This is a genomic window from Exiguobacterium sp. UBA1053, assembly GCF_002316465.1.
Lineage (GTDB): Bacteria > Bacillota > Bacilli > Exiguobacteriales > Exiguobacteriaceae > Exiguobacterium_A > Exiguobacterium_A abrahamii.
The window spans coordinates 1-46,584 of sequence record NZ_DCDO01000009.1 but is presented as its reverse complement, the minus strand read 5'-3'; the positions used below and the strand labels follow the sequence as shown (position 1 = coordinate 46,584).

47 protein-coding genes, 2 pseudogenes and 1 other annotated feature are annotated in these 46,584 nt (G+C 45.0%); of the genes and pseudogenes, 39 read left to right on the top strand and 10 right to left on the bottom strand.

Annotation, left to right across the window (positions count from 1 at the left end; translation table 11 throughout):
- Window positions 1-597, top strand: a 597-nt coding sequence (locus tag B3G15_RS06795) for a transposase (RefSeq protein ID WP_290719341.1), incomplete at its 5' end; no start/stop codon positions are given.
- Between the two features lie 224 nt (window positions 598-821).
- The gene (locus B3G15_RS06790) at window positions 822-1,205 is read left to right on the top strand and encodes a hypothetical protein (RefSeq protein ID WP_069940471.1); all 384 of its coding nucleotides are present in this window, start codon (window positions 822-824) and stop codon (window positions 1,203-1,205) included.
- Window positions 1,206-1,505: 300 nt separating this feature from the next.
- Here B3G15_RS06790 and B3G15_RS06785 read toward each other — a convergent pair whose 3' ends face one another.
- Complete coding sequence (locus B3G15_RS06785; RefSeq protein WP_290719339.1) at window positions 1,506-2,420, bottom strand: hypothetical protein; 915 nt, start codon at window positions 2,418-2,420, stop codon at window positions 1,506-1,508.
- A gap of 109 nt (window positions 2,421-2,529) precedes the next feature.
- Complete coding sequence (locus B3G15_RS06780; RefSeq protein ID WP_214855839.1) at window positions 2,530-3,081, bottom strand: GNAT family N-acetyltransferase; 552 nt, start codon at window positions 3,079-3,081, stop codon at window positions 2,530-2,532.
- A gap of 84 nt (window positions 3,082-3,165) precedes the next feature.
- Window positions 3,166-3,411: a binding site (T-box leader), on the top strand.
- A 57-nt stretch (window positions 3,412-3,468) separates the two neighbouring features.
- Here B3G15_RS06780 and ileS point away from each other — a divergent pair.
- The 3 genes and pseudogenes from ileS (at window position 3,469) to B3G15_RS06765 (ending at window position 7,531) form a co-directional block, all read left to right on the top strand.
- A pseudogene (gene ileS, locus B3G15_RS06775) lies at window positions 3,469-6,542 on the top strand (isoleucine--tRNA ligase).
- 100 nt (window positions 6,543-6,642) lie between these two features.
- The gene (locus tag B3G15_RS06770; RefSeq protein ID WP_349676248.1) at window positions 6,643-7,008 is read left to right on the top strand and encodes an SMI1/KNR4 family protein; all 366 of its coding nucleotides are present in this window, start codon (window positions 6,643-6,645) and stop codon (window positions 7,006-7,008) included.
- Window positions 7,009-7,054: 46 nt separating this feature from the next.
- Window positions 7,055-7,531 carry a GNAT family N-acetyltransferase gene (locus B3G15_RS06765; RefSeq protein ID WP_290719333.1) on the top strand — a complete coding sequence of 159 codons (477 nt, stop codon included), beginning with the start codon at window positions 7,055-7,057 and terminating at the stop codon, window positions 7,529-7,531.
- Here B3G15_RS06765 and B3G15_RS06760 read toward each other — a convergent pair.
- Window positions 7,510-7,761, bottom strand: coding sequence for a hypothetical protein (locus B3G15_RS06760; protein WP_290719331.1), 252 nt, complete (start codon window positions 7,759-7,761; stop codon window positions 7,510-7,512). The genes B3G15_RS06765 and B3G15_RS06760 overlap by 22 nt on opposite strands.
- 58 nt (window positions 7,762-7,819) lie before the next feature.
- Complete coding sequence (locus B3G15_RS06755) at window positions 7,820-8,476, bottom strand: hypothetical protein (RefSeq protein ID WP_290719329.1); 657 nt, start codon at window positions 8,474-8,476, stop codon at window positions 7,820-7,822.
- A gap of 132 nt (window positions 8,477-8,608) precedes the next feature.
- Between B3G15_RS06755 and B3G15_RS06750 the strand changes: the two genes are divergently transcribed.
- The 13 genes and pseudogenes from B3G15_RS06750 (at window position 8,609) to B3G15_RS06690 (ending at window position 16,681) form a co-directional block, all read left to right on the top strand.
- Entirely contained in the window at window positions 8,609-9,295 is a 687-nt protein-coding gene (locus B3G15_RS06750; protein WP_069940479.1) for a glyoxalase, read from the top strand.
- Window positions 9,296-9,325: 30 nt separating this feature from the next.
- Window positions 9,326-9,736 carry a hypothetical protein gene (locus tag B3G15_RS06745; RefSeq protein WP_069940480.1) on the top strand — a complete coding sequence of 137 codons (411 nt, stop codon included), beginning with the start codon at window positions 9,326-9,328 and terminating at the stop codon, window positions 9,734-9,736.
- Window positions 9,737-9,756: 20 nt separating this feature from the next.
- Window positions 9,757-10,182 (top strand): annotated as a pseudogene (locus tag B3G15_RS06740) (NUDIX hydrolase); the annotation flags it as partial.
- 166 nt (window positions 10,183-10,348) lie between these two features.
- Entirely contained in the window at window positions 10,349-10,744 is a 396-nt protein-coding gene (locus B3G15_RS06735; protein WP_069940482.1) for an HAD family hydrolase, read from the top strand.
- Between the two features lie 44 nt (window positions 10,745-10,788).
- A complete protein-coding gene (locus tag B3G15_RS06730; RefSeq protein WP_069940483.1) occupies window positions 10,789-11,199 on the top strand; it encodes an HAD-IIB family hydrolase in 411 nt (136 codons plus the stop codon).
- Window positions 11,174-12,136, top strand: coding sequence for a LacI family DNA-binding transcriptional regulator (locus B3G15_RS06725; RefSeq protein WP_069940484.1), 963 nt, complete (start codon window positions 11,174-11,176; stop codon window positions 12,134-12,136). The genes B3G15_RS06730 and B3G15_RS06725 overlap by 26 nt, the downstream gene beginning before the upstream one ends.
- A 70-nt stretch (window positions 12,137-12,206) precedes the next feature.
- Window positions 12,207-13,022 (top strand): hypothetical protein, encoded by an 816-nt coding sequence (locus B3G15_RS06720; RefSeq protein WP_069940485.1) that lies wholly within the window; start codon window positions 12,207-12,209, stop codon window positions 13,020-13,022.
- Between the two features lie 12 nt (window positions 13,023-13,034).
- Entirely contained in the window at window positions 13,035-13,769 is a 735-nt protein-coding gene (locus tag B3G15_RS06715; protein WP_069940486.1) for a hypothetical protein, read from the top strand.
- Window positions 13,770-13,778: 9 nt separating this feature from the next.
- Window positions 13,779-14,405, top strand: coding sequence for an ABC transporter ATP-binding protein (locus B3G15_RS06710; RefSeq protein WP_069940487.1), 627 nt, complete (start codon window positions 13,779-13,781; stop codon window positions 14,403-14,405).
- A complete protein-coding gene (locus B3G15_RS06705) occupies window positions 14,398-14,928 on the top strand; it encodes a hypothetical protein (protein ID WP_069940488.1) in 531 nt (176 codons plus the stop codon). Before B3G15_RS06710 ends, B3G15_RS06705 begins: the two co-directional genes overlap by 8 nt.
- A gap of 93 nt (window positions 14,929-15,021) precedes the next feature.
- Window positions 15,022-15,804, top strand: coding sequence for a phosphotransferase family protein (locus B3G15_RS06700; RefSeq protein WP_069940489.1), 783 nt, complete (start codon window positions 15,022-15,024; stop codon window positions 15,802-15,804).
- A 29-nt stretch (window positions 15,805-15,833) separates the two neighbouring features.
- On the top strand, window positions 15,834-16,052 hold the full coding sequence (locus tag B3G15_RS06695) for a hypothetical protein (RefSeq protein ID WP_069940490.1): 219 nt from the start codon (window positions 15,834-15,836) through the stop codon (window positions 16,050-16,052).
- The gene (locus B3G15_RS06690; RefSeq protein ID WP_069940491.1) at window positions 16,049-16,681 is read left to right on the top strand and encodes a hypothetical protein; all 633 of its coding nucleotides are present in this window, start codon (window positions 16,049-16,051) and stop codon (window positions 16,679-16,681) included. The genes B3G15_RS06695 and B3G15_RS06690 overlap by 4 nt, the downstream gene beginning before the upstream one ends.
- Window positions 16,682-16,925: 244 nt before the next feature.
- On the opposite strand, the gene B3G15_RS06685 is transcribed toward B3G15_RS06690, so the two are convergent.
- Window positions 16,926-18,869, bottom strand: coding sequence for a CDP-glycerol glycerophosphotransferase family protein (locus tag B3G15_RS06685; RefSeq protein WP_069940492.1), 1,944 nt, complete (start codon window positions 18,867-18,869; stop codon window positions 16,926-16,928).
- A gap of 380 nt (window positions 18,870-19,249) precedes the next feature.
- Here B3G15_RS06685 and B3G15_RS06680 point away from each other — a divergent pair, with 380 nt between their 5' ends.
- The 8 genes from B3G15_RS06680 (at window position 19,250) to B3G15_RS06645 (ending at window position 28,083) form a co-directional block, all read left to right on the top strand.
- Entirely contained in the window at window positions 19,250-20,746 is a 1,497-nt protein-coding gene (locus B3G15_RS06680) for a glycosyltransferase (protein WP_069940493.1), read from the top strand.
- 34 nt (window positions 20,747-20,780) lie between these two features.
- Window positions 20,781-21,647: a UTP--glucose-1-phosphate uridylyltransferase GalU gene (galU, locus tag B3G15_RS06675; protein WP_064300048.1), complete on the top strand. Its 867-nt coding sequence runs from the start codon at window positions 20,781-20,783 to the stop codon at window positions 21,645-21,647.
- A 93-nt stretch (window positions 21,648-21,740) separates the two neighbouring features.
- A complete protein-coding gene (locus B3G15_RS06670; RefSeq protein ID WP_156772498.1) occupies window positions 21,741-22,016 on the top strand; it encodes a hypothetical protein in 276 nt (91 codons plus the stop codon).
- Window positions 22,017-22,631: 615 nt separating this feature from the next.
- Window positions 22,632-23,444 (top strand): ankyrin repeat domain-containing protein, encoded by an 813-nt coding sequence (locus B3G15_RS06665; protein WP_064300045.1) that lies wholly within the window; start codon window positions 22,632-22,634, stop codon window positions 23,442-23,444.
- Window positions 23,445-23,572: 128 nt separating this feature from the next.
- Window positions 23,573-24,043 carry a DinB family protein gene (locus tag B3G15_RS06660; RefSeq protein ID WP_069940495.1) on the top strand — a complete coding sequence of 157 codons (471 nt, stop codon included), beginning with the start codon at window positions 23,573-23,575 and terminating at the stop codon, window positions 24,041-24,043.
- Window positions 24,044-24,104: 61 nt separating this feature from the next.
- The gene (locus tag B3G15_RS06655) at window positions 24,105-24,779 is read left to right on the top strand and encodes a permease (RefSeq protein ID WP_069940496.1); all 675 of its coding nucleotides are present in this window, start codon (window positions 24,105-24,107) and stop codon (window positions 24,777-24,779) included.
- A 204-nt stretch (window positions 24,780-24,983) separates the two neighbouring features.
- Window positions 24,984-27,026: an acyltransferase family protein gene (locus tag B3G15_RS06650; protein WP_069940497.1), complete on the top strand. Its 2,043-nt coding sequence runs from the start codon at window positions 24,984-24,986 to the stop codon at window positions 27,024-27,026.
- 49 nt (window positions 27,027-27,075) lie between these two features.
- Window positions 27,076-28,083, top strand: a complete 1,008-nt coding sequence (locus B3G15_RS06645) for an SMI1/KNR4 family protein (protein ID WP_069940498.1) — start codon at window positions 27,076-27,078, stop codon at window positions 28,081-28,083.
- A gap of 243 nt (window positions 28,084-28,326) precedes the next feature.
- On the opposite strand, the gene B3G15_RS06640 is transcribed toward B3G15_RS06645, so the two are convergent.
- The 5 genes from B3G15_RS06640 to B3G15_RS06620 all read right to left on the bottom strand — a co-directional run bounded on the left by B3G15_RS06640 (window position 28,327) and on the right by B3G15_RS06620 (window position 36,523).
- Window positions 28,327-31,848: a CDP-glycerol glycerophosphotransferase family protein gene (locus B3G15_RS06640; protein ID WP_290719313.1), complete on the bottom strand. Its 3,522-nt coding sequence runs from the start codon at window positions 31,846-31,848 to the stop codon at window positions 28,327-28,329.
- Window positions 31,849-32,012: 164 nt separating this feature from the next.
- Window positions 32,013-33,584 carry a glycosyltransferase gene (locus tag B3G15_RS06635; RefSeq protein ID WP_290719311.1) on the bottom strand — a complete coding sequence of 524 codons (1,572 nt, stop codon included), beginning with the start codon at window positions 33,582-33,584 and terminating at the stop codon, window positions 32,013-32,015.
- A 145-nt stretch (window positions 33,585-33,729) separates the two neighbouring features.
- A complete protein-coding gene (locus B3G15_RS06630; RefSeq protein WP_290719309.1) occupies window positions 33,730-35,622 on the bottom strand; it encodes a glycosyltransferase family 2 protein in 1,893 nt (630 codons plus the stop codon).
- A gap of 166 nt (window positions 35,623-35,788) precedes the next feature.
- Window positions 35,789-36,175, bottom strand: a complete 387-nt coding sequence (locus tag B3G15_RS06625; RefSeq protein ID WP_290719307.1) for a hypothetical protein — start codon at window positions 36,173-36,175, stop codon at window positions 35,789-35,791.
- Window positions 36,176-36,283: 108 nt separating this feature from the next.
- Window positions 36,284-36,523, bottom strand: coding sequence for a hypothetical protein (locus B3G15_RS06620; protein ID WP_290719305.1), 240 nt, complete (start codon window positions 36,521-36,523; stop codon window positions 36,284-36,286).
- A 270-nt stretch (window positions 36,524-36,793) separates the two neighbouring features.
- Between B3G15_RS06620 and B3G15_RS06615 the strand changes: the two genes are divergently transcribed.
- The 13 genes from B3G15_RS06615 (at window position 36,794) to B3G15_RS06555 (ending at window position 46,466) form a co-directional block, all read left to right on the top strand.
- Entirely contained in the window at window positions 36,794-37,543 is a 750-nt protein-coding gene (locus tag B3G15_RS06615; RefSeq protein WP_290719303.1) for a hypothetical protein, read from the top strand.
- Between the two features lie 573 nt (window positions 37,544-38,116).
- Window positions 38,117-39,109: a suppressor of fused domain protein gene (locus B3G15_RS06610; RefSeq protein WP_290719301.1), complete on the top strand. Its 993-nt coding sequence runs from the start codon at window positions 38,117-38,119 to the stop codon at window positions 39,107-39,109.
- A 59-nt stretch (window positions 39,110-39,168) separates the two neighbouring features.
- Window positions 39,169-39,450, top strand: a complete 282-nt coding sequence (locus B3G15_RS06605) for a hypothetical protein (protein ID WP_290719299.1) — start codon at window positions 39,169-39,171, stop codon at window positions 39,448-39,450.
- Window positions 39,451-39,466: 16 nt separating this feature from the next.
- Window positions 39,467-40,006, top strand: a complete 540-nt coding sequence (locus tag B3G15_RS06600; protein WP_290719297.1) for a hypothetical protein — start codon at window positions 39,467-39,469, stop codon at window positions 40,004-40,006.
- Window positions 40,007-40,035: 29 nt separating this feature from the next.
- On the top strand, window positions 40,036-40,692 hold the full coding sequence (locus B3G15_RS06595; RefSeq protein WP_290719295.1) for a hypothetical protein: 657 nt from the start codon (window positions 40,036-40,038) through the stop codon (window positions 40,690-40,692).
- 29 nt (window positions 40,693-40,721) lie between these two features.
- Window positions 40,722-41,444 (top strand): DUF2750 domain-containing protein, encoded by a 723-nt coding sequence (locus B3G15_RS06590; protein ID WP_290719293.1) that lies wholly within the window; start codon window positions 40,722-40,724, stop codon window positions 41,442-41,444.
- A 1-nt stretch (window position 41,445) separates the two neighbouring features.
- Window positions 41,446-42,024, top strand: a complete 579-nt coding sequence (locus B3G15_RS06585) for a hypothetical protein (protein WP_290719291.1) — start codon at window positions 41,446-41,448, stop codon at window positions 42,022-42,024.
- Window positions 42,025-42,046: 22 nt separating this feature from the next.
- Window positions 42,047-42,712 (top strand): hypothetical protein, encoded by a 666-nt coding sequence (locus B3G15_RS06580; RefSeq protein WP_290719289.1) that lies wholly within the window; start codon window positions 42,047-42,049, stop codon window positions 42,710-42,712.
- Between the two features lie 72 nt (window positions 42,713-42,784).
- The gene (locus tag B3G15_RS06575) at window positions 42,785-43,960 is read left to right on the top strand and encodes an SMI1/KNR4 family protein (protein ID WP_290719287.1); all 1,176 of its coding nucleotides are present in this window, start codon (window positions 42,785-42,787) and stop codon (window positions 43,958-43,960) included.
- 10 nt (window positions 43,961-43,970) lie between these two features.
- On the top strand, window positions 43,971-44,450 hold the full coding sequence (locus tag B3G15_RS06570) for a hypothetical protein (protein WP_290719285.1): 480 nt from the start codon (window positions 43,971-43,973) through the stop codon (window positions 44,448-44,450).
- Between the two features lie 15 nt (window positions 44,451-44,465).
- Entirely contained in the window at window positions 44,466-45,098 is a 633-nt protein-coding gene (locus B3G15_RS06565) for a hypothetical protein (RefSeq protein WP_290719283.1), read from the top strand.
- 22 nt (window positions 45,099-45,120) lie between these two features.
- Window positions 45,121-45,603, top strand: coding sequence for a DUF2691 family protein (locus B3G15_RS06560; protein WP_290719281.1), 483 nt, complete (start codon window positions 45,121-45,123; stop codon window positions 45,601-45,603).
- A gap of 89 nt (window positions 45,604-45,692) precedes the next feature.
- Complete coding sequence (locus B3G15_RS06555; protein WP_290719279.1) at window positions 45,693-46,466, top strand: hypothetical protein; 774 nt, start codon at window positions 45,693-45,695, stop codon at window positions 46,464-46,466.
- The last annotated feature ends 118 nt before the right edge of the window (window positions 46,467-46,584 follow it).

The window sequence follows — 46,584 nt, the reverse complement described above, 5'->3', positions numbered from 1 at the left end:
CCGACCGTCCCTCGGACGGGGGTGCGGGTGATGGGGGTTGACCTCGGACTGAAAGTGCCGGCGGTCGCCGTCACCGATGACGACACGACCCGTTTCTTCGGGAACGGTCGTAAGAACAAGTATATGAAACGCAAGTTCCGTGCGGAACGGAAGGCACTCGGCAAAAAGAAGAAGCCGAAGGCTATCAAACGACGCAATCAGAATGAACAGCGGTGGATGCGGGACAAGGACCACAAGGTCAGCCGAGCCATCGTCGATTTTGCAAGACAGAAGAAAATCTCTGTCATTCGCCTCGAACTCTTGGCGAACATCCGACAGACGGCAAGAACAAGCCGTAAAAACAACCAGAACCTCCACTCATGGTCGTTCTATCGTCTCGCGTCCTTCATCGAATACAAAGCCGCCTTGTCGGGCATCAAGGTTGAGTATGTGAACCCCGCCTACACGAGTCAGACCTGCCCATCCTGTTCCGTCAGGAACAAGGTGAGGGATAGGGTCTATACGTGTGCCTGTGGGTTTAAAGGACATCGGGACGCCGTCGGTGCGATGAACATTCGATACGCACCTGTGATGGATGGTAACAGTCCATCAGCCTGAGAACCTATACGGTCTGTCTCAGGAGGGGTGATGGCACACCCCTACCTCAAGGCTCGGACGAAGCAGAAATGGATTGAGTCCGCCAAGCACTTGAGAATCCCACCCTCACCAAAGGTGTGGGCTTGCGGCTTTAGCCGTGGGAGTGTCAAAATTAGCGTTTAATATCGCCAAAGTCTTGCAGACACAAGTCGATCATCTGTTCATTTCAGAACAGGAGGAATGGGATGTCTAAGAAAAAAACGGGTTTATTTTTAGTAACGCTCGTGATAGTGGCGAGTCTTACCATCATTAGTATGATCATCGAAAACAATGTAACGTTCTTCTCGATTGTTCAATTGGCGATTCTATTGATCATGTTCTTCTCGTATTTTACGTGGGCACGATCAGGAGAAGACGAGCGTCCTGTGCCAGAAGATGAGCTCGGCAAAAAGATTACGACGGAAAGCGGCCTCGTTAGCTACAAAATCCTGATTGTCCTGATTTTTGGATTCATCTGTCTCGATTACTTTTTACGTGAATCAGCGAATCTGTTATTGATCGTTTTGTTCGCGATTGCTTTAGTTACACTACCAATCATTGAGTTTATGAAAGCACGTTCCTATCGATGAAGTGGTTTGGAACGGAAAGGAGTAAAGCATGGAAGAACAACAATAATGATGTCACTACTGATGGTACATCTACTATATTATATGGAATGTGCCTGCTGCATCATGCACGAAAAGCGATTGAGCTTGCTCCACTAGATGTTGCTTATTATGAATTTATCTTGTTTTTTTGAGGGCAATCCTCATGTCTATCTGTTTAAAGAAGAAATAACTGATACCCACAAACGAATCAAAGAATTGCATAAATGATGAAAAAAATACCTAGATGAGATGACTAATAATCTCTTCTAGGTATTTTTTTTATTATTTTGTCAGTACAGGTGAAATCAATGTAGTAACTGTACTGTTTCCTTCTGCAGTTACACGAAGATTCGCCACACCCGTGACATCAATATCAAAGTCTATTTCATCCGCGCCATATACAACATCATAGCGACCGAGTTCTTTTCCGTTATTGTCGGAGAATACAAGTGTCATTTCATCTTCTGGAGTCGCATAGTTCAAGTCACTCGAACTTTTTGTCAAAGCTTGTTCAGTCAAAAGGGACAGTTGACCAGATAATTTTTTATATTTTCGATCAAGACTAAAAGTAGCATATTCATCATTGAAGAACCCTGATAAGATTACGTTTTGATTATTTAGTTTACCATTCGCTAAAATGGATTGATTTTTTTCAATCGATTCAAACGATGAAGAGGCGATATGGATCGATGAAAGTGATGTACCTGAAAGTGGTGTTCCGACTTCATAAGCGGTGGAAGTCTCGATTAGAGGTAATCCTGAAAGGTCTGCTAACAATTGTAATGGTACGTATGGCGTTTTACCAAGCATCAACAAACTTTCTGTATTTTTGTACTTACCAGTTACGACTGCTCCGTCTGTGACAAGTGATTTTGAAGATGCGAGAAGGCGATACCCAGTCGAAAGCTCTTTGATCTTCTTTTTGTTCCCTTCGTTCTCGATTTGAAGATTCTTGTACTTAGTATCAAGTGATTTATAAGACTTTGAGAGGCTCGTGTGCTGTCCTTGTAACGTCTTATAGGCGTTTTCCGACTTCTTTGTTTTTTTCTTTTCGTCGGCTAGTTGTTTTTGGAGTGCTGCTTTTTCCTTTTTCAGTTTAGCCACTTCTTTTGAAGTTGAACTTGCTTCAACGATTGATGTCTGCATGACACCGAATGCTAATGATGATACAAGACCTGCTGCGATCCATTTCTTCAAGATGGTTCCCCCTTAAATGACAAAAATGATTTCTTACACCTAACAGTATATTCCAATATCATCTTTTTAGATTTCAATCATTTTGAAATGAAGGAAATGTTTTTATAGATTAAATTTGAAACCAATCACTTCGCAATATCGAGTACATATACAAATCATCGAATTGTCCACGCGTTTTCTCATATTGACGAAGCAACCCTTCACGTTGGAATCCGAGCCGTTCAAGCAATCGTTGCGAAGCGGTGTTTGCTGGTAGGACAAGTGCTTCGATCCGGTTGAGCGAAAGTTCTGTAAAGCCATATTCGATGACCGCAAGCGCTGCTTCCTTCGCGATGCCTTGTCCCTGATAGGCAGGGCTCAACTCAAACCCAAGTTCTGCCCGCTGATGGCGTTCCGCTTGATTCAAGAAACCGCAACTGCCGATGATGACATCGTCTTCTTGTAATGCGATCCCGAACCGGATACCCGTTCCATCGCGACGAATCGAGGCATACCAGTCAATCTCTTCAAGCGCGTCTGCTTCTGATTGAAAGGCGGCGAGTCCCATCTGTTTGACGACGTGTTCGTCTGATAAATAGGCTAGGACACTCGTAGCATCTTCGGGTAACACTTCGCGTAAGACGAGACGATCCGTTTTAAGCGTTGGGAAAGTATGTAACATTCAAAAAACTCCTTTGCAAGAAAATGTAAAAAGTTATTGTGCAGTGTTTAAGGCATATGGTAAGATTCTCCACAACAAGAGCATATCATTTCGTTGACGAGAAAAAGTAATGATTGTCCCTCTGCCTTACAGAAAACCGGGATTGCTGAGAACCGGTAGCCAGATTAATCATGAAGATCCTCTCTGAGAAGTCACGCTGAACCATTCAGTAAGCGTGACCGGGTGTCCACCGTTACATGGAATGCACATGATAGTGTGCAACTAAGTGCTGTCGAGAACGAGTATTCTCGACGGAATATGGGTGGTATCGCGGTGAAGTCCGTCCCTGTCAAAGGGGGCGGACTTTTTTTGTATTCTCTTAGTTACTGACAAAGGAGCGAACAAGTGATGACGCCACAAAACCAAGCAGAAACCGTACAACAACGCGAAGCGCGTGTCCGAAACAGATGGAAACAAGACCAGGTCTTCGCACGATCGATTGAGCAACGCACGGAAGCGGAATTCGTATTCTACGAAGGACCGCCGACTGCGAACGGTTTACCCCACGTCGGTCATGCGCTCGGACGAACCGTCAAGGATACCGTCGCCCGCTATAAGACGATGAAAGGGTTTCGGGTCGAGCGAAAAGCTGGCTGGGATACGCATGGACTACCGGTCGAACTCGGTGTCGAGAAACAACTCGGCATCTCCGGCAAACAAGCGATCGAAGACTATGGTGTTGAAGCATTCATCGCACGCTGTAAGGAAAGTGTCTTCTCCTACGAAGCACAGTGGCGCTCCTTCACGGAAAAACTCGGCTACTGGGTCGATATGGATGACCCTTACGTGACGATGGAGGATGATTATATCGAGAGCGTCTGGCATATCCTCGGGACGATCCATGACAAAGGCTGGTTGACGAAGGGACACCGTGTGTCACCGTATTGTCCGAGCTGTCAGACATCACTCAGTTCCCATGAAGTCGCGCAAGGCTATCAGGACGTGACGGACTTATCGGCGACGGTCAAACTTCCGATCGTCGGTATGGAGCAGACATTTCTGCTTGCGTGGACGACGACACCTTGGACGTTACCGGCAAACGTCGCGGTGGCGGTTCATCCGGAATTGACGTATGTCACGGTAGCGTTTGAAGGAGAGCGATTCATTGTCGCAAAAGCGTTAGTCGCTGAACTGTTCTCAGAATCCGTCGAGGTCGTATCCGAACAGCTTGGTGCGGAACTCGTCGGCTTGCGTTATGAACCACCGTTTGATTTCGTGACGCCAGAGAACGGTCACACGGTCGTCGGGGCGTCCTTCGTCCAAGCGACGAGCGGAACCGGACTTGTCCACCTTGCTCCAGCGTACGGGGAAGAAGATTACCGGGTCGTCCGGGAAAACGGTCTGTCATTCGTTAATGTCGTCGATGCTGCTGGGTGTTACACGGACGCCGTTCCACCACTCGTTGGTCGATTCGTCAAGGAGTCAGAAGTTGCAATCATCCAGCTGCTCGCTGAACGGGGACGCTTGTTTGCGAAAAAACGCTATACGCACAGCTATCCGCATTGTTGGCGATGTGACTCGCCACTGCTCTATTACGCACAAGACAACTGGTTCATTGAGACGACAGCCGTCAAGGAACAACTCCTTGCGAACAATGCGTCTGTGACATGGTATCCCGACCACGTCAAGGAAGGGCGGTTCGGGAAGTTCCTTGAGCAACTCGTCGACTGGAACATCAGTCGTAATCGCTACTGGGGCACACCACTGAACGTCTGGGAGTGTGAAGCGTGTGACACGACGTTCGTTCCAAAAAACAAGGCTGACCTGTTACGCCGGACGACGACATCGACGGAATCTGTCGAGTTGCATAAACCATACGTCGATGCGTTATCGGTCTCGTGTCCGACGTGTCAGGGAGTGATGCACCGGACACCAGAAGTCATCGATGTCTGGTTTGATAGCGGAGCGATGCCGTTCGCGCAACAGCATTATCCGTCACGGACGCAGACGCTTAACCGCTATCCAGCCGATGTCGTCATCGAAGGCATCGATCAGACGAGGGGCTGGTTCTACAGCTTGCAAGCGATCTCGACACTCTTCACGGGACAGCCTGCCTATAAGCGTGTCCTCGCACTCGGTCATGTCCTCGATGAGAACGGGCAGAAGATGTCGAAGAGTCGTGGGAATGCCCTCGATCCGGTGGCATTGATCGAAGCATATGGTGCTGATAGCTTACGCTGGGCGCTACTCGTCGACAGCAGTCCGTGGAGTGCGAAACGGTTTGCCGAGCGGATCGTCCAAGAAGCAAAATCAAAACTAGTCGATACGCTGGATCATGCCGTCCAGTTTTATCTGACGTATGCTGAGCTAGACGGATTTGATAGCTCACGTCCGCATAAACGGACGCGTCTCGACGAATGGTTGCTCTCGCGAGTCCAACAGACGAGACGGATGCGATGGACGATTATCAATTGACTCAAGCAGCGCGGAGTCTTGCGCAACTCGTCGATGAGAACAGTAACTGGTACATCCGCCGTTCTCGGGAACGTTTCTGGCAAGCTGACTGGTCGGAAGAGAAACAAGCCGCGTACACGACGCTCCACTTCGCACTTTCGACGACGGCACGACTACTCGCTCCGTTCACGCCGTACCTTGCTGATGATGTCTATCAGCGATTAACAGGAATGAGCGTACATGTAGCGGATTATCCGGTTGCCGATCAATCGATGCTCCGACCTGATCTGGAATACGAAATGGCACAGGTTGTCTCTGTCGTCGAGTTAGGACGACAAGTACGTAATACGCACGCCTTAAAAGTAAAACAACCGCTTGCTAGCTTAAGCGTCCAATCGAGCGAAACCTTTTCGTGGGCGGACTATACGGCAATCATCCAAGAGGAACTGAATGTAAAAGACGTCCAAATCGTCCCGACGACGCAAGCGACGACACAGTTCCGTCTTAAACTGAACTTCCGCGTAGCCGGAGCGAAATTCGCACAGCAAGCGAACGCGATCCACCAATGGCTACAACAATTGTCTGCACAGGAGACTTCCGACTTGCTCGAGACCGGAAGATTGATCTATCAGACCGCATCAGGCGATGAAGTCGAAGTGCGTCAAGCGGACGTCATCGTCGAACCAATCGTCAAGACGGGCTTTGCTGCTACGACGAATGGTGGACTCACCGTGACGCTCGATACGCGGATCACGGAAGCACTGGAGCAGGAACGCTGGATGCGGGAGCTCGTCCGCTATATCCAATCTGAACGAAAGGCACAGGCGTTATCGCGGGACGCCCGAATCGATCTCGTCTTGTCGGTCGATGCGACGTTCCAACCGATCGTCGAGACGTTTGAGCCTTTGTTATTCAAACACCTTGCCTTATCCTCCGTGCGAACTGAACCGCTACAGGGAGCAGGGGATGTTCAGCTAGGCGGACACGATGTCGGTGTCTCGTTCACACCAACGAAAGAATATTGTTAAGGAGAAGAGCATGATTGCATTAGAAGCATTAAAAGGTCGACTCGTCGACGGTTTGTTAGAGGTCCAAAAAGAAGAATGATATGTTGCCCGAGAACGTTTCATCTTTAACCGAGGAGCAACGGACGAACAGCTCGCGCTGTTACCTGACTGGACGGCAGACGACTATCAGGCGTTCTTGCGTCAACATAACGGGGCGAAGCTGTTTCAGCACGAAACGTTATCCTACAACGATGGATTCGAACTCTTTTCGATCGAGGATTGCCTGACGTATAGCGAGATGTGGGAATGTCCCGAAAACTTCTTAGCGATCGGTGCAGGACCAGACGGGGAGTGGATCGTCTACGAGATGAATCGCCCGGCAGGAAATCGGATCTGGAGTGGGGAATTTCTTAATTTCGAGGAATGGGAAGAAGACGCAATGCCGTTCGGCTTCGAGCGATGGCTCGACTACTTGATCGTCGCGTAAGGCACACCATTTTGGGAGTGGTTCCGGTAAGAGAGGAAGAGGTTTAGTGGACATTCAATTAAAGACAGCGTCTCTTACAGACGCTGCGAAGCTTCATACGCTTCAACTCGAGGCGTTTTCAGAGACGCTCGAGCGGTATCAGGATTTTGCAACGAATCCGGCGAACGAATCGATCGATCGTGTCATTCACCGGATCACACATCCGAGCAGTACGTTTCATCAAATCATCGTCGACGATGTCGTCGTCGGCGGGATTTGTGTCGTTGCGAAAGCACCGAGTCGCTACGCGATCAGTCCGATGTTCTTAGATCCAGCCCGTCAAGGTGAAGGGATCGCCCAACGCGCATTACAGCTCGTTGAAGCAGCTTATCCGACTGCAACGACATGGGAACTGCGGACGATTCGTGAAGAGACACGTAACTGTTATTTCTATGAGAAGATGGGCTATCGATTGACCGGTGTCAGTCAACCGCTCAATGAACGGGCGACACTCGTTTCTTATCAAAAATTGGTTTCGGCATGAGCGGGTTTTGTCGGAAGGAAGAACCACCACAGATTCGTTAAAAAAGCGGCAAGAACGGCAAAATTAAACAGATAAAGGCAAAAGAAGAAGACGAACTCGCCGATGTCCTCAAGGTTAGCTAACGGATTATCGACCAGGTATGATTCGTGACTAACGCCGAAGATGAACAAAGGAAAGAAGACATAGAAGTATCGTTTCCAAAAGAATGACGCACGACCTGTTTGAGACATAAGAGCACCTCCTGAAGGAATGGCACGCTTCTTCCAGTCAGAAGAAGCGTGTGTTCGTTTACGATAAAGAGGGTGTACCGACGACTTCGACGTGACGCGTGACCGTATCAAACAGACGTGTCCGGGTATCGTTATGAGACAACAGCAACGGTTCACCCGTCTCGTCATAGATGAAGGCAATCGAAATCGAAAAACCACAGTTGCGGTACGAACCATCGGCATGACTCGTTCCGATCATGAGTGCTCGTTGCGCCTGACTGATGATACGCGCTTCACCGGACCACTCAACGTACTGTTCCTCGCTGAACATGCCGACGCCAATCGGGTTAAAGATGAGATCAAGTCCGGATTCCTCGCGTAGTCCGTCTTTTCCTAAGAAGATTTCACGGCAGAGGACGTATCCATAGCGGAACGACCCGTCGTTTGCTGTTGATGGTGTATAAAGCGGTCCAGCTTCTGGTGTTTTTGCGCGATCAAGAAGAATTGTACCAGTCGCATCAATAATGACGGCGCGATCGAGATTCGTCGTATCTTTGTAACCTAGGACAACGGCTGTCCTGAATTGTTTGGCAAGATGTTGTACGCGATCGAGTTCTGCGATCGTGCAGTATCCTTCCGGATAGACGATCAGATCGACTTCAGGATAAGCGGCAATCTCGCGTTCGAATTGTGCGAGCCCGGTCTCGCGTTTCGGTTGAGCGATTAGTAATTTCATCTAAACATTCTCTCAGGTATAAAAATATCTGAAAAATCAGACTTTTATATCGTTATGATTTTACCATTAGTGGTAAAATAAAGCACATCACTTTTTGATAAATTTTACTGCAAATGAAGGAAGGTCATCAGCTTGAACATTTCAAAAACCATTCTTGTGACACGCCATCTACCGGCGATGAAGGCTTTTTACATAAACCAGATCGGATTTCCGCTCGTCTCGGAAACGAATGAGTCGTTTACGATGCAAATCGGTACCGATCAGCTGACATATCAACAGACGGACGATGTTGATACGCAGTACCATATGGCGTTCAACATTCCGGAAAACGTCTTCCAACAAGGTAAAGCGTGGCTCGTAGAGCGGACACCACTCTTGATCGAAGACGGACAGGATGAGATTTATTTTGACTTCACGGATTCGCATTCCTGCTATTTTTATGATCCAGATGAAAATGTCTTGGAACTGATCGCGCGGCATCAAATCAATCCATCTAAAGCGAAACTGACGTTTGATGTATCCGACATCCTCGGAATCGGTGAGATGAGTCTGACGGTGAAAGATGTGCTTGAAGTGGGTGAGCAGCTAGCGGAGATCGGCGTTGTCGAGCGATGGGAACGTCCGCTCAATGGCGCGTCACTCAACTTCCTCGGACCGGTCGTGGATGGAACGCATATCTTGCTCGTCCCAGAAGGACGGACATGGTTGTTCTCACCGAAGACGGCGAAGATCAGTCCGATCGAGATGGAACTCGACGGCAGACATCGGGTCCGGCTTGATGCAGCGGGTATATGGCATCAAAGTACCGTTTCTTCATAATTCATTATTCTAAAAAGTGAGGGAAGTAAGATGAACAAAGCGGTGAATGCGAGTATCGCGTTCGGATTATTGTTGTTCGTATGTGGTTTCTTTTTTCTGTTTGGCTATTTGACCCGGTCGATGCCGATTCAGCAAGGCGGTGACCCGGTCATCTTACCGGTCGCAGCACTCCTCGTTCTCCTACCATTCGTGATCCGTGAAGGCATGCGCGTTTTGACGTATGTCTCACTGACACGTCGACAGGTCGGAGTACTCATCTTACTTGCAATCAGTGGAATCATACTAAGTAGTTGGATTGAGATGCAGCAGAATGTGGCACTGATCGATTTCCGTTCCCTCTTTACGATTCATACGTACGTACTTTTTGTTTCGGGCATCATCTTGTTGTGTCTCCTATTGACAGGACTCAAACGGATGCGCGTCCGAACGAAAGTAATTTAAATGGAAAAGGACTGAATGACATGGGATACATCACAGAATTACGCAAACTCGTCGGCACACGACCACTCGTCATGGCAGGGGCGTGTGTCATCGTCGTCAACGATAAACAAGAAGTTTTGTTACAACTTCGGCAAGATAATCGTTGCTGGGGACTCGCTGGTGGAGCGCTTGAGATCGGGGAGACGCTCGTAGAAACAGCAAAACGAGAATTAAGGGAAGAGACCGGTCTTGAAGCGGAGCATCTCGAATTATTGAACGTCTATTCGGGTGATGCGTTTTACTATAAGTATCCGCATGGGGATGAAGTCTATAATGTGATTTCGGCATTTCTGTGTACAGCTTATACGGGTGAAGTGGTTCGGGATCCGTCAGAAGTCGCAGAATTACGCTTTTTCGCTATGGATCAGCTACCAGAAAACCTCAATCCACCGGAACGACCGATCTTGATGAGTATGTTCAAAAACAACGGACAGCACATCACCTCTCCATTGGAAGCAAAGGATAAAAAACAAAAAATCTTGAATGAACTGTTCATTCAAGATTTTTTGTTGCACTGGGACGCGTTTCAGCCTGTAGCATCAAGAGGACACGAAAAGGGGGAAACGCGATGCGATGCGATGCTTTGCGATTGATTTAGATGGAACGTTATTAAATAAGGAACACGGAATTTCGGCGGAAAATCAGGCAGCCATCAAGAAACGGCAAGCCCAAGGAGATATCGTCATCATCGTCACCGGGCGAGCTGCTTTTGATGCACGACGGATTCTAGCGCAACACGGACTGGATTGTCCGGTCATTGGTGCGAACGGGGCAGAGGTCGAGGTGGGACAAGGTAGACGGTATTTTTTGAGCCGTTCTAGCAGTCGAACGATTTGGGAGATCGTACGATCTACAAACATATTCATACATATTTATCTACAAGATAACATCCTGTTACCGCAGTTTTCGCTTGCGCTGCTCTTCAAGGCGGAGATCGTGCGTTTCAAGAAGCGATTCAGGCTCAATTAACGCAACACAGTGTTGAGGAAGTTGACGAAATCGCAATCGATCAGTTGGACGTCATCAAATTCATGTTCGTCTCACCTGACAGATGGCGACTCGAACACCTCGAGCAACAACTCCTTCAGCTGAAGATCTGTTCCGTGACACGTTCAGGTGCCTATAACTTAGAAGTCATGGCAAACGGCGTGACAAAAGGGACTGCCCTTCAAGATATCGCAAGAGCGTACAGGATGACACTCGAGGACATCATTGCGATCGGTGATAATCAAAACGATCTACCGATGTTCGAAGTGGCGGGAACATCGATTGCCATGGGAAACGCTGAAGCGTCTGTCAAAAGCAGAGCGACATACCTTACCAGTGATCATGACGAGGACGGTGTAGCGGAGGCATTAAACGGCTTAGAACGATGGGAACAAACGAAGGAGGAACAGCATGGCGAACATCTCGGATATCGCTAAACAAGCGGGTGTCTCGAAGTCGACGGTATCCCGTGTCTTAAACGGTCATAAGCATGTATCAAAAGAAAAGCGACGGATCATCTTAGACGTGATGGAGCGACTGGAATATAGTCCGAACGGAAATGCGATCAACCTCTCACGCGGTGAGACGAATACGATTGGTGTCCTCGTGCCGCGTGTCGGTCATCCGTTTTTTCATCAATTAATCGAGGGAATCGGTCAAGTGTGCATGGAACGAAACCACACACTCCTTGTCATCCAGACGGAACACGATTCATCAAAAGAAGAAGCGAGTATGCAATACCTTCGCGATAAGCGGATTGACGGATTGATCATTGGCGCCATCAGTCAGCCGCAGTTACTTAAGACGATGCGGACGCTTGGACCAGTCGTTGCCTGCGAAGATCATCAGGGTATCGTGCCGTCGCTCTCTTTTAATCATGAAAAAGCGATCACGATGTTGCTGCAACATGTAGAAGAACGAGGAGCAAAAACAGTCGGTCTCTGTCTTGGAAATCCAGATAGCGGAGTCGGAAGAGTCAGACGGGAGGCGTTCGACCAATATCTCAAGACGTCTACGCTCCGTCATGGAATTCAATGGTACGCGGATCGGTGCTATTCTTTCGAAGACGGACAAGCACTAGCAAGTCAACTTCTAACGATAGACTTACCAGACGCCATCATCGTCGGCAATGACGAAGTCGCAGCAGGTCTCATCCATCAATTTCGCAAGGATGGCATTCGGGTGCCAAAGGATATCGCGATTACAGGATTCGACGATCGACCGATCGCACGAGCGCTTGGATTGACGACGATCCGGCAACCAGTCGTGGGGCTTGGAAGACTGGCAGCAAAGCAGTTACTGGATCAAAAAGAATTAGATAATCAAAAGAAAATAATATTGGAAATGGAACTAATGATTCGAAGATCAACATAAAATAAATATGGATAGTTATTTTTATATATGGAATAATGATACATGTAATGCCATTATATTGGGGGTGGAGATGTTGATTACAGCGCTTAAAATCAGAAGTAGATTTGTTTTCATCACAATTATTTCTTTATTCATGGCTTTAACCGTTTCATGGGCTTTCGCTAGTAATTTTGTTGACATCATGACGATGGATTACAATGCAAAAGATTTGGTTGGAACAAAAAGTGAAATTCGATCAAACTTTTTGATGTCCATTGCGACATGGGAACGGTTTGTCGACTCATCGATGTTCTATCTAATTAATTTCCTACCAGCATTTTTTGTTTTAGTCACATTAGGATTATATGCTGAAAAAAGAAGTACATATGCAATGGGACGCCATCGCTATTCATCATTTAAGAAGACGATCTATCGAGATGTCATTCAATATGTTCTTCTCTCTACTGCGACGGTAACAGGAGTATTCATTATTTATTATTCGATTGGTGCTGTCTTTGTTTATCGGGGACTAAACGATATTGGAGGCTTTGCATCTGCATTACCAGTAAATTTTTATGCTAATCATCCCTACCTATTTTTCCTCTTCATGGCCTCAACCATTTATCTCTCACTTGCTTTTGTTTTTAGTTTATTGTCTGCAGCGCTCGTCTTAATTTTCGATCGGGAATACAAGGTGATTCTAGCGGTATTAGCCATTTATTTTGTTTACGGAAAAATTGGCTTTTTGACAGGGAGCTCATGGCTGACTATATTTTCTAGTTTTGTTGCTTATAATACGACTCGTTCAACAGTTGAGACGTTTTATCCTCTTCTTGGACTATTGATTATTGCAATTGGTTTATTGGTTTATGGTGTAAATAAGACAGTTCGACAATATGAAGAATAGGAAAATAATGATATGACTAACAGATATGCTTTTAAACAAATGACGATTATCAGTATGTTGGCAATCATCATCAGTTATTTAAATTACAAACAAGGATTCAAAGCGATACAAGTTTATTCGTCTGATCGTCAAATCGATTTAGGCTATCTTGAGATATTTGATCGCATTTTCATTAATCTTAATTTTAGCCAATTAGAGTATATGGAAGGAAATTCTCCTTTCCATTACATAGGTCCATTCTTATTTTTTTTATGCGTCATTTTTGTAGGGAGCTATCCTTTTTTAGCTTTAAAAAAAACATATTTTCAATTTATTTATGTACGCTCTAATCATAAGTTAAAAGCCCTCCTCTATATGCTACAGGGCTTTTTATCTCGAATCACAGTTTTTGTAATCGTTTACGCGATTAGTATGTTGGGTTGGCTATTTCAAAATAATCTCTCAGCGATCACAAGTAATACAGAAATTTTAATGAAGATTACTTTTTTTTCGATAGCAGCTTTTTTTATATCTAGCGCGTTAACCATCCTCCTTTTATTTCTCTATATAAAGTGGGATGAAATTATTGCGATAGTAGGCGTATTATTAGCGCTTTTTACTGTGTTCGTCATAAATGTATCTTTTCCAAATTCAAGTATCGTCTTTATTGGTCAGGATCACTATTTCAGTACAGGAATAGTTACTGGATTAACATTAGTTGTTTTATCATTTACAGCTGTTTATAAAACCAAATACAAAATAGAGTAGGTGCCTCGGATGATTCAAATTCAAAACGTAAATAAGTCGATTAAAAATACTCAGATTTTAAAGGATATCAGCATATCGATCGAAGAACAATCGTGCGTTGGTTTTGTTGGACATAACGGGTCTGGTAAAACGATGTTGTTGAAAGCAATTTGTGGATTTACGAATATCAACAGTGGAAAAATCATAGTTAAGGATTCACCTATTGAATTTGGGAATAAGTACATCAAAGACGCTGGAATCATCATTGAACACCCACCATTCATCCACTACATTTCTGCTTGGGATAACTTAAAGGTCTTAGCAAACATCAACAATAAGATTGATGATGAAACGATTCTACAAACGCTTGAAAAGGTTGGATTATTGCAGGATAAAGATAAAAAAGTGAAAAGCTTCTCGTTAGGCATGAAACAAAAATTACGAATCGCTCAAGCAATCATGGAAAAGCCGGAAATTTTAGTCCTAGATGAACCATTTAATGGATTGGACCGTGCTTCTGTTCAAAACGTTCAAGAGATTCTTCTTGAATTCAAAAAATCAGGTACGACAATTTTGTTAACGAGTCATGATGAACGTCACATCGAGGCGTTATGCGATATCGTTTACCAAATGGAAGGGGGCGAATTAATTGCGTAACGTTAAACTTATGTTTTTATGTAGCTTTCTTCTAATCGGAGGATGTACTCCTTATGGTATTACAGGTTCTCCTGAAGAAGATGCACCAAAATCGCAAGAAACAGCTGCAGAGAAAAAGGCAATGGAAACACCTGATCATTTTTCGGTCACTCTTCAAGCATTCGAGAACCAGATAGCGCAATATGCGTTTTTCAAAGAGTTCGAACCGATACAAAATGGTTTGAAACAAAATGATGGTCCAGTTCAGTTTGAATACAAATCAAAGGACATAAAAAACGAGGACTCTCTTCAAAATATTTATTTGACGATCGATGTAGACGGTGAAGAGTTTAGCACAGCTTCAGAACAAACCGTTAAATCATTAGAGATGATCTGTGATGGTTTGAACCAAGAAGTTGACCTTGTTACGGTCATTAAACGAATTAAGGCGAATGAAACCAGTTTATATGAAAATGAACAATTATCGATAGAATTAATGAATTTCAAAAATGATGTTCAAATTATCATCAGTCCAAAAGTATGACAGTTGGAAGTCTTTACAATGCCTGTTCCTTATCGGAGTAGGTATTTTTGAAATGAATAATAACTCTATGATGATTTGAAAGGTGCCCAATTGATGACGAGAAATCAACAATGTGGATCTACTGCTATCGTAATGACGATGTCTGACGAGCGAGTACGCAAATACTTCCATGAATCGATTGAAAAACAACGAATCATACAGGAATTTCGTATGCTTGAAGAACTTGAACGGACGACCATCCCGACGCCAAACGTATATGCCGTTGAATTAGAAGATTCGCCGTTCATTGAGATGCAACGGATCGACGGCAACGAATTGTTAGAGTTGTTTGAACCCTCCCAAATAACGGACTTTCTTAACGCCTTCGCGACATTACATCAACGGATTCATCAGCAACAATCGCGCCAAGCGCCTAAATGGCACGATGTCACCCATCACAAAATGCGTCATCTATCACCAGAGTTACGCTTGAAGGCGGAACGATTGTTAGAGTCACTTCACATTCCCCAACAGCAGGCGTTGCTCCACGGGGACTTCCATTTTCAGAATATCCTCGTGACAGTAGATGAAACGTTCGTCGTCATTGATTGGCATGATGCGACGACAGGTCCACCGATCGCGGATGTCGCGCGGACGTTGCTCTTGCTACGGACAGCAGGTGGAACAGTAGTGCCGGACGAGATGCGACGATACGTCTGTCTAGAATACCTCGACCGCTATCAAGCTGTTTCGTCAATCCAGCTATCGAACCTTGCAGACTGGTTACGACTCATGGCGATTCTTAGGACGCTTGAGCAAGTACCGGATGCTGAACAAAGTCGTTTAGAGGAATTGATCAGTCATCCAGACCTCAGCGCATATTTTTTTATTACTTAAAGTATATACAAGTAGGAGGAACGCCATTCATGAGAACCATCATCTCGATTCAAGGCGCAATGGCTTCCGGGAAGACGACGCTTGCGCATGTGCTTGAAGACGCTTACCCGGAGTTGCATGAAAACTGGTTTGAACGGTTTCCGGTACATCCGATTGATACGACAGCGAAAACGCCGGAGCAAGTCCGACAAGCAGCGGTTCATCGGTTGGCAATCACCGGAATCTTAGGAAGGGAGAATGAGATATGAATGTAAAAGGGATGACCTATCCCCTCATCGAGGAACGAGACAAAAAACAGGTCTACTGGATAGAGCAAGGAGAATCGGTTCAGATCGGACAGACCTACGAAACGATTCGGTTTGAAAAAACAGCACATCAGTCCATTTTGGTACGGGAGCAAGAATTAGTGTCAGAAAAAATTGGCAATCGAACGATTCGTCTGATGATTGACGCTGAAGACTACGCACCACTCGAATTCTTCGAGTACCAAGATGGTGTCCAAACCGTGTATGCATCGTATGGGGGAGATGAAGTCGTGATCACGCGAGGAAATGAGCAATCTGTCTTGCCCATCCGTACGAAAAGTGTTGATCTGTTTTCAATCGAATTGTTGTTGCGAGTATTACCACTGGCTGTTGATTCGACGCTCTCGTTCAACGGCTTTAGTGCCGTTTCCGGACGTGAGGTGCCGATTCAGGTGAACCTTCTGCGGAACGAACTATTGACGACTGAATCAGGCGAACACGTAGAGACGCTTTGCGTTCACGTTACGTTTGGTGAGCGGATTCAGTATTACTGGATTGATCCAGTCAAGCGGGAGCTGTTAAAACAGTCCTCCCAGATTGCCGACGGGGTCTCGTTGGAATTTCGTCGATGAAAAAAGAGCTGACTCAAAAGTTGGTCTCTACAAAGAAAAGGGTGGCAGAATGATGATCTGCCACCCTTTTCTCGTAAAAATGACGCGTCACACGCCACTCCTACAGGAAAAAGCGCATTATGCGCTGTCAGAGACAAACAAGACCCGCTTTCCTGCTTAAATGAAGCAGGAAAACTGGCTTGTGTCTCGCCTGAGGAAAGGGCGTGAAAAGACGCGTCATTCTTTTTTGAGTCAGCTCCATTTGTTATAGCTGAAAATGGTGTTGCATCGCTTCGAAAATCCGTTTACTTGCTTTTGTATCGTCAAACGCATAGATGTGACTAAGATGACGTTTGAACTTTTTAGGCATCTTCGATTCGTGTAGTGACTCCATCAAGGCGTCTCTTGTTTCGATGACGTCTCCTGGTAACAAATCCGTCGATTCGCCGGCGTTATCTTCGCCAACTAAGACAGGTGGGCGGTAGTAGATGACCTTTTTGTGCATCAAGGAAAAATCGAGACCGACACTCGAATAATCGGTAATCAACACATGATGATTTTCAAGTAGCTCCTTGACTGTGAACGCATCCTGACTGATGACATCAACGAAGTCCGAGTGGAACAAGTGGCTGAATTTTTGGAAGTTGCGATGAAGATAGAACGAGACTTCAGCCTTGTTGTCCATCACTAAGCTTTTTAACCGTTCGTCCGTGATCAACGCTTGAAACTCCTGATAGTAGTCACTCTCCATAAATTGTTCATCTGAATACGTATCGAGTTTCGGTCGCCACGTCGGCATGATCAATAGCTTTTTCCGGTTTTTATATCGCTTGAGCCAACGTGATCGTTCCGTGATCAGGTGATCGAATCGGGCGAGACCCGTCACGATGATTTCGTCAGGATGAAAACCGTAATCGCGGGCGATGAGTTGTTTTTCCCGCTCCGAGGAGACGACGAATAAGTCGGTAAAAGGATGCGGCATTTTTTTACCATAAATGTGACTGACATCTTTTGATCCGATGACACCGTGTTGCAAGAACAGCTTTTGTTTCGTTTGCATCAGTGCCTCCGTGTGATAGGTAGCGAACGGTAAGGCATAACTTGAAGAATGCGTATGGCAGAGAATGTCTGCTGCTTGGACGACCTCGATGTTCTCTGGTGATTTGTAGAACACGATATGGTTCTCATATCCGACAAGATTTTTGAGGTCCGGACTCGACCGACTGATGATATAGAAGATATTGAAGCGCTTCTGATGCTGGTCGACGAGATACTTGAAGAAAATCATCCCGTTATCTTGTGCTTTATCCGGATATTCAAAACAGATAATCGTCTTCTTATTTGGATCCAGTCCAAGTAACGGTTGAGGGTCCGCGTAATACTCGACGGTCTCGACCGGCACTGGGATTAAACGCATCGCAAGGCGTTCCGACACGGTTGAATAGGGGCGGACCAGCACATCGTATTGCTCATTTAACGATAACCAGTGCTCATCGTTCAAGAGTTCCGGGTGATTTTTGAAGTGACGAATCCGCGGTGTAAAACCAGAGATCGGCATCTCACGAATCGTAAATCCGAACATGAGGTCATAGATGTTCGCATTGAACGCGTCGTAGTTATACCGGTCACCGAGTAACTGCTCGACGAGTTTTGGTTCGATCACGGCTTCGACCTCTGTCTTGAAGCGACGAGCATCAACCGGTGTGACGCTGAAGCGATTAATCGGCAGGGCGATTTTTTGCTCCTGATGTCTGATTTTAATGAAGCAATGTGGCTGTTTCACTTCGAAATACTTTGAGTGAAACGAAAACTTCAATAGAAGGACATCGTCTTGACGAGTGATGCCCTCAAATAGGATGTCTTGATCATAAAAATTCATGATGGACGGTTTTTTGTTATAGATCAGACTGAGCTCGTTGTCTTGGTCGATAAAAATGAAATAGGAATGTTTCCCTTGTTTGATGTAACTATTCGGTGCGATGATTAGTGGTTCCGAAAGATGTTTGAACGAGATTGGTGTTCCGGATTCATCGACGAATTTAACAGGATGATTCTTTTTTTTGAAGATATCGAGCAATGTATCAATCGATAGCACAAAGGCTGTCTCTATTTTTTGGAGTGGTATCAGTTGCTCATGGATCGCTAACTGTAGACTTTGGTGCGGAAGATTCTCGATCAAAAACGTATGATCACGACAGGTGATTTTCATTGGTGCATGGCTTCCTTTCATACTCTGATTCAGTCGTTCTTAAACTACATCACTTACCATACAATATCTTCCGATTTCTGCAAAGATGTAGATTGATTGGAAACCACTGCAGTATAGTCTACTGGCTGAAGGATATTGGGAAAAGACAGACGTTACCGTATCTTCGACAGACCATTGGTTGCAGAACCATGACAATGATTGGATATTATGCAAAACCGATTGACTTTGTTCGTAAAAAAGGAGATAAATAGAAACTGTATTGGTAAATGCGACTAGTATCGCAAGAGGTTTATGAAAAAGAAAAGTCGGCTATATATAGAGGTTGAACTCACAGAAAAAAACAGGGATCAATCTTGAAGGGTGAAGGGGAGTATTGACAGATGCTGTATACGGTAACATCGACATTACCACCAAAACACGGTGGTAGAACGAAGTCGTTATTGAGTCGAATCGCGCTCATGGAACAAGAACTTGGCGCCGGTTCAACAATCGTTACGACGAACTACAATGCCAACTACATGGAAGTCTACGAATTGTTCCGAACAGAAGAGAAGGTCGGTCCGAAAGTACAATTTGAAAATATCTACGATTGGCTATCAGATTACAAATTGTTAAGTATTCCAACGACTCGTTTTCGTAACAAACCGATCATCAAAGAAACAGAGCGCGAAATCGAAGGAATGAAAAGCGTCGAGAAAAAAAACAGTGACGCCGTTCGTTATTATGATGAGGAAGATGAGTATGTCCTCTACCGTAAATTTTACCCTGAAACGCAAGTCGTCGAATTCGAGGATTTCATGACGAACGCTTCCCGTAAAAAAGTCGAGCGCTGGGAATATAACGTCTACGGTCAATTACACCGGAAGACGATTTATTCGCCGGTCCATCATGGAAAGATGATGGAAGAGCTATATGATTCGGAAGGCAATGTCTATTGTAAGAAGTTCTACAATGAAATGGCGCGCCCGAAGCTCATCTTGATTCAGTTATACCGGAACGGCAGAATGTACAAAGCATTCAAAAAAGAGAAGGACTTATTTGAGTATTACTTCAACCGATTGTTTAAAGACGGTGATGTCTTGTTCGTCGATGCGCGTTTACTGGACCGCTCGATTCTCAACATCAAAGCAGATGTTAAACGGGTCATGGTCATCCATAACTCACACTTGGATGGTTCGACCGTCAAAGGATCATATACGACGATGTTCTCGGAATCCGATAAAGTGACACGTTTCATCAGTCTGACGAATCACCAAAAAGAAGACATTTTGGAGAGGTATAACATCCCGGAAGAGAAGATTTCCATCATTCCGCACTTCATCGTCCCAGAACAAACGCAACGACGCGAACAGGTCAAGGATCAATTCTGTTTCATCGGTCGATTCGGTCTGCAAAAGCAGATGGATCATTTGATCAAGAGTTATGCGATCTTCAAACAATCCGGTCATACGACGAAGCTTGTGCTCTATGGCATGGACGAACAAGGGCAACTGGCGATGATGGAGAGTTTGATCGAGGAACTCGGCTTACAGGATGATATCGAAATCCACGGCTTCACGTCGAATCCGGCAGAAGTGTTCCGGGAATCGAAAGCCTCCCTGTTGACGAGCGAATTTGAAGGATTTGGACTGACGGTCATGGAAAGTATTAATGTCGGCTGTCCGGTCATCTCTTATGACGTCAAATACGGACCACGCGAAATCATCGCCCACGGCGAGAACGGCTACCTCGTTCCAGCGAACGACATGGAAGCTTTTGCTGCCGCGATGGTGCAACTCGTCGAACGACCACTCGAGCGCGTCGAGACGAAGCCATCGCTGTACCTCGAGACGGCTGTAAAGAACTACGGACGATTACTAGAAGAATTAAGCAACTAAACCTACTATTTGAACGATGAAGAGGATGAACGTTATGAAGAAAATCACGAAAGCCATTATTCCAGCAGCAGGACTCGGGACACGTTTCTTGCCTGCGACAAAAGCCATGCCAAAAGAGATGTTACCGATTCTCGATAAACCGACGATCCAGTATATCGTCGAAGAAGCGGCAAAAGCCGGCATCGAAGATATCATCATCGTCACGGGGAAACACAAACGGGCCATCGAAGATCATTTCGATAACCAAAAAGAACTCGAGATCACGCTTGAGAACTCCGGAAAGACGGAATTACTCGAGAAGGTTCAATTCTCGACGAACCTCGCGAACATCTTCTATGTCCGCCAAAAAGAACAAAAAGGTCTCGGTCATGCCATTTTGACAGCAAAACAATTCATCGGGAACGAACCGTTCGCAGTCTTACTCGGGGACGATATCGTCGAGTCGGATGATCCGGCAATCAAACAATTGATGGACGTCTACGAGCAGACGGAAAAATCAGTCATCGGTGTACAAGAAGTCCGTCCGGAAGATACGCATCGTTACGGCATCATCGATCCTGTTTCACAAAACGGACGACTGTATGACGTGAAGAAATTCGTCGAAAAACCGGCTCCGGGTACAGCACCATCGAACCTCGCGATCATGGGACGTTACGTGCTGACACCGGATATCTTTGATTATCTAGCGAATCAAGGAGAAGGGGCAGGCGGTGAGATTCAATTAACGGATGCGATTGAACGATTGAATGCGGATAGCCAAGTCTATGCGTATGATTTCGAGGGTAACCGTTATGACGTCGGAGAGAAACTCGGTTTCGTCAAGACAACGATTGAATATGCGTTGAAAGATGCAGAGATGCGTGACGAGCTGAAAGCTTTCATCAAGACACTAGACATTTAACATGATGGGCCACTCTGACATGATTCAGAGTGGTTTTTTTGTAATTCATGAAACCAATCCGTCTAGTCGAAACGTAGAAAAAGGAGAAGAGAGGTGCTACATATGTTAACGTGGCTCGGTGTGAAGGCTGATAAAAAAGCAGAGCGACAATTTTTCGCAGGTGTCGAAAAGAAAACAATCTTCCTGATCTTATTCCTAGCGCTTGCGATCTTGAAGGGTGTGAAGTGGGGAATGACAGTACTTATCCCAACGGCATTTTTCAGTGATTCGATCATTTCCGTGTTACCAGGCGTGCTTGGCGTCCTAACAGCAGTCGTTTTCGTGCTTTTGGTAGAGCGCTCCCTGCAGGATAAGTCGAGTGAAAAGTAAGAGATACACGAAAGACCACCTGAAGTTAGTCGATTCAGACTGAAGACAAAGTGCAATTTTTCTTTAATTGAGAAGGATTGCGCTTTTTCGTTCGTCTCGAATCATTTATCAGGGTCAAGCTTCGCACCGTTGCTCCTGCTTATTTTTCTAATGTTTTTTGAAGGAATGCCGAAGTCGACTGATACATGGGTCGAATATGGAATAAAGTCTGTGGCAATTGCTGTTATTTTCCTAATAACGGAAGGTATTTTTTCTAAAAAATCTCTCAAAAAAAACACATCAAATCAATAAAGTATTCAATTGTTTTAATGCTGAGTACACGATAGAAACAAAGCCCACATGTGCGTTATAATGTGGGCTTTTTTCAATGCAAAGTGATCGAGTGAAATATATTACGATACGACGAATCCATTATTTTCACGATGTTTATCTATGCTCTGATCATGATTATTTTTCTTTTAATTCTAACGATCTCCCTAAAATCAATAAATGTCATGAGTGACGAACTGAACTTGGTACAAAAGACATCAGATGTTCAAAGGCGTTTTTGCGCATGACAACTGATTGTTGTTGTAAAATGAGGACAACGACGGAACAGGTGAGGGGCGAACGGACATGACGAAACGATCCATCCAAGATGCTGCTTTTTTGGGCAAACGAAAACAAGTAATGCGCTGCATCGAACGTGGTGACGATCTGAACGAACTGGATGAAGAAGGATTTGCGGCGCTTCATTGGGCGATTCAGGAAGGGTACCTACGGATCGTCGAATTGTTGCTCGATCACGGGGCGGATGTCAACCTTCCGAATCAGGACGGGATGTCACCGTTGCATATTGCGCTTTATGATCAAAAGACCGACATTGCGTTACTTTTGATCAAGCGAGGCGCTCATCTTGATTTAGATGAACACGGATTCTCAGCGCTTCATTTAGTAGCGGGCCGGGGCGGAAATAAAAAAGTCTTACGGAAACTAGCGCAGAACGTCGAGTTGTTACATCAACGGACCGATGACGGGGAAGGTGTGACACCGCTACATTATGCGGCGCAGGAAGGTAAGTCGAAAAAAGTCCAGCTATTACTGGAGGCAGGAGCAGAAGTCGATGCTGTCGGACTAGACGGATTCACACCGCTGTATCTCGCAGTCGGAAATAATCATCCGAAAGCGGTGAAAGTGCTTCTAAAGGCAGGAGCTGACATCGAAGCGGAAAACGTCGCGGATGGCGATACGGCAGTCCTTGCATTAGCGAGTGCTTACGGCTATGAACGGGTCGTCCGGTTATTGCTCTCTTATGGAGCCGATCCACTGCATCGAAACGAAGACGGGCGGACAGCGCGTGATGCGGCATTGGATAACGAACACCATCAGATTGCGGAGATCTTGCGCCAAAAAGAGATTGATGCGTTATCTGAGGAAGAGAATAACTGAACGGTGGACGACAAGACAAGAAACATCTGCGGATGCTTCCTGTTTTTAATTTTTAAAGGATTTTCAAATTGCTTTGTCAAAATAGAGATAAGAGAACACTTATTCGTCATTGAAAGGAAGGTCGCATCATGAACGCAATCGATTGGACGGTATGGAATTTAAACGAAGTGAGAAGAAGAAGCATCAAAGTCTGGCAGTCGATTCCTGAAGATAAATTGAACTGGAAACCGGATGAGAACGCCATGACGTGTTTTGAGATGATCCGTCATGTGTTAGACAGTGAGTATTATTATTTCTTAGCGTTACAGAATCGAGGCAGTCTACCGTCGTATGAGTCCCCGTTTGAAGGGCGCGGCTTCGTATCCGTGCAAGAGGAATTAGACTTTGCGGAAGCCTATCGTGAGGAATTCATGGCATATGTCGAGCAACTAACGGAATCAGATTTAGCGATCGTTCAGATTGATCGTTCGGAATCCGGATATGTGCGTTCGCTCGGTGATATGTTGTTACGAATTGCTTATCACGAAGCAGTGCATACAGGACAGTTACTCGATTACTTAAGAACAGCAGATGTTGAGCGGGTACGGGTCTGGGATTAATGTTGAGAGATGAGCAAATAATATCTTTTTAATGAAGATAAAAAGAAAAGAGAAAGATGGAATGATCGGAATCAGCATCGCCACCACATGGGAGTTCGACGCAACACTTGCGTATTTTCATGTCTCGCCTGAAGATAGAATCACTTATCCATATGGTGAATACTTCACGAGTGAGATAAACGGGAAGACACTTCTGTTTTATAGCACGGGCGTTCGAAAAGTAAACGGTATCGGTGCCAATCAATACATGATTCTCCGTTTCTCATTGACGAAGGTCATCGTTGCCGGAACGTGTGCCAGGATTGATCCGAGGTACGACGTACTCGATATCATCGTGGCAGATCGTGCCGTTCAATATGATTGCACGGTCAAAGAGATTGAACCACTGATTAAACCCTCGTTCGTCGTCAATCTCGATGTATCGAAGTATGGCAACGGTTTTCATCTCGGAACGATCGGAACGGCAGACCGTGCTGTCGTCATGTGGCGAGACTATATCGAACTGCGGGATAACGGATTGACGATTGCCGATACGGAAGCGGGGGCTATCGCGTACATCTGTCAGAAAAACGCCGTCGAATGTATCATCATCAAAGGTATCTCCGATTTTCCGACCGAAGAGAAGGAGGAAAATGCTGTCGAAGCAAACGTCGAACAGATGCGGATCTATATCGAGAACACACCAAAAGTCATGCAACGGATTTTTGCCGACTACTTATACCGGTTTCTAACGTAATCTTTCATCAGTGCACTTCTTTTACATATTTTCCAAGTTTCTTGCGACAATATAGTTCAGTAGCATTGTATTTTTTGAAATATGTTCTATCATAGTGAATGGAAACGTTTTCTTAAAATGGTGAGTACATACCGAACTGTACAAGAAATGCGCTGCAATCGTCAGGATTCGTAGGTGTAGAAGTAGATGGAGGGACATAGAAGCATGCAGGAATGGAAAGTATCTGGTCAACCGGGTCAGAAACGGATTGATATTGAAAGCCGGTTTCGCCCGGAAATCGAAGGGTTACGCACGGTAGCTGCCTTACTCGTTGCGATCTATCATATTTGGTTCAATCGTGTCTCAGGAGGTGTCGATGTCTTCTTCGTCATCTCGGGTTTTTTGATCACGACATCGATTATCTCGACGATCAACCGGACAGGGGAGTTCAAATTCCTGCCGTACGTCACAAAGTTGCTGAAACGACTCTTGCCATCCGTTTTGTTCATCTTAGGCGTCGTGTTAGTACTAAGCACATTTTTATTACCGGCATCGATTCTTGGGAAAACAATTCGTGAAGTCGTCGCCTCGATGTTCTTTTATCAAAACTGGCAACTCGCCGTCTCAAGTACGGATTACTTAGACGCGACCCAGATGAAGTCACCCGTCGAACATTTTTGGGCGCTATCGATCCAGTGGCAGTTTTATATGATTTGGTTCGTCTTGTTCTCGTTCATCTTATGGATGATGAACAAGTATCAGATTCGATCGATTAAAACCGTTTTAAATGGGTTGCTTGGATTCCTATTCGTCACGTCACTCGCGTACTCAATCTACCTGACAGAAGTCAATCAGCCGTGGGCGTATTTCATTACGCCGACGCGGGTCTGGGAATTTGCCTTAGGTAGTCTGTTATGTGTGAACTTATCGGCGATTCGTGTTCCGAAGTGGATAGCGACGATCATCGGCTGGGTCGGTTTGCTTGGCTTGCTGACGACTGGTGTTCTGTTTAATGTCTCGCAAATGTTCCCTGGCTATATCGCACTCTGGCCGATGACGTGCGCCTTGATGATCGTGTTATCAGGAACGCAGGAGACACGATTCGGATTAAAACGATTCCTCGGATCAAAGCCGATGGTCAAACTCGGCGGGATCGCGTTCGGGATTTACCTTTGGCACTGGGTGTTGCTTGAGTTCTATCGCTACAATGTTCAACAAACGCCAGGTCTGCTCGTCGGTACACTGATTATCGTTGCATCGATCGGTTTATCCTACTTGATGACGGAATGGGTTGAAAAACCGATTCGCACTTCGACTGTCAATCGGACAGCGTTCAAGAAGCTAGGTGCGCTGTTGACGGTCAACGTTTTGTTGATTGGATCCTTACTCGGACTCGCTTATATGGAGGAACAAGAGCTAAAACAAGCTGTCAGCAAGAATAAGTATCCGGGTGCCTTAGCGATCGAACAGACAATGCCTGTACCGAAGCAAGATCCTTTCCCGTCTTATGCGAACGTCTTCAATGACTTACCGCTCGTCCATACGGATGGTAGCAACCAAGGACTGCAAAAGACGGAAGCGAAAGTCGGTGAATACGGGAAGACGAAGGATTATAAAGCGACGATTGCGCTCGTCGGAAGCTCGCACTCGGAGCAATGGTTCGGTGCATTGCATGAAGCAATCAAAGGAACGGACATCCGTTTACTCAATCTGACGCGGTCAGGAACACGTTTTTCGACCGGCTATGAACCGGACTCCTTAAAAGGAATCTGGAACCAGAACGTCTTGAACTATTTGAAGGATGCCGATGTTGATTTGATCATCTCGCACGTGACTGCAGCGGATGCTTCAAAAGACAGCATCCATCAACAAATGGTCGACCAGATGCAGTTCGTCAAAGACGAGTATGGGATCGATGGTCTAGCACTCCGGGATAATCCACGATACGATTTCAACGTACTCGAGGCGCTCGAGACGACAAGCATCGCGGATACGACGAAACAGATGAATACGCAACCGAACCAAACGGATGAGGCGTACTGGAAACAGTTTGAAAAAACGAACCAGTCGCTCCATAAGCTGGATTTGACGCGTTACTTCCACGTCAAAGGCGAGTATCGCCCTGTCATCGGCAATGTCGTCATCTATCGTGACAACAGCCATATGACGAATACGTATGCGGAAAGCTTTGCTCCGATGTTCAAGAAAAAGCTCGACGAAGTGCTCGCGGACAAATTAGCGAGTACAACAGCTAACACGAACCAATAGAAATTTAGAGCGTGTCGTGAAGCTTAACGAGGAGGAAATAAAAGAAACCATGGCAAATATTACGGCAAAGTTTAATCGATGCTTAAAACTAATCGAAAAATACCCACAAGCTTTCAGAGTGGGAAATGGGTCAACGGAAAATGAGATTCTTGAAGTCGAACATCGTCTTCAGGTCACGTTTCCGCCAATGTACAAAGAATTTCTAAAAAAATTCAGTTATCTGGCTACGCATGATGAAGAGATCTGGGGAATCAGTCCATCAAACAACCAGTTAGATCTTGTATTTAGACTTGAAAAATATAACGAGGAACTCCGTAGCAAATCTCAAAGTGAAGTTCCTTCACATTTAATCGGAATACAAATGGAAGACTTTAGTTCATCGCTCATTTGTCTAGACTTACAAGCCTTGACCTACAATGATCAAGAGGCAAAAGTATGTTTTTACCCAAGTGATGATGAACCATATTATGCAGATTCCTTTACGGAAAGATTATTTGAAGTGTGTGATAGTGGCGTGTCAACGTATTTAGAGGATATAGAGGACGAATCCTCTACTCCAATCGAAAAGGTGAGTGCGATCAAGACGGAGCATAAGGATATTTATTCCGAAGCAAAAGCATTGATCCATGCACATCCAGAGTTATCTGAGTTTGGAGAAGGGATTTCGGACGCTGAAGTCGAGGTAATTGAAAAAGAGTTAAACGTCACCTTACCTGAAAGTTACGTGACATTCATGAAAGAATTCGGAGGGGGTATCTTTGGAGACAACCAGTTTTTTACGATGTTCAATGATGAATTAGTAAAAACGAATCTCGAATTGTATCATCCAACAGAATTTGAGCATGCTCTTTCAAAACATCTAGTGGCTGTCTATTTTGATGATCTTGAGGAATTTTATGCGTGTCTTGATTTCAAAAATATAGTGAATGGTGAGCCTAAAGTAGTGTATCGAGAAGTGAACGTACCGGAAGAAGACTATGATGATCGTGATGCATTCAAATCGTTCTCCGATTTTCTCTACTACATTATTCAAGACACCGTTGAGGTCAATAGCTGATATCATCCGATCGACTACGTAAATGCTCGATTTTTCCGTCAAACGAATAAGCAACGTAATGAAACGGCTTGAGTCCAGAATTCAAAAGGACTCAAGCCGTTTTCCTATTCTTAGCATCACTTAACGTATGGACCATGCAGAAGGGCTGAACGAAAACACAGAAAAACTCCCTTCAAAATAAACGGTTGAAAGAATGAAACCGTCTGTTTTGAGAGGGAGCGTTTATTCAACAGATTGAAACAATTAAACAGAATAACTGCCGTCCGGTTGTTCACGTAATTCGAGTGCTTCAGTGCGAACCTGTGGATTCGTCCCGAAGTACGCATCGACGACGCGGGAAGCGGCGAAGCCGTCCTCCATCGGACCGTACGTCGCACGGAACGTATCGAGTTGCGCTTGATACATTTTCGTCAGACGCGGAATGTCCGATAAGGCGTGAAGCAAAGCCTCTTCCGTCTCTAAGATGGGTCCCGGAAGATCGTTGTAGTAATCGAGATAGAATCCGCGTAGCGTGTCCCGATAGAGGTCAAGGTCATACGCATAGAACATCATCGGTCGATTCATGTTCGCGAAGTCGAAGAAGACAGAGGAATAGTCCGTGATCAGCAGATCCGTGATCAAATACAGTTCTTGAATATCCGGATAGGCTGTCACGTCAATGAATTGTTCCCGGTGCTGTACTGGAATCTTCGGTTTTTTCGTGACAAGCACGTGCGTCCGAATCAAGAAGACGTACTCATCGCCTAACGCTTCCGCGACCCGGTCGAAATCAAACGGATAGTCGAAGTAGAACTTCCCTTTGCCAAGCGATTGATGATCGCGGAAGGTCGGTGCATACAAGATGACTTTTTTGCCTTCCGGTAGTTGCAACTGCGTCCGAATCCGATCGATCGTTGCTTCATCATTCGCCGTAAAGAAGAGGTCATTTCGCGGATAACCGGATTCGACGACAGGACCGCTATACTGGAATGCACTTCTAAAGATGTTCGTCGCATAAGGACTCGGAGACAAGAGGACGCTCCATTGCGCGATCGAATTCGTCACTCGTTCGACGTAACCTTCATCCCGTCCATGGATCTCATCTAAGTCGAACAACATCTTCTTCAACGGCGTGCCGTGCCACGTTTGGATGTACTTCGTCTCTTTCCGCCGCGTCATGTAGTGCGGGAAGTTCTGATTGTTGACCCAGAACTTCGCCGTCGCCATGTAATAGAAGTAGGCAGGAGACAGGCGTTTGACGACTTTTGCGTTCGGATCACCAAGATAGAGCTTTTTGTTATAGATCCACACGACTTTATAACCGAGCGCTTGTCGCTTCAGTTCTTCGTAAATGTAGCGAGGACTGTCCGCGTAATGTTTACCGAGTCCGCTCTCGAAGACGACGAGTTTCGGGTCGACCGGTAAGACGCGTTGCATGAGTCGATATCCTGCCTTCATCGTCGGGAAGTAGAACCGGCTACGACGATAGACCTTAAAGAGGATGTTCGCCGCTTCGTTCGTCTGAATCTTCTCTAAAAGACTCGTCTGCTTCGTATAGTTCGCGATTGTTTGATAGACCTGATCGGAATAGGTCGTATCCGTTTTCGTCAAGAAGACGTCAGCGCGGCGTTTGAATTCGTCATCCATCTCAAAATGACGGCGTGCCGTCGCATCGAGATCCTCGAACAAGTCATCGATCGTCTTCGAGATCCGCCCCGGTAATTCGTTTTCGAGATCGAGATACGAACCGAGCGGACCGATGAAGCGTTTCGGGTCGAATTGCAGGTAATGGACCGGTCGCTTCAAGAAACTGAAGTCAAAGGCGACACTCGAGTAGTCAGTGACGAGCAAGAGGCTTTCCTTTAACAACCCTTGGACATCACGTTCGCCTTGATGGATGACCGTGATCGGTAAGTTCTCGAAGTGACTCGAATATTGCTGCATGTTCGGATGCAGGCAAAGGACGATTTGGAGACGATGTTGTTTTGCGTATGCATGCAGACGCTCACTCGATAGGAACGCTTGGTACTGCTGATAATATTCCGATTCGAAGAACTGGAGTGGCGTCTGTAACCACGAGCGCCACGTCGGAATGACGAGCATCTGACGTTTGACTGGGACGTCGTCGTTCAAGAGGGCATCAAAACGAGACAAACCGGTGATTTTGACCTCTCGCTCAGCGTAGCCCATGTCTTGTGTGACGAGTCGTTTCTCACGCTCGGAACTGACGAGGAACAGATCCGTATCGAAGGCAGCGGCAAACTTGCCGTACTGGTCATTCATGTTCTTCGTTCCGAGAACCCCGTGTTGGATGAAGACACGATCCGCCCGCATCTTCCGTTTGAACGGTTCGGACCGGAGCGGATACAAGTATTCCGCATGATGTGTCCCGATGACCTTCTTCGCCATCAACGAGTGATAGATGTGTTCCTTCGATTTTACCGGCAAGACGTTTCCGAGCGGAGCGACTTGTGCGTATTCGTTCGACGTCGGATCGATGACGTAATAGACCGGTCGCTCCGGATGGGTCTCGCGCATATACTTGAAGAAGTGATATCCATTGTCCTGCGCTTTATAGGGACGTTCTCCGACGAGCCACGTGTTCTTCTCGGCAAACAGCCGGTAGAGCGGGGCGAACGTCATCAGATGATTCAGATAGGCGTAATTTTCATTCGTAAACTCGGTCATCTCAAACGATAGATTCCGGTGACCGACCGTGTAGTACGGGATGATGTGCATCGTCGACGTATCATCTTTCCCTAACGCTTCCGGTGTCAGTTGACGCGTGATGTACCGGGCGCGACCGAGACGGTGTAATTTTGGTTCCGACCGGTGATAGAAGTCGAGCGCGACGAAGGCGTCATACACCCCTTCTTGTAATTGCGCTGCTTGATAGAGTTGCGACCAGTGGATCGTCGCCGTGTAGTGATAGCGATACAATCCGAATTTTTTCGCGCTCGTCTCATTTTGGTACACCCAATCTATTGGGACCGGTACTTGATTGCCACTTTCCCGGTGAACGAGGAGCAAACGTCCCGTCTTGATGAACGCGTGACGCGTAAAGGCTTTCCCGCTGATGATTGTCGTCGCTTTCGTCTCATTGCGGACCGCATCGATTTGGATCTTCGGCTTCGTCTGCGGTTCTTTATTCAACAACAGTCGCAGGTTGCCTTTTAGATCGGTATACAGCTGGACGAATTCGTTGAACGTCTCATCCATCAATGGCACGAGCGGCGCGGGAATCTGCGTGTCAACGAAACGTCCTAGCAGAATCTGGCGGGTGAAGACGGATGCATCGAGCGTAGCATGACTCGGTAAGCCGTCAGACTCCCATTTGTGTATTTGCTCTGGTGTGAGGTGTTCGACTTTTTTCGTAAACGTCAGCCAGAGTGAAAAACGACCGACTGGATAGGCAGTCTCTTGATCGGCTTCGACAGACTCGATTTCAACGAGACCGTCCTCTTCGACTGTCGGAACGTCCGCATCCTGCATCTGAGCAGCGTGTTGACTCAGCTGAGAGACGAGCGTATGCGGCAGTTGGAAAGAGAAGCGATGATCGTGCTGTTGGTTCGGCACTTCAAGGACCGTCTCTTGCAAACGATCGCGAATGAGTAACGACGTGATCGTCAGCAACGGATCGTTTAATTGACCGGATAGCGTATAGTCTGTCGGCGAAGATTGAATCTGTAACGACTCTTTTAACGCCGATCGTTTAAGTTTCTTTGGTTTCTTCGGAAGTACAGTGTGCCCGAATTGGAGCACCCGGAGAACAGATTTAAACAGCATGGAATCAAGGGACCTCCTACTAGGTGATATTTTATGAAAGCGTTATCTTCCATTAGCATTCTATCACAATCAATAGCTAAAACATCCCAAATTTTGAAAAACAATACGGACTTTGGTGGATAGACGAAAAAAACCTTCTCACAGAGGAGAAGGTCAATAACCGATTAGTCGAGCTCACTCAAAAGCGTTAACCAGTTTGTCGTAAAGAGATCATCAGAAAACCGATTGATCGAGTGCAGGGCGGCTTCTCCCATTTGACGGCGTAGAGCGGGCTGCTCCATCAAGCGGATCGCTGCTGCTGCAAAAGCTGACGTGTCACCGGGTGGAACGATATAACCGGTCGTCCCGTGCGCGATGATTTCACGCGGACCATAACAGATGTCATAGGCGATGACCGGAACACCATGACCCATGCTCTCAAGGATTGCCATCCCGAACCCTTCAGATTGCGACGTGAAGATCGTCGCGACGGCGCCATGATAGGCGTCTTGAATGTTCGTGATGAATCCGTTGAATCGGATCTGTTTCGTCAGTGACAGTTCCTTGATCAACGCGTGGAGATCCTTTTCGAGCTGATCGTTGTAACCGAAGCCATAGAAATCAAGGAAAGCATTTGGATGCTGGTCGACGATCTTCCGCATGATACGGATACTGGCAGCGACATCCTTTTTGATTTGAATGCGCGAGACGACGATGAACCGATTCGGATCAGGTTCAGGAAGAACCGTATAATCCGCTTCCGGCACCGCACCGACACCGTGAGGAATCGCATGGAACGTCTCCGGATGACCAAACTGATCGGTCATATGTGCTTGTTGCCGAGGAGTTGCCGTGATGACTCGATCCCACTCGTCGATGCGACCAAATAACGTATCCCAGACACCGCTGACCGTTGCCGTCCCGTTGAAGGGGGAGACGAAGTGATTGCTGTGTCCGAAGGCGATTTTTTTGATATTCGGATGCTTGACGTCCAAGATGACCGCATCTAAATTCTTTTTCGGTAGGTTGGCAAGACGATCCCGGTATTCGGATGAGATCAAGACCGCTTCATGCTGACCTAACAGCTTATTCAAGACGAACGTATTAAAGGTCGCCGGATCATTGAACTGTTTTTCCTGACCGGCTTCGAAATAAAACAGATGACTCCAGTCCGCTGAATTGATTTTATGCCAAATCGTTAAATAACACGTCCCGTCACTATGGAAGAAGGAGCGAGAGACCGGCTTGTTCGACGTAAACGAATACTGGATCGTCTGCACCAACTGACCGTTATCCAGATATTCTTCGCGGCGCAGGCGATGACGATTCTCTGAAAAATAATCGATGAAGCTAAGCTGACCGTTAGTATCAAACCGGGCGTACTGGACGTATGTACCATTGTCGAATAACCGATACGAATCTTTTTCGGCGCGACTCGCGTCGAGGAACAACGTATACCGCTTTTCCCAGCGTGGAATCAATTCGGCTTTCGAAGAGACGACGGACCGTTTGTCTGCCTGGCGACGTGCTAAAAAATTGATGACGTTGACGACTTGGATGCGAGGATCAAGCAACCGTGCCTCGACCATTTCTTGATGAATCGTTTCAAGATTCGGTTGAATCCCTAACGTCACGAGCGTCACGTTTCGCTCCGGATCAGCTGCGATGATCGCATTCGCTCGTTTAATGACTGCTTTTGATAAACCGCCACGCTGGGTCGCTAACGTATTCAATGTAAAAAACAAATCTCGTTTCATAGGGCATCTCCTTATATAGCGCTTACAATTTTAATGAGCGTCATGAAATGTGAATCTCTTTGGTGAACCTTGCCCATACTATAGCATACAATGTTGGAATAATAAGGAACCTAGGGATGAAATGAAGATGTCCCTAGGCATATCGTTAAGCTTCATGAATGGGTTGAACGAATGAAAGATTGGCTGTGATGTACGTATCCTGAGCCGTTTTCAAGCGTGGGGTGCCTTTCGATGACAAAACGATCTTCTCAATCGAAAGAACTGTACCCGGTGTATTTTTTGTCGGTAGTTCGTTTTTAAAGTCACGATCAGCATACTGTTTACAAGTCTTTAAAATCCGGACTGTTGTCGGAAGATCAGTCAGATACGTCTCGTCATCAATCATAGGCGGAAGATGGACGTATTTTTTGTTTGCCGTGACATAAGCACCATCAGCCGTGACGAGTCGTGGTGTACCAGCAAGCGTCATCTGTAGATCGGTGATCTTCAATAGTTGCCCGACTTCAAGTGCTGTCTGCTTATGCTCGAATTCCAAATCGTCATACAAGAAAGCTTTCTCGAGCACGACGACTTGCGTCGGTGCATCGACATGATACTTCGTCGCATCGATTTTCTGTAACGGTGATTTAGGTTCCGCTGGACGAAATTCGACTTTAAGTTGCTGGTAATGCAGATGCATCCCATTGACACTACTCGGTAACGTCATCCGGACGACGAACGGATGATAGTCGTCATGGATCAGCATCAATTGGAATGGATGTGACTGTCGTTCGAGTGCCTCCGTCGAAATGAATAATTCAGTCCCTTCGATATGGAACGGAACGGCGGTTTCCGTTGCTTCATCGTTAGGCGCGATTAAGAGAACTTGATCGACCGAAGCCGTGTCGTCTTTGAGTAATTGTACGACTTCATAGAAGACACCATCAACGAGACGAGTGCCTGCATACGTGGCAAAGAACGGCTCAAGGACAGGTCCGAGATGGTGTAGTGATTCCGGCATTCTATAATAAAGACGGTTCTCCGATACATAGCGCCGGGCTTTATGTTTTTGGACGAGTAGCGTGATGAAGGTGACGAAGCTGTCATAATCTTGTTGCTGCAGCAAAGCGTACTGCTTTTGGAAGATGTCATCGAAAATGAAATCGACTGGATCTGCACCATGACGTTCAAAGATGGTGATCATTTCACCGAATAAATCAAAGAAAGTCTGCTGTTGCGGATGCTCAAGGAACCGTTTGTTGTTGAACAGACGGGAGAGGAAATCCATCTCGATCAGACGGCTCAAGGCATGAGTCTTGGCGACTGTCGGAATATCCAGTTCAAGCGTTTTCTCAAGCACCTGTAAATTAAAGGTCGTCTTCTCGAAGATGCTCGTCTGTCCGACTAACGAGTCATTCATCGCGAATCGGTTGACGTGATAAACCGGTGCTGGATTCATCGAAGCCGTTTGACATTTGGAGATGGCTTCGAAGAAGAAAAGTTTATCTTCACCGAACTGCATCGGGCTGAACCGGATGTTATGCTCGATCAAGATGGAGCGCTTCAGGATTTTCCCAGGGGGGCCAACCGCGCGAAATACTTTGTCGATTTCATATGGAACAAGCTGATTGGCAGTCGTAAACGATGCGAACCGCCCAACTTTTTGAATCGACGTGTCGGTATGTTTGATCGTTTGACCGAATGCGATATCGGCATCGTTTGAAGCGGCTTGCGCGACGAGTTGCGGGAATCCGACCGGATCGAGGCGATCATCAGCATCTAAGAACGTGACATATGTACCTGTCGCTTCTTCGATTCCCACGTTTCGCGGATGGGCAGGACTTCCCGTATTTTCGGGGAGTGCGATGATGCGAATGAAATCCATCGTTTCTGCAGCCGTTTGGAGAATCGATAACGACTCGTCGGTCGAACCGTCATCAACGAAAATCGCTTCCATCGTTGAATGATCAAGCGTGAGTGCCTGAATCGACGCGATACAAGTCGAGAGATACGTCGCTTTATTGTATACAGGAATGATGATTGAAACAATTTTTCCCAACAGTAATTCCCACCTTAAAGAAAATATTTTAAAAAATACCATTTGAACTGTACCACAAAATGGATGCTCTTAAGCGTAAGAAAGGTGAGAAAATACAAAAAAGGACGATGACCCGATCAAAGAAGGGAGTCATCGACCATTTAAACGCGGTCATAAAAAATTGAAATTACTTGATTCCAATGTTCTCAAGATATTTTTTTTCAGAGTCATCGATTTTACGGCTGATTTGTTTCGTATACTTCTTCCGCGCGTAAGTAGATCCTTTTTTCTGATAAATGGCTCTTTCTCCTCCAGATGATTGGTCGTAATAGATTTCGATTAAATCTTGATCCTCATAGACGATGACGCCCGTTTCTCCAGAATTTCGCTTTAGTTGTCGATCAACCAGTTGTTTCTTCAAGTATTGATTTTCAGATTTAATGACTTGATTGATAGCAGCATCGTATTTCTGTTTTGCTTTCTCGCTTGTCGTATTTCCGTCTTGATCGTAATCGCTACATCCTGCTAGGCAGATTACCAGAAAGAGCAGTATCGATAAAAGTTTCACTTTCAAATGCGAACACCTCCGAAATACACTTTTGCTTTAACGATAGTGTACATCAAGGCAACGCTTCATATGTAGCGCACTTGAGAAATAGGGAAGTGCTTTAGAGTGGGCATGTTATAGTTCAATCGCATCGATGACGCCTTCAGGATACTCCCAGACGTTTCCTTCGATGAGCCATTGATGGTGGCAGTTCGGACAAGCGACTTCCGAAGAGAAATCATACTGGATTTCAACACCTAAACGTCGCTCCTCGTACGATACACTATGTAAATCTTCAATAAGGATCTCATCTTTGAATTTCTCGCGACAACGCGGACATTTGAATTTCGAATAATGACTGATGACCGTATCCATTCGATTCAACTCCTAAATAAAGAATTAGTATCGTTTACAGTATAATGATAACGCTTACATATAAACGTGTTAATTTTGAATTGTAATCAAAATGGAATATATCAACTGAATTGGATTTTGATATATAGAGATCTCGAAAAAAATTTAAAAGGAATTACCCGTACTTATACATCTGTTCAATCCAATTGAGGCATACTTTTCGTCTAGATCAGTAAAAAGTGCCTTAGGATATAAGGTGAATCCACCATATAATTACAGCTTTTAAGAGAGGTGAAAATCATATTAGAACTCGAAGTGTTATATTTTGAGAAAAATGCAAATAATGAGTTGGATATCAACTATTTTGATTCAAAAAATGAACCATTGATCTTTATGTTTCAAAGGATGTTGAAAAAATTAAAGGTACAATTTCCGAAATACAGTTCGCTTTATGTTATTTTTTATGAAAGTTTAACAGAAGAAGAAAAACTAAAAATCAGAAGTGAAAATGATGAAGGACGCGAATATTATTTTAAAGAAACTAAGATGGAGGAATTAAAGTCAAAAAAGAATTTAGATTTTTTAAAAGAAACGTTGAATACTTTATTAAAAGGAATTAGACATTCAATATTCCGAGAATGTATAACCGATGATGAATTAAATAAAATAGAAAATTATGTGTATGAACAGAACTTTATATTCGTACAGAACATAGGCAGGAAAAATAACAAAACGAAAACAATGAGAGCTACTCTAAAAGCAAAATTGACACCTGTTAACCTAACTTTGTTTCTAGTGATTACTGATATGAAGTCTCGGAAAAGCCTATATGACGGATGTGTATTTGAATTACCGCAATCAGTCATTATACCGTTAAGAAGTAAATTAAACCCTATCTCTTTATATGGATATGAATTGTACTGGGAAAATGAGAATACGATCGACATCATCATAAACACGGTGGGAGATAGATTACGAACAAAAATTTACCGGAAGAATGATGACTCTGTTTTGATTAAGCAACAAAAAATAAAGGCTTAAAGAAAGCATTATTTTTTATCAAGTGATTGCGACATAGAGTCGCTCTTAACATGCAATTCGTTTTTTCTGTTCATTAGATGCTACACTTAGACCAACTATTACACATAAAAGGATGATGTGGATGTGGAAGGCACTATTGTTTAATTCTGTTTGGATGGGTATCACATTGCCAATTCTTTTGAGTATTACTTTTACAATTTTATCACCTCTATTCGTTTCTGGTAATAATGGTGTTCTCATGATTGTCGTTGCGTTAATCATTGGTATAATTGATGTTTACCTATCAATTCGGATTTGGACATGGATCGAAGGAAAGTCCTACAAACGAAAACGGTACATGTGAGTGAAGCCTAACGGATGAACATTTTAAAAAGTCGCTTTATCTTTTTACGTTGCTATGAGATGGCTTCGGTATTGAACCGGAGTCATTTTTGTCGTTTTCAGATGTCACGATACCCTTCACTAGGAAAAAATAAAAAATCCCAAAATTGTATTATGAAATATATAATATATGGTAGAAGAAATTTATTGAAAATGACATTTTTTAATGTCATGAAATGAGGATATAAAAATATGAATTACATAGAACACTTAGAAGCCCATTGTGGTGAAAGTACTGGTCACCTTGAGATGGAAGAATTACAAGATCATGCGATTCAATTGTTGCAGTTTCAAAATGCACCGTTTGCGAATGCGAATACCGTGACATCACTTGGATTATTGCATCACCCATTGCAATTCGAGAACGGTGCCGTTATCCATCAAGAAGTGATGCTATCTGTCATGCAACAAGATGCCGAGTCGGATTTAATTGAGTTGATCTATCGCTTGACGCTGGAAGCATTAAAGACTGGACACGCTTATGATTTAGGCGAGTACTTACCGATGCCGGTTGGGTTGTTATCGAAGTACGACTTCGCTGCCCTATACGTGACGACACCGTTCTACTTTGAAGAATCATTTCAAGTCTATAAAGGGAACGCGGCATTCGGGGAACCGGAGACGGTGTTACCAGTCTGGTTAGTACCCATCTTTGCTTCGGAAGTCGCTTACATCAAACAATACGGTGCTGAGAAATTTAATGAGATGTTATATGAAACTGAGATGCAGCTGCTTAATTTAAAGCGACATCCGCTCGTGGGAGACGATGAAGGAATTGAAGAATCGATTTTTAACAGGGAGGTATTCGTTTGCGAATGCGAAATTACCGACGCCCTTTTTGAAGACGAGATCCAACGACCGCTAGTACTAAATGGACCGTTAGCGAAGGCGTATCACATGAGTGTTGAATCGGGAGAACAAGGCGATAAAGATCAAAATGAAACTTTCCTGTTTGATTTTCTAAATCATCAAAATCGTTTTCCGATCTACGCGACCTTTTTTGCTTTTGAAGAGGAAGACAAAGACAACAGGGCTTTTTTCTCGCAACATCATATGTCGTTCACTTCACATGTCGTTCACTTCACATGTCGTTCACTTCACATGTCTTGTCTAGACAGAAACAAACGAACGGTTGGTTACGTGGAAAACGAACATCGACAAGTGAGAGTCATTTTTTCACGGTAAAGATTGAAAATGCTAGGATGCTCGAACTCATCCTTGAACACGCTTATAGAGTTGCGTCGATGAACGAACTGTTCATGTTTTCGTATTCCAATCGCTTGTCGATTCAACAAGAGGTCGAAACGATGTACCGAAAAACACGTGTCTTAGAAGATCGGTTCGTTTATCCGGAAGATACGACCGTCGTGATTGTCGGCCATGATGGAACAATGCTTTATCTGCTATCGAACGAAGAACACTTCGCTTATGATCTTCGGACGGACTGGGCGAAACGACTACGACAACAGTTACCGAACGATACGATGATTCGCCAGCTGAATGGCGAATTGTTCGCAGACCTATAAGAGTGGAGGGAACTTCATGCAACTCATCAAACCAATGAACGGTCAGAATCATTTTTGGCTGTTCGAAAAGGATGGACGGACACTCTATACGTTTCACGGCATCATGGGAGAGAGATTGAAAGAACCAATGAGCGAGCAAAAGTTCTCGCGCTTTTTTAATCTAGATGCTTACATTGGGGAGCTCGTAGCAGAGAAAGAAAAGGACGGATACTCGGTCGTTCAAGAAGCGGATTACCACGAAGTTGTCGTCGAGATCTTTTGTCAGGATACAGAGTATGATGTCATCTTTGAGCATCGTTCGAGCATTGAAGAAGACCTCAACGGTTTTCTTTTTGAAATCGGAAACGGGTATTTTGTTGAAGATGAATTTGGTCCAGAAGCGATCGAATTCGTCCTTCATATCTTGGAGCCGTCTTATATCGTTGAACCTGTCATTGATTATTTTAAGGGTCAGTTTAATCTGAAGAAAATCCGAATGGGACAGGCAAAAGTTCATTATGGCAGACGCTTGACCGGACTTTATCCCATAGGCAAGAATTTTAACCGGAAAAATTGAACGATGACGACACAGATTGGAGATACAGTATGAACGAGCTGACAATCGACGAATATTCTTTTCAGTCGAAGAGTGTCCAACGTATGCTTCAGACATCCGAAATTAACGTGCTTGGTCCATTGCAAACTATCTACGAAATCATGTGTTATGACCATACAGTAGGTAGTTTTACCAGTGAATTGACGGAGGCAGTATTATATGACACGCTAGTTCGCTTCAATTATTTTCCTTTATATATCACGACTAATTTTGATGAGCTTCGAGAAGATGAAATGGACCTTTTAGAGCGTTTAAAATTGCGACCATTCGTATACCATGAACATCCACGGTACGAAGGTGATCAGCGACGCACCAGTTTTTACTGTTGTATCGAAGTGGTGGATGTGAATGGTCTGCATTTCGTCTTAAAAGAGTCCTTCTTTCGAACTGCTTATAGTGAAACGTTCCTCGTCACGTTCGCACGACCTAAGTTTGAGTTAAAGACTTCTGGGAGATGGATTTTTCAAGAAGCGAAATATACGCATGTAATTGATGCACGTGATAGATTGCCGTTTATCCTTCCATCGCATGATGAGCTCGGTTTCATGTGGTTTTCGAATGGAGATGCTTTTCAAACCGCCGATCAGCTAAAAGCGATTTTACCAACGGATTATCAGATTGATTATGCACTAAATACCTACAAATAATTTAATTTAAGATCAAAGGAGTCATATAGATGACATATCAAATCAATTTACCAGGTGTCACAGAAGAGAGATTACAAGAGGTAGAAGCAGAACTCGGTTTCGAGCTTCCGAAAGAACTACGAAACTGCTACAAGCGCGAAAACAAGTTCAGCGTCGGTGAATGGGAGTTTCATCCGATTAAGGACGAGCAGTATATCAAGCGGACATGGGACGACCTTGTTCGTGTTAACACGACGGATGCGGAGGACTACCCATCCGGTTTCTTACGAATCGCACGTGACGGAACAGGTGATGAACTCGGATATCAGCTTCCGGATACAGAGACAATCGTCTTATGGGATCATGAGGAACAAGAATTATTTTCGGTAGCACCAACGTTGAAGATATTCATCGAAAAGGAACAACAAGTGGATCGCAGTGCAGAACAAGCAGAACTCTTCGTACAAACAGTCATCGAGACAGGCGCCGTCTATGGTCTATCAAAATTTGAACAGTCGGGTTGGGCCTATTGCCCGTCAAATCAAGAGGAATCGGATGTATTGTTATTCTTTTCGTCGAAATCAGCGGCGAAAGCGCTACAGACGAAGGAATGGGCGGACTATCACTTGATTCGCTTGGATTTGGATCTATTCATGGATGGCTGGTTACCGAACATGATTGACGATGGACTGTATTGTGGCTTGAACTGGGGACCAGAGCTCGTCGGACTTGAGCTAGATCCAGAAGATGTCCTAGCAGATCTGGAGGGTTAACATGATTCAGACACTCAGTAAACAGGTGGATGGCATTACGTACTTTTGGTACTTGTATCGTGATGGTCGAACAATCCAGACCTATCACGGTGTCACCGAGCAATGGAAGCTTGATCAAGATGTCAGCGATGAGAAGGAAGAACAGTACTCGACGAGGCGTCAAGCGAAACGACGGATGGAGGAACTGATTGCTGAAAAGCAAGCGGAAGGATACAAGCAGGATGATATTTACGGGATACAACCTGGACGAAAGGAACGCGAGAAGTTTCGACGACGGACGTCCTGGTTCGCCTATCTTCTGGTGGGACTTGGTCTGTTTCAGTTCGTGACACCGTTCTCTGTCTTACCAATTGTAGTATTTGGAATGGGTATTCCCTTGATGTTTTTAGCTTTTATCGGTAAAGATTATCTTCCTACATGGCTTCGAATTGTCTGCTTCATTAGTTACTTTTTCATGCACGTGATTCATCAGCAGAAATCGTACATCCCGTATCTTTTCCCGGTTCTTTCGATAGGTACGGGAATACTATTATGGTTTCATCTTCGAAAAACGAGACAACAAATGAAAGTGGAGCAATGACATTTTTAAAAGGAGATGAAACATGCCGCTTCTAGATAAGTTATTACAAGACCCTATCGTTTCTGATCTACCACGTCTTCACACCGCTCTTCTTGCCAAAAATCGTGGCTTACGCAAAGAGTGGTTAGTACATATGGATAGATTCATTGAAGAAGCGAATACGTGGAACTTCGAGCGACAGCGGAAGTTTGTGAATTGGTTATTATCCACCTGTGAAGGAGAGACAGACGCTTCGTTTCTATTGATTCATCCGCTAAAAGAACGTCTTCTAAAACCGACTTTGAAGAAGTGGATGAAAGAGTTGCCGGATGACGTCCGACCGTATCGTTGGTATGGTCTTTTCTTTGATGAAGATGACCGCTTCATCTATTTACAAAAGGCGATTACACGTGGGGGAAGACGGGAGCAGTTAGCGATCGAGAGAATGATTGATCATCACTTGTATGGACTTTGGTATTCTTTCCACCATCTCGATGAAGACTTGTATTTAGGAGAAATAAAAGAGGATGCAGCATCCTTAACAGAAGCTTGGTTACTAATCGAGCAACTCGATGATGCGGTTTTGAAATCGGAATGTATTAACGAATGGCAGAAGATGAATCAAACCTTAACGGATTGGATTCGTTTCCGGCAAGAGCGAACCATCGGATTCATGGAATGGCGGATGCAACAAGAATCAAAGGATTAAGTATGATTAATCCAATGGCATTAGCAAGTTGGAAATGTCCTCTCCGTTATATTTAAGAAAGAGGTATACACCATGAAAAAACTAGGCACGTTTATAAGTCACAAAGGGAATTTGATTGTCTCGGATCCTGCCTTCCTTGAGCCGGATGTAGAATACAACGTGACAATTCCAGTTGAACAAGGTTCGATTTGGACGGTCTTCTATGACGAAGATGAGTACGAATCAATCAATTTGCTTTACCTAACAATGAATGAAGAAACGAAGATGGATCCATCCGATTTCGAGCCGTTATCCGATCTAGTCGTCGTCGATTCAGCGCAGCTCGTCGTCATGAACACAGCGGATTACGGGAGACGGGAAGCCATCGATTGGGAGATTCGAAATACGCTAGAGTTCGACGAAGAAATCGACCCGTTCTATATCGCGATCTCAGACGAAATGATGGAAGAAGAGATCTTCCTGTTTCCGTTCGGTGTCGCCGTTCAGTTAATGGGGGACGGACACTATGAAGTCCTTGTCCGACGGGAAGACGGTAACGCGACAGGGATTGCGATCGTCCTCGGAGAACATGAGGCTTATGAAGAACACGATGACGAGGAAGACGTGTCACTAGAAGACGTTGAAATGCCAATCATCAAGAAAGAAAGAAATCCATCAGGAGCTGATGATAGGTTTCTGGCGAATGTGCTAGCTTCCATGGAGAGATTCTATGGAAAAGACCACAAAAAACTAAAGTACAGCATTCCAATCGAGGGGCAAAAGGTAAGGCATGAGCTTTGTTTGTATGATCGCTTACCAAAAATTCAAAGTTACCGAGTGTCCGTGGAGAGTCCTTGTCCGGAAGCCCGCATCCAAGCATTCGAGACCGATCATTTTGCGATTCCGGAGTGGTATAAAAATATTTTGCGAGTCTGTAACGGTGTGCGTTTTTCCGAAGAGTTGAACTTAAACGGTATTCCGTTGACGAGTTGGAATGGTTTATCGCATGAGATCCAAGGCAATCTCTCGGACAGTCTCGATGAATACGCGTTAACCGAGTTCGATGCAATCCGTGACAAGTATTTCTTTTTTGGCTCGTCGTTTAAACAGGACGAATACTATGCGGTATTGAAAGAGCGTCCAGACGAAGCCGTCTATTGCTTCGATTATAGAACGTTAAAACTCAAACCGAAGGCAACGACTTTCCAAGATATTCTCCGTGATGCATGGCGCGCGTGTAATCTGAAAGCACTCCATAAAAGAATGTGAGGATGATCTCATGAAAATAATCTATTCCCGTGAAGACTTACTCGTACTCGAAGATCCCTTTGAATATGAGGTGGGATTGCCAATCCGCATCCGAGAACTGCCGGCTTTCGTCATCGAAGAGGAGGTGCCGGATAGCCGCGAACATTTGGATCGTCTTCTAAAAGATGGTTATACATTGGTCATTCAAAAACCGCGAATTCCGAATCCTCCTGTATTCGCGGGGTTACACGTGATATCGGAGAACACGGTCATGAAATTATATGTCTACGAGGCGAATCATTGTGAAGATGCGTTATGGGATGTCCTATCCGAAAATGAATACAATCGGCACTGGGCATATTTTTTACTGAAGAAAATCGAAGGTGTCAGATTCGAATGGCCTTATACGAATGAAGCTCAAAGTTCGCTGAAACTGTCTAATCTCAAAACAAATGAACTCGTACATCTACGATTTGAAACCAATCAAAGCGTAACGTGTCAATGGGAATGAAAAAGGAGATACTTCATGAAAACGTATCTTGAAGAGCATAGCGATGCGACACGCATCTTTCCATGGCTTGCGGATGCGAGTTCATCAATTCGCTGTCTATGTGTGGTCGGTGAGATGCTTTTGTTTCCAGAAGATATCGTCCAGTTCAAACAAATCAGTAGTGAGATGTTCCGTGATGAGCTAAAGCAAAAGCATGCGTTGAGTACCTATCGCTTTTATGTAGTAGTGTGTGTCGGAAATAAGTTCCATTCCAAAAGAATCTTTGATTACTACAAGCTGTGGCGTCTACTCGAACGAGAAGAGACGCTCGATGGCTTCACCTCCCGAATGGAAGTACCGGTTCAAGTGGGGAAAGAACCGTACTACGTTGGGATTGCTGAATTTGGTATCGAACAGCTCAGAACAGCTATCGAGATGATTAGTGATTCTCCAGCTATGTATATCATTATTTGTGCGAATCATGATCGACCGTCACACTGTCAGGAGTTACTTGATCAGGTGTTCGACATCGGCTTAACAGAAAGTGGAGGTTTGCCAGTCGTCGATATGGTCATGACACTGACCGCACAAGGTTATATCGTCTGCACGTGGGGAAGTTCGAGTGAAGAACAGGAACTACAGTGTTTTTATACGGCAGCCTTCTTATAACAATGTAGAAAGAAGGAATTCGATGAGTCTGCGTGGCGTATCGTTTGAAATTCCGAATGAACCGGGACGTGTCTTGCTCGATATACTAAGTGCGATCGAGATGAAAGCGTATGACTGGTTTCTTCGTAACTTTGATTTTCCGATCCAAACCATGGACGGGGACTTGTATGACAGTTTAGAAGAGTTTTCAATCGATCGGATAGCGACAGGACATGAACTAGCGAAATGGCTAAGGGGACCAAGCAATTACTTGATCTTTGCTGAATTGTTTGCATTTCAAAGTGGTCAGACTGAAGAAGTGGGAACGACGTATGAGTGGTTTCAGGAAAGCAATTGTCACATCGCGATTTTGGTGTATGACTGTACGTACGTCGATATCTATTGTAAGGAGCAGCACGTATCCGAAGCATTTTATGAGAACGCCGTGAGACGTGGATATACTGGAATCGAATGGGTGACAGATGACAATGATCCTCTGACTCGTTTGTCGGTATGGGCTGAATAAGACACTGTTCAGACGAATAGATGTAATCGGTAAGCGTTCAAGGTAAGAGATATGAATTACGAACTGTTGATGGAGGAGCAAAACTACTCATGATCCAACTGACAAAACAAGGCGACTCCGGTACGCTTTACCAAACAATCTATACGGAGGGATGCCTCATCGTTCAACATCAAGGAATCGTTGGAGCGTGGGTGAGAGCGGAAGACGTAAGACAGATGCGTGTCTCGCGCTTCAAACGATTAGGTGTACAGATATTGCAGTTGGTCGAGGAGTTTGAACGTCAAGGCTATCGCGAAGTAAACGAGACAGATTATACGGAACTAGTCGTCCAGTTCCCTTATGACGAGGGTCAGGCAGAAGCTGCGCTCGAGCGCCGTCATATGATGGAAGAGATGATTGATGAAGGTCTGCTTCATACAGGAAACGGTTACTGTGAAGGCGGAGATATCGGCAGTGGCACGACAAATATCTTTTACCATGTCCTTGATGTCGAGGCAGTCGTTTCTTTGATCTTTGAAGGGATAAAGGAACATGATGTGCAAGGAGAACCGATCATCGCGATATCTGAAGGAGAAGCGTACACCGTTCTATACTCTGAAGAAGCGACGTTCGATTTGATTGGTGAAGGTAAACCATGGAGCTGGATTCCGATGACGCAAGCGGAGGATGAGAAGGTATGGTATGTCATTGATCAACAATTTCAGTTCGCACCCAGTACAACGGTTTTCCCCTCATACCATGCCCCGAGTCCGTTCATTACAGAATGTACGAGCGAGAAAGCCTACTCCTTTAGGGGTGGGATGATAGCGAGTTCGGGGACAGGGTGTCTTCAGACACCGCATGTCCCCGACTGTTCTTCCTGATGAAATGCATTGATAGTAAATCTATAATGGAGTTGACTATTATGATGAAGGAGGTGTCAAAGATGAGTCAAGTCGTCACGGTAGAAGTTCGAATCCATGCCACGCGTCGTCAGGATGC

Bases quoted from the DNA above. Each gene is read 5' to 3' on its own strand.
- B3G15_RS06720 (WP_069940485.1), top strand. From the start codon at position 12,207: ATGTTGATTACAGCGCTTAAAATCAGAAGTAGATTTGTTTTCATCACA.
- B3G15_RS06755 (WP_290719329.1), bottom strand. From the start codon at position 8,476: ATGAAATTACTAATCGCTCAACCGAAACGCGAGACCGGGCTCGCACAA.
- B3G15_RS06605 (WP_290719299.1), top strand. From the start codon at position 39,169: ATGAACGAACTGTTCATGTTTTCGTATTCCAATCGCTTGTCGATTCAA.
- B3G15_RS06780 (WP_214855839.1), bottom strand. From the start codon at position 3,081: ATGTTACATACTTTCCCAACGCTTAAAACGGATCGTCTCGTCTTACGC.
- B3G15_RS06620 (WP_290719305.1), bottom strand. From the start codon at position 36,523: ATGGATACGGTCATCAGTCATTATTCGAAATTCAAATGTCCGCGTTGT.
- B3G15_RS06595 (WP_290719295.1), top strand. From the start codon at position 40,036: ATGAACGAGCTGACAATCGACGAATATTCTTTTCAGTCGAAGAGTGTC.
- B3G15_RS06570 (WP_290719285.1), top strand. From the start codon at position 43,971: ATGAAAATAATCTATTCCCGTGAAGACTTACTCGTACTCGAAGATCCC.
- B3G15_RS06690 (WP_069940491.1), top strand. From the start codon at position 16,049: ATGAATGTAAAAGGGATGACCTATCCCCTCATCGAGGAACGAGACAAA.
- B3G15_RS06735 (WP_069940482.1), top strand. From the start codon at position 10,349: ATGCGATGCTTTGCGATTGATTTAGATGGAACGTTATTAAATAAGGAA.
- B3G15_RS06660 (WP_069940495.1), top strand. From the start codon at position 23,573: ATGAACGCAATCGATTGGACGGTATGGAATTTAAACGAAGTGAGAAGA.
- B3G15_RS06560 (WP_290719281.1), top strand. From the start codon at position 45,121: ATGAGTCTGCGTGGCGTATCGTTTGAAATTCCGAATGAACCGGGACGT.
- B3G15_RS06565 (WP_290719283.1), top strand. From the start codon at position 44,466: ATGAAAACGTATCTTGAAGAGCATAGCGATGCGACACGCATCTTTCCA.
- B3G15_RS06715 (WP_069940486.1), top strand. From the start codon at position 13,035: ATGACTAACAGATATGCTTTTAAACAAATGACGATTATCAGTATGTTG.
- B3G15_RS06745 (WP_069940480.1), top strand. From the start codon at position 9,326: ATGAACAAAGCGGTGAATGCGAGTATCGCGTTCGGATTATTGTTGTTC.
- B3G15_RS06700 (WP_069940489.1), top strand. From the start codon at position 15,022: ATGACGAGAAATCAACAATGTGGATCTACTGCTATCGTAATGACGATG.
- B3G15_RS06635 (WP_290719311.1), bottom strand. From the start codon at position 33,584: ATGAAACGAGATTTGTTTTTTACATTGAATACGTTAGCGACCCAGCGT.
- B3G15_RS06790 (WP_069940471.1), top strand. From the start codon at position 822: ATGTCTAAGAAAAAAACGGGTTTATTTTTAGTAACGCTCGTGATAGTG.
- B3G15_RS06610 (WP_290719301.1), top strand. From the start codon at position 38,117: ATGAATTACATAGAACACTTAGAAGCCCATTGTGGTGAAAGTACTGGT.
- B3G15_RS06725 (WP_069940484.1), top strand. From the start codon at position 11,174: ATGGCGAACATCTCGGATATCGCTAAACAAGCGGGTGTCTCGAAGTCG.
- B3G15_RS06680 (WP_069940493.1), top strand. From the start codon at position 19,250: ATGCTGTATACGGTAACATCGACATTACCACCAAAACACGGTGGTAGA.
- B3G15_RS06590 (WP_290719293.1), top strand. From the start codon at position 40,722: ATGACATATCAAATCAATTTACCAGGTGTCACAGAAGAGAGATTACAA.
- B3G15_RS06640 (WP_290719313.1), bottom strand. From the start codon at position 31,848: ATGCTGTTTAAATCTGTTCTCCGGGTGCTCCAATTCGGGCACACTGTA.
- B3G15_RS06650 (WP_069940497.1), top strand. From the start codon at position 24,984: ATGCAGGAATGGAAAGTATCTGGTCAACCGGGTCAGAAACGGATTGAT.
- B3G15_RS06655 (WP_069940496.1), top strand. From the start codon at position 24,105: ATGATCGGAATCAGCATCGCCACCACATGGGAGTTCGACGCAACACTT.
- B3G15_RS06710 (WP_069940487.1), top strand. From the start codon at position 13,779: ATGATTCAAATTCAAAACGTAAATAAGTCGATTAAAAATACTCAGATT.
- B3G15_RS06600 (WP_290719297.1), top strand. From the start codon at position 39,467: ATGCAACTCATCAAACCAATGAACGGTCAGAATCATTTTTGGCTGTTC.
- B3G15_RS06585 (WP_290719291.1), top strand. From the start codon at position 41,446: ATGATTCAGACACTCAGTAAACAGGTGGATGGCATTACGTACTTTTGG.
- galU (WP_064300048.1), top strand. From the start codon at position 20,781: ATGAAGAAAATCACGAAAGCCATTATTCCAGCAGCAGGACTCGGGACA.
- B3G15_RS06760 (WP_290719331.1), bottom strand. From the start codon at position 7,761: ATGTCTCAAACAGGTCGTGCGTCATTCTTTTGGAAACGATACTTCTAT.
- B3G15_RS06665 (WP_064300045.1), top strand. From the start codon at position 22,632: ATGACGAAACGATCCATCCAAGATGCTGCTTTTTTGGGCAAACGAAAA.
- B3G15_RS06645 (WP_069940498.1), top strand. From the start codon at position 27,076: ATGGCAAATATTACGGCAAAGTTTAATCGATGCTTAAAACTAATCGAA.
- B3G15_RS06555 (WP_290719279.1), top strand. From the start codon at position 45,693: ATGATCCAACTGACAAAACAAGGCGACTCCGGTACGCTTTACCAAACA.
- B3G15_RS06580 (WP_290719289.1), top strand. From the start codon at position 42,047: ATGCCGCTTCTAGATAAGTTATTACAAGACCCTATCGTTTCTGATCTA.
- B3G15_RS06575 (WP_290719287.1), top strand. From the start codon at position 42,785: ATGAAAAAACTAGGCACGTTTATAAGTCACAAAGGGAATTTGATTGTC.
- B3G15_RS06685 (WP_069940492.1), bottom strand. From the start codon at position 18,869: ATGAAAATCACCTGTCGTGATCATACGTTTTTGATCGAGAATCTTCCG.
- B3G15_RS06695 (WP_069940490.1), top strand. From the start codon at position 15,834: ATGAGAACCATCATCTCGATTCAAGGCGCAATGGCTTCCGGGAAGACG.